Raw genomic sequence first — 54867 nt, 5'->3', positions numbered from 1 at the left:
GGGAAGCGTCGAACGCAGGCGCGACTGCATCGCCGCCGCAGGGGTCATCGGCTGGACGGTGCGGCAGACGCCGTTTCAGCGCCGTGCCGGGGTGGCGACGCTGGTCGCGGCGACTGCTGCCGGGATCAAGGGGTATCAGGTGATCGACGTGCCTGCGGACCTGGCGTGGGCGGTCGCCGCGCAGGCGTCGCCGTGGGTGGCCGACAGCGAATGGGTCACTGCCTGACGGGTACGAGTTGCATACCGACCGCGGCCGTTTACCTTGGCACCATGGCTATCGGTGGTGTGCTGTTCGACATCGATGGCGTCCTGGTGACCTCGTGGCAGCCGATCCCGGGCGCCGGGGAGACGTTGCGGACGTTGGCGGACCATCAGATCGCGCGTTCGTACCTGACCAACACCACCACCCGCACCCGTGTGCAGATCGCGAGACTGCTCACCGAGGCGGGCATGGACGTCACCGCCGACGAGGTCATCACCGCGGCCGTGCTGACCGCCGACTACGTCCGCGACCGCTATCCCGGGGCGAGGTGCTTCCTGGTCAACAGCGGCGAGATCGGCGAGGACATGCCCGGCATCGACGTCGTCTACTCCCACGACGTCGGTGACGCCGAACCCGAGACCCCGGACGTCGTGCTGCTCGGCGGTGCGGGGCCGGAGTACGACCACGTGACGCTCAGCCGGGTCTACGACTGGATGGCGCAGGGGATCCCCGTGGTGGCCATGCACCGCAGCACGGCGTGGAACACCGCCGCGGGACTGCGTATCGACACCGGCATGTACCTGCTCGGCATGGAGGAGACCTGCGGCCGCAAGGCAGTCGCGGTGGGCAAGCCTGCGCCAGAGGGCTTCTTGGCGTCGGCGAACCGCCTCGGGGTCGACCCCGAGGAGATGTACATGGTCGGCGACGACCTCAACAACGACGTGCTGGCCGCGCAGGTCGTCGGGATGACGGGCGTGCTGGTGCGCACCGGCAAGTTCCGCCAGGACACGTTGGACCGTTGGGCGGCAGACGAATTCGCGATGCAGCCCAACCACGTCATCGACTCGATCGCCGACCTGCCTGAGTTAATTGGGTTATAGGGGCGTCGGATTCGCCCCTTTTTGCCGAATCTGGGCCCTGTGCACGCTTTCCTCCCGTTTCGCGTGCATAGCCCCCAGACTCGAGCCTCATACCGGGCATCCTCTCGCCCGCAGCTTCTCCCGGACACGCGCGACGATGAGATGCGGCCGAGCCAGCATGTCGGCGCTGACCCGCACCACCAACCAGCCCGCCGCCTCGAGCAGCGCGATCCGCTCGATGTCCCAAGCCCGTTGACGACCGTCGGCCCAGTGCTGCACACCGTCATACTCGACGGCCACCTTCCATGTCCGCCAGCCCATGTCGACGCGGACGTGCAGTTCAGGAAACCGGATTTGTGTCTCGGGACGCGGGAGTCCAGCGGCCACCAGAAGCAGCCGTAGCCTGGTCTCCTGCGGCGATTCGGCACCCCCGTCGACATCCGCGAGCAATGACCTCAGCTGGGCCACGCCCCGCGCGCCCGGGTGCGCCGCAGCGACCGCCGATACGTCGCAGTGCTTCAGCCGCGTCGCATTGAACAGCGCGTCCAGGATGGGGATGGCCTGTGCCGCGGTTCGTGTCCGCCCGATGTCGAAGGCAGTCCGCGCCGCCGTGGTGACGTCAACGCCCCCGACCAGGCTCACTTCGTCGGCAGTGACAGCCCAGGTGTGGGCGACGATGCCCGCGACCGCATGCTGGTCGGAACGCAGCACATCCGCCGGTGCCGACGCGTCGAGCCACTTGGTGCCGTGCATCGCCGCGGCCGAGATGCCGGCCAGCGTTGCGCCCGTCGCAAGCCATGCGGCGTGCGCGCGGAGTTGCGCCGTCAGCTCGACGTCACGCGGGAGGTAGACATCCCGGTACACCGCAACGTGTTCGCGCGCGAGTCCGCGCCGCGTGAGTTCACCGCGCCGTACCGCGGCACTGCCAATGAAGGGTCGCATGCCCGCAACGGTCGCCTCGACCGCCGACGAAGTGGGCGTCGTGCACGCTCTTGGGGGCTCAGCCTGTGCATAGAGCCCACACTGGGGATGGACGCGTCAGCGCCCTTCGGCCAGCGCAGCCAAGTTCGCCATCGAATTCTCTACGTGCGACACCGCGAACGGCGGAAACTCGATGTGCTCCCGTGTCTCCGAGGGAACGCCCAACCAGTCGTACGTCATGGTCACCTGCGTCCCATTGCCCGCCGGCTTTAGGTCGTAGCGCCAGGTCCAGCCGCCGTACTGGATCTCGCCGCCGGGTCCCTCCTGACCGGGTTCCCATGCGATGGCGTTCGGCGGCTCGAAGGCGATGACGCGGTTGGCTATCTCGTAATGCCCGTCCGGCAGGTTGTCGTGGTACATCGCGATGCGGAAGATTTGGCCGTTCTCCCGCAAGGGCTTTCCGTCGAGCGACTCGCGCACCCATCCGGTGCCGTCGATGGCTGCGTGGTTGGCGGGCTCGGCCAGTACGTCGAAGACGGCCTCGACGGGTGCGTTGACGATGCGGGACGTGATCAAGGTATCCGTGGTCATACGCGTATCGACTGCCGAACCGCACGGAACTAATCGGTTGCCGCACGGCAGCTCCGGCCCTGCCGTCGCCACATGGCCTTCACGGCGCTGACCGAGTACGGCATGGGGCTGCGCCCGTACACGCTCGAGTCTGGGGGTTGTGCACGCGGAACGGGCGAAATGCGTGCATAGGGCCCAGAGTCGGCACCCCGGGACTACCCCCGAAGCGTGCGTACCGCTTCGATGCGCGCGGCGATCTGCTCCGAGTTCGCCGCCGCCACAACGGGTCCACCGCAGATGCGCCGCAGCTCGTTGTGGATCCAGCCATGCGGCTTGCCGGTGCGGTGGTGTGCGAGCGTCACAAGTGCGTTCAGTTCGCGGCGCAGGTCACGCAGCTGCCCGTGCGTGGTCGTCGGCGTCGCGACCGCCGTCTGACCTTCACCCGCCGCGCTCTCGCCGGCAGCAACCCGGCTCCGCCGCCCCAGCTGCTCTTCCTGCCTGCGCGACAACAGGTCTCGCATCTGCGTGGCGTCGAGCAGCCCGGGGATGCCGAGGTAGTCGGCCTCCTCCTCGCTGCCGGCAGGGGTGGCGGTGCCGAACGACGAACCGTCGAAGATCACCTGGTCGAGTTCGGCGTCGGCGCCCAGCATCTCGTAGCCGCGATCCATGTCGCTGGCTTCGTCCTTGGTCTTGTTGGCGTCGTCGAGGGCCTCGTCGTCCCACTCGTCGCCCTGCGACTCGCGGTGTGGCTTGCCCAGCACGTGGTTGCGCTGCGCCTCCATCTGGCTGGCCAGCAGCAGCAGGTTCGGCACCGACGGCAAGAAGATGCTCGCCGTCTCGCCCGCACGACGCGACCGCACGAACCGCCCGATCGCCTGGGCGAAGAACAGCGGCGTCGACGCGCTGGTCGCGTACACCCCGACCGACAGCCGGGGCACGTCGACGCCTTCCGACACCATGCGCACCGCGACGAGCCACCGGCTGGTCCCCACCGAGAACTGCGAGATGCGGTCCGAGGAGCCCGGGTCGTCGGACAGTACGACCGTCGGCGCCTCGCCGGTGATCTCGGTCAGCAGCTTCGCGTAGGAGCGCGCCGCGGTCTGATCGGAGGCGATGATCATGCCGCCTGCGTCGGGCACGTGCTGACGCTTCTGCTGCAACCGCCGGTCGGCCGCCGCGATCACCGCGGGCATCCACTCGCCGACGGGGTTCAGCGCGGTCTTCCAGGCCCGGGCGGTCTGCTCTGCGGTGAGCGGCTCGCCGAGGCGGGCCGCATGTTCCTCGCCCGCACTGTCACGCCAGCGCGACTCACCCGAGTAGGCCAGGAACACCACCGGTCGCACGACGCCGTCGGCGAGTGCGTCGGAGTAGCCGTACACGTGGTCGGCTTGCGAGTGCTTCAGGCCGTCGGGGCCCAGTTCGTAGTTGACGAACGGGATGGGGCTGTCGTCGCTGCGGAACGGGGTACCGGTCAGCGACAGCCGACGGGTGGCGTCGTCGAATGCCTCGCGAATCGCCTCGCCCCAGCTCTTGGCATCACCACCGTGGTGGATCTCGTCGAAGATCACCAGCGTCTTGCGGTTCTCGGTGCGCACCCGGTGCCGTCCCGGATGGCTGGCCACCTGTGCGTAGGTGACGACGACGCCGTGGTACTCGTCGGAGTTCTGCGCCGACGAGTTGCTGAACTTCGGGTCGAGCGCCAGGCCGATGCGCTGCGCGGCCTGGGCCCACTGGATCTTGAGGTGTTCGGTCGGCACGACGACGGTGACACGCTCGACGACACCCTCGGACAGCAGCTCGCCCGCGATGCGGAGCGCAAACGTCGTCTTGCCGGATCCGGGGGTCGCGACGGCGAGGAAATCGCGGGGAGCAGCCGTCAAGTACTTCACCAACGCCCGACGCTGCCAGCCCCGCAAAGCCTGGGTGCTGGGCGCTGCATAAGCCCGCACCCGAAGACTCCTATCTGGTCGAAGGCCACTCTAGGGCAATGGGTTCCGTCCGCGCATCTCCATACGGCGTGTCTGGAGTGCGAGCGTGTCGGACCCTCGGGACGACGGTACATGGTCGTGCCGGGAGGCGGCCACGCGAAGGGGAGCGCCGCGTGGACGTGCTGACGTGGAGCAAACGAAGATGACGCCCGGACCCACGGTGGAGCCCCACAATGAGGAGATGGACCGCCCGGAGCAAGACGTCGAGCACGACCCGTACGTGCGGGTGCTCGGCTCCCGCGTACACAACCTACGCGGCGTCGACGTCGCCGCGCCGCGCGACGCGCTGGTCGCGTTCACCGGCATCTCGGGGTCGGGCAAGTCGTCGCTGGCGTTCGGCACCATCTACGCCGAGGCGCAGCGGCGCTACTTCGAGTCGGTGGCGCCGTACGCCCGCCGACTGCTGCTTCCGACCGGCGCGCCGAAGGTCGACGACATCACGGGCCTGCCGCCCGCCGTGGCCCTGCAGCAGCGGCGCGGGTCGGCCACGTCGCGGTCGACGGTCGGCACGGTCACGACGCTGTCGAACCTGCTGCGGATGCTGTACTCGCGGGCAGGCACGTTCCCGCGCGGGTTCACCGAGCGCCTCGACTCCGACTCGTTCTCGCCGAACACCGCCATCGGCGCCTGCCCCGAATGCCACGGGCTCGGCCGGATCCACCGGGTCACCGAGGAGACGCTCGTGCCCGACCCGTCGCTGACCATCCGCGAGGGCGCCGTGGCCGCGTGGCCCGGCGCCTGGCAGGGCCAGAACCTGCGCGACATCCTGATCACGCTCGGCTACGACATCGACAAGCCGTGGCACCGGCTGCCCAAGAAGGCGCGCAACTGGATCTTGTTCACCGACGAGCAGCCCACCGTCGAGATCCATCCGCACCGGCACGACGTCATCGCCGACTACACCTACAACGGCACCTTCTCCAGCGCCGAGCGCCACGTGCGGCACACGCTGGCCAACTCGCAGAGTGCGATGATGCGCCGACGGGTGCTCAAGTACGTCGACAGCATCGACTGCCCGGTGTGCGACGGCTCCGGACTGCGGCCCGAGGCGCTCGCCGTCACCTTCGCGGGCCGCAACATCGCGCAGCTGGTGACGCTGCCGCTGACCGAACTCGCCGACGTCCTGCGGGCCGCCGCCGAGCGCACCGACTTCGAGGCCGCCTACGAGTCGACCGAATCCGGCGAAGGCACCGAGGTGGCCACGATGATCGCCGCCGATCTGGTGGCCCGCATCCAGGTGCTGCTCGACCTCGGGCTGGGGTACCTCGCCCTCAACAGGCGCACGCCCACGGTGTCGCCGGGGGAGCTGCAGCGGCTGCGGCTCGCGACCCAGCTGCGCGCCGGGCTGTTCGGCGTCCTGTACGTGCTCGACGAGCCGTCGGCGGGGCTGCACCCGGCCGACGCCGAACCGCTGCTCGACGTCCTCGACCGGCTGCGGCGGGCGGGCAACTCGCTGTTCGTGGTCGAACACGACATGGATGTGGTGCGGCGTGCGGACTGGATCGTCGACGTCGGGCCCGGCGCCGGTGAACTCGGCGGCGAGGTGCTCTACAGCGGCCCGGTCGCCGGGCTGGCCGACGTGACTGCCTCGGTGACGCGCGACTACCTGTTCGACCGGGCCGCGCCCGACGCGCGCACACCCCGCACGCCGGTGGGTCGACTGCGGTTGCGCGGCATCGACTTTCACAACCTGCGCGGTCTCGACGTCGACATTCCGCTGGGGACCTACACCGCGGTGACGGGCGTCTCTGGCTCGGGGAAGTCGACGCTCGTCTACAAAGTGCTCGGCGACGTCGTCACCCGTGCACTGGGCGGTGAGACCACCGAGCCAGAGGCCGACGGTGGTGACGGTGACGCGGAGATCGTCGACCTCGACCACGACGCGAGCATCGGGGTGAGCGCCGAGGGCGTCGACTTCATCGGCCGGCTGGTCGCCGTCGACCAGAAGCCGATCGGCCGCACGCCGCGCTCGACCCTGGCCACCTACACGGGTCTCTTCGACGCCGTCCGCAAGGCGTTCGCCGAGACACCGGCGGCGCGTCGGCGCAAGTGGAGCGCGGGCCGGTTCTCGTTCAACGTGGCTCAGGGCCGCTGCCCGACGTGCCAGGGCGAGGGCTTCGTCTCCGTCGAGTTGCTCTTCCTGCCCGGCACGTACGGGGTGTGCCCGACGTGCCACGGTGCCCGGTACAACGAAGACACGTTGGGGGTCCGTTATCGCGATCACACGATCGCCGACGTCCTCGCGATGACCGTCGACGAGGCGACGCCATTCCTCGACGACCTGCCCGCGGCCGCGCGCAGTCTGCGCGCTCTCCAAGAGGTCGGCCTTGGCTACCTGCGGTTGGGGCAGCCCGCGACCGAACTCTCCGGCGGCGAGGCGCAGCGGATCAAGCTGGCGACCGAGCTGCAACGACCTCGGCGCGGGCACACGCTCTACGTGCTCGACGAGCCGACGACCGGACTGCATCCCGCCGACGTCGACCTGCTGGACCGGCAGTTGCACCGGCTCGTCGACGCGGGCAACACCGTCGTCGTCGCCGAACACGACATGCGAGTGGTGGCGGGCACCGACTGGGTGATCGACCTGGGGCCGGGTGCAGGCGACGCCGGAGGCCGGGTGGTCGCCGCCGGGACGCCCGCGGAGGTGGCGCGTGCTACCGGCAGCCGGACGGCGCCGTACCTGGCGGCCCGGATGGCTGCCTACTCGTCGACGAAGTGATTGTCGTTGGCGATGAACCACTCCCGGCGCTCGTCGTCGGTCATGTCGCCGAGCTGGGCGAGGCCCTCGAAGTAGTGCTCCCGCGGCGCGCCGGGGGCGAACAGCATCAACATCGACGCCGGGTCGTCCGCCTCGTTGCGGAACCCGTGGATGCCCCCGGGCGGCACGTAGAGGAAGTCGTTCTGCTTGGTGGGCGACCACTGCTTGCCGTCGTAGATCGTCACCGACCCGGATAGCACGAAGAACGCCTCGGACATCGTGCGGTGGAAGTGCGGGCCCGGCCCGCCCGCCCTCGGCGCGAGTTCCACGCGGAACAGGCCGTAGTCGCCGTCGGTCGCCTGCTCGTTGGCCAGGTAGTGGTATTCGACCAGGCCGAAGGAGTCGTAGTCCGCAGGCGCGTCACCGGGGCGCACCCAGGCGCTGACCTCCGGATCGTCCTTCGAGTACCTGACTGGGGGATATGGCGGCACGATCAGCGACACGCGGTCAGTCTCTCGCGGTCACACCGGAAAGACCACCCCCGTCAGCTGTTCCGACACCGTCCACAGGCGGCGCTGCACCGCTGGGTCGTGCGATCGCCGGCTCGAGGAGACGGCCTCGGGGTAGCCCCGCAATTCGAACGGGCCGCCGGGGCCGACGTACTCGCCGCCCGCGACGGCCGGGTCGATGGCGGCGCGCAGGGTGGGCAGGGCGCCCATCTCGGTGCTCTGTTCCAGGGTCCTGAAGGCGAGCTGCAGCGCGTTGGGGACGTATCGGGACAGTTCGGAACTCGAGCCGCCGGGGTGAGCGGCCAGGGCCGTGGTCTCGGTGCCTGCGAGCCTGCACTGCAGCTCGTAGGTGAACAGCAGGTTGGCGAGCTTGGATTGGCCGTACGCGCTGATGCGGCTGTACCGGCGTTCGGACTGGAGGTCGTCGAAGCGGATGCGGCCGAGCCGGTGGCCGATGCTGCTGACCGTCACGACCCGCGAGCCCGGCGCGGCGAGCACCCGGTCGAGCAGTCGCCCGGTGAAGGCGAAGTGGCCGAGGTGGTTGGTGCCGAACTGCAGTTCGAAGCCGTCCTTCGTCGTGCCCTTCGGCGTCATCATCACCCCGGCGTTGTTGATCAGCAGGTCGATCCGGTCGAGGTCGGCTCGCAGCTGTTCGGCCGCTTCCTCGATCGAGGCGAGGGAAGTGAGGTCGAGTTCCTGCAGCGAGACGTCGGCGCCCGGGGTGCGCCGCAGGATGAGGTCGGCGGCGGCCTTGCCCTTGTCGAGGTTGCGCACGGCCAGTACGACGCGGGCGCCACGGGAGGCGAGCGCGGCGGCCGTCTCGTAGCCGAGTCCGGTGTTGGCGCCGGTCACCACGGCGACGCGGCCGGTCTGATCGGGTGCGTTCGCGACGGTCCAGTTGGTCATCGAGGCTCCTTGGGTACGATGGATGCGGAACGTCCGCTCCGGTTTCATCGACTATACGGAACGCTCGCTCCGTTTTGTCAACCAAGGAGTGAGAAGTGACCAGCACTACGCGGCCCATGCGCGCCGACGCCGCGCGCAACCGCGCCAAGGTGCTCGAGGTGGCCTACGAGACGTTCGCCGCCGAGGGGCTCGCCGTGCCGATCGACGAGATCGCCCGTCGCGCCGGTGTCGGCCCGGGCACCGTTTACCGGCACTTCCCGACGAAGGAAGCGCTCTTCCAAGCCGTCATCGAAGACCGGGTGCGCAGCATCGTCGACCGGGCGCACCAGCTGCTCGCGACCGACCCCGGCACCGCGCTGTTCGACTTCCTGCGCGAGATGGTCCGGACTGCCGCGGCCGACCACGGCATCGCCGATGCCCTGGCCGGCTACGGCGTCGACCTCGATGCGGCGGCGCCGGGCGCCGAGGCTGCGTTCGTCGGCGTGATGGAGGAGATGTTGTCCGCGGCGCAACGGGCAGGCACGGTTCGGCCCGACGTCGGGGGCCCGGAAGTGAAGGCCCTGATGACGGTCTGCAAGTCCACCGACCGCTACGGCGAGGGCATCGCCGAACGGGTCGCCGAGATCATCGTCGACGGGTTGCGTTCGGCCCGCTGACGACGGCCGTTCCGGACCATCCGACGTCGGCCCTGACCTTGCACTCGGCATGGTCGAGTGCTAAGAATGTGGTTGGCACTCGCGATCAGTGAGTGCTAGGTCGGGACGGTGAGGCCGGGGCCGCACCTGCGGAGCACACCCAACGCCGTCCGTCGCGGGCACTGATCCCGACCGAAGAGACGTGCAATTCCCAATCCGGAGGAATCACTTCGCAATGGCCAAGACAATTGCGTATGACGAAGAGGCCCGTCGCGGCCTCGAGCGGGGCCTCAACGCCCTCGCCGACGCGGTAAAGGTGACGTTGGGCCCCAAGGGTCGCAACGTCGTCCTGGAGAAGAAGTGGGGCGCTCCCACGATCACCAACGATGGTGTTTCCATCGCCAAGGAGATCGAGCTGGAGGATCCCTACGAGAAGATCGGCGCAGAGCTGGTCAAGGAAGTCGCCAAGAAGACCGATGACGTCGCGGGCGACGGCACCACCACCGCCACCGTGCTCGCTCAGGCACTGGTTCGCGAAGGCCTGCGCAACGTCGCAGCCGGCGCCAACCCGCTCGGCCTGAAGCGCGGCATCGAGAAGGCCGTGCAGAAGGTCACCGAGACCCTGCTGTCGCAGGCCAAGGAGGTGGAGACCAAGGAGCAGATCGCTGCCACCGCGGGCATCTCCGCAGGCGACCAGTCGATCGGCGACCTGATCGCCGAGGCGCTGGACAAGGTCGGCAACGAGGGTGTCATCACCGTCGAGGAGTCGAACACCTTCGGCCTGCAGCTCGAGCTCACCGAGGGCATGCGCTTCGACAAGGGCTACATCTCGGGCTACTTCGTGACCGACGCCGAGCGTCAGGAAGCCGTCCTCGAGGATCCCTACATCCTCCTGGTCAGCTCCAAGGTCTCGACGGTCAAGGACCTGCTTCCGTTGCTGGAGAAGGTCATCCAGTCCGGCAAGCCGCTGCTGATCATCGCCGAGGACGTCGAGGGCGAAGCCCTGTCGACCCTGGTGGTCAACAAGATCCGTGGCACCTTCAAGTCCGTCGCCGTCAAGGCCCCGGGCTTCGGTGACCGTCGCAAGGCCATGCTGCAGGACATCGCGATCCTGTCCGGTGGCCAGGTCATCAGCGAGGAGGTCGGCCTCTCGCTCGAGACCGCCGACGTCGCGCTGCTGGGCCAGGCACGCAAGGTCGTCATCACCAAGGACGAAACCACCATCGTCGAGGGCGCCGGGGATTCCGACGCGATCGCCGGCCGCGTGGCCCAGATCCGTGCCGAGATCGAGAACAGCGACTCCGACTACGACCGCGAGAAGCTGCAGGAGCGCCTGGCCAAGCTGGCCGGCGGCGTTGCAGTCATCGAGGCCGGAGCTGCCACCGAGGTGGAGCTCAAGGAGCGCAAGCACCGCATCGAGGACGCCGTTCGCAACGCGAAGGCAGCCGTCGAAGAGGGCATCGTCGCCGGTGGCGGCGTGGCCCTGCTGCAGTCGGCTCCGTCGCTGGACGAGTTGGAGCTCACCGGTGACGAGGCAACTGGCGCGAACATCGTGCGCGTCGCGCTGTCGGCCCCGCTCAAGCAGATCGCCTTCAACGGTGGCCTGGAGCCGGGTGTCGTCGCGGAGAAGGTCTCGAACCTTCCTGCGGGTCACGGCCTGAACGCCGCGACCGGCGAGTACGAGGACCTGCTGGCCGCCGGCGTTGCCGACCCGGTCAAGGTCACGCGCTCGGCGCTGCAGAACGCAGCGTCCATCGCGGCGCTGTTCCTCACCACCGAGGCCGTCGTCGCCGACAAGCCGGAGAAGGCGTCCGCACCCGCGGGCGACCCGACCGGTGGCATGGGCGGCATGGACTTCTAGTCCAAGCACTCAACGAGGAGCCCGGTCTGCTTCGGCAGGCCGGGCTTCTTCGTGTCCGGGGAAGAACCCGGCAGTCGGCGAGGTTGTACCGCGACGTGACCACGATGAAAGCCATCGGATCCTTCGCCGGGGGACCGGTGGACAGCGACCAGACCCTTCGGGACGTCACGGTCGACGTGCCCGAGCTTCGGGAACGCGACGTGCTGGTGCGAGTGCTCGCCGTCTCGGTCAACCCCGTCGACGTGAAGCGCCGTTCCTCGCTCGAGCCCTCGCAGACCCCGACGATCCTCGGCTTCGACGCCGCAGGCATCGTGGAAGCCGTTGGCGCGCAGGTCACGACGCTCCGCGTCGGCGACGAGGTCTGGTACGCCGGCGACATCACCCGGCCCGGCAGCAACGCCGAATTCCAGGCCGTCGACGAGCGGATCGTCTCCCGCAAGCCCGCGAGCCTCTCGTTCGCCGAGGCCGCCGCGCTCCCGCTGACCACGATCACCGCGTGGGAATCCCTGTTCGACCGCTTCGGCCTCACCAAGGACTCGACGGGCGACCTGCTGGTGCTCGGCGCCGCGGGTGGCGTCGGATCGATCATGATCCAGCTCGCCAAGGCGCTGACCGGCGTTCGGGTGATCGCCACCGCCAGCCGCGACGAGTCGCGGCAATGGGCGACGAGCATGGGCGCCGACGCCGTCGTCGATCACCACGACCTCCGCGCGCAGACGCTCGAGGTCGCCCCCGATGGCGTCGACTACCTCTTCTCCCCGCATTCCGCGGGCAACGTCGACGACTACGCGGCCATCGTGAAACCATTCGGGCACATCACCGCAATCGACGAGCCACCCGGTCTGGACCTCGTCGGTCTCAAGGCCAAGAGCATCGCCTGGCACTGGGAGCTGATGTTCACCCGGGCCATGTTCGAGACGCCCGACATGATCTCCCAGCAGCATCTGCTGGGCTCCGCTGCCGCGCTCGTCGACGACGGAACGCTGCGTACCACCGTCACGAAGACCATCGACGACTTCTCCTCGGCCGGGCTCGAGGAGGCCCACCGGGACGTCGAATCAGGCCGCATGACCGGCAAAGTCGTCATCACCCGCACCAGATAGGTTTGCCACATGTCACTGCCCAAGCCCTCCCCAACCAGCACCGCCGTCGTCACCGGCGCCTCGTCCGGCATCGGGGCCGATCTGGCCCGTGAACTCGCGTCCCGTGGACACGGAGTCACACTGGTCGCCCGCCGGGAGGACCGGCTCCGCGACCTCGCGGCCGAACTCGGCGACACGGTCCGCGTCGAGGTGATCGCCTGCGACGTAGCCGATCCCGCGGCGCGGGCGAGCCTGCTCGACGAGATCGAGCGGCGCGGGCTGACGGTCGACGTCCTGGTGAACAACGCGGGCATCGGCACCATCGGGGCGGTGGTCGACGCCAACGTCGACGACGAGATCGCCCAGGTCCGCGTGAACGTCGAGGCCGTCATCGACCTCACCACGCGCGCGGTCCGACAGATGGTGGGACGCGGACGCGGCGCGATCCTGAACGTGGGTTCCACGGCGGGCTTCCAGCCGTTCCCCGGCCAAGCCGGCTATGCAGCCACCAAGGCGTTCGTCCGCAGCTACACCGACGGTCTGCGCGCCGAACTCGTCGGCACCGGCGTGACGGTCGCGACGCTGCACCCCGGCCCGGTACGCACCGAATTCCTCCAGGTGGCAGGCATGGACGAGAAGACCTTCGCCGACGCCTTCCCGAAATTCATGTGGATGCCGTCACGCGAGGTCGCCAAGGTGGGCATCGACGCTCTCGAGCACGACCGGGGCAGCGTGATCCCCGGTCTGGCAAGCCAAGTCAGCACCCGCCTGTTCGGGCTGCTGCCCCAGCGGGTCCTGATGCCGCTACTGGTGAAGCAGCATCCTGCGCTACGGCGCAACTGAACCGGGCCACTCACGCATCCAGCCCTCCACGGGCAGGTCGAGGGCGTTGCACATCGTGCAGATCGTCCGGTACCAGCCGACGGCGATGAGCAGCTCCATGCGCTGCTCGTCGTCGAGGCCGTCGCCCAACGCCATCCACGTGGCGTCGGACCACGACCCGGTGCGCTCGAGTTCGTCGACAGCGGCGATCAGCACGCGCTCGGCGTCACTCCACGACGCATCGGCGCCAGTCACCAGGGCGTCGCACTCCTCCTCGGCGACGCCCGCGATCGGACCCCAGAACGCGGCCTGCCCGCCCCACTCGTAGGCGCACCCGACGAGCCCACAGATGCGCAGGATCGCGATGGTCCGCGTCCGTGGTGGCAGCAGCGTGTCGACGTACAGTGCCTCACCGAGCTTGCGTAGTTTCGCGGCGAGGCGGGGATGGCGCTGAACGCACCGCACCAGCAGCAGCGGTTCGTACGTGCGGTCGGGGTGACCCCAGGCCTCGATGCCCTCGGCGTCCGCGTCGCTCCACGGCGGCGCCAGCGGCGCGACCCGCGTCACGCGCGCTGGCTTTCCCGGGTCGCTTCGCTTCTGCCCTCCGGCTGACTCCGGCGCCCGCGCACCAGCTTTCCCGGCCGGGCATCGGTCGGCACGCCGCGCTCGGCGATGACCTCGCCGGCGACGATCGTCGCCACGTAACCGTCGGCCGTCTGATCGAGGCGGCGGCCCCCGGCGGGCAGGTCGTGTGCGACGACCGGCCGATGCAGCACCAGCGCCGCGTGGTCGATGACGTTGACGTCGGCCTTGTAACCGACGGCCAGGCGACCCCGGTCACCCAGCCCCGCCACCCGCGCCGGCGCCGACGTCAACTCGCGGACCGCCTCGGCCACCGACAACCGGCCCGAGGCGCGGTCGCGCACCCAGTGCGTGAGCATGTACGTGGGAAAGCTTGCGTCGCAGATCATTCCGTAGTGCGCCCCGCCGTCGCCGAGGCCCAGCACCACGTCGTCACGGCGGATCAGTTCGGCCACCGTGTCCAGCGACCCGTCGCGAAAGTTGGCGAGCGTGACCAGAAGCATCGCGTGCCCGTCGTCGTCGAGCAGGCGGTCGTAGGCTTCCTCCAGCGCACTGACGCCGCGCGCACGGGCCCGAGCGGTGATGCTGTCGGACGAGGCGGGTTCGTAGTTCGGCGGATCGCCCAGCGGGAAGATCCAGTCGAAGGCCTGCACCGCGAACATCAGGGGGTGCCCTCCCGGCGCGGGGGAGTCACTCAGGATACGTTCGCGCACTTCTGGTTTGCGCATCTCGGCGACGCGTTCGGCGAGCGGCAGGTGCGCGATCTCCTGGTAGGCGGGGTACATCACGAACGGGTTGCCCGACAGTTCGAGGCCGATCACCAGGCCGATCGGCCGGGGGAAGACTTGCGCACTGACGTCTCCGCCGTTCGCGTTCGCCTTCTCCACCATGGTCAATGCGCCGAGGAAGTACGGGTCGCCGGCGTTGCCGATCGCCAACGTGAACGTGACCGGCAGGCCGACGTCCTCGGCGACGTCGAACACCGTCTTCAGCGCGGGCTCGTAGTCACCCGCGACGAGGTCCGGCACGAACTGGATCAGCCCGCCGCCACCGTCGTCGATGCCGCGGGCGATTGCCTCGAACTCGGCGTACGCCGCGCCGTAACTCGGTATGGGCTGGCCACTTTCGCTCTTGTGCAGCGTCAACTGCGACGAGGCGAATCCGAGCGCACCGACCCGCACGGCTTCCTCGGCGAGCTTGCGCATCAGCTCGAGGTCCTCGGTGGTCGCCGGCTCGCGCTCCACGCCGCGCCGGCCCATTACGTACACCCGCAGTGGCGAGTGTGGCAGGAACGCGGCCACGTCGATGTCACGGGCACGGCCGTCGAGCGCGTCGAGGAACTCGGGGAACGTCTCCCACGTCCACGGCAGCCCGTCGACCATCACCACGCCCGGGATGTCCTCGACGCCTGCCATGACGTCGACCAGCGTCTCGTGGTCCTCCGGGCGGCACGGTGCGAAGCCGACGCCGCAGTTGCCCATCACCGCCGTCGTCACGCCGTGGGCCGACGACGGCGTCATCCGGTCCGACCAGATGGCCTGGCCGTCGTAGTGGGTGTGCAGGTCGACGAAGCCCGGTGTGACGAGCAGGCCGGTGGCGTCGATCTCGCGCGCGGCGTGCCCGTCGACGGTGCCGATGGCGGTGATGACGCCGTCGGCGATCGCCACGTCGCCGACGTAGGGCTCACCGCCGAGGCCGTCCACGATGGTGCCGTTGCGGATGATCAAGTCAGGGGCCATGCCCTGAATGTACGACGCCGGAAACCTGAGGACCACGAAGTCGAGGGATGCGAGGATGGGCATGTGATCGACCACTTCGGGATCCTCAGTGCGGACTTCGGCAAGGCCAAGGAGTTCTACGACACGGTGCTGCGGGTGCTCGACTACGAGCGACAGATGGACATGGGTCCCGCCGTCGGGTACGGCACGGCGGGCAAGCCCGACTTCTGGATCGAGGACGCGGGCGACCGGCCGGTGGGCGCGCCCCTGCACTTCGCGTTCTCCGCGCCCAGTCCCGAGAGCGTGCAGGCGTTCTATCACGCCGCGCTCGCGCTCGGCGCCGAGCCGCTACACGAGCCGCGGATCTTCGACGAGTACCACCCGAACTACTACGGCGCGTTCGTGCGGGACCCGGACGGGAACAACGTCGAGGCCGTGTTCCACGGAGGCGCGCCGGCGCCGACAGACGGCGACGGAGGCGGGCCGAAGGGTTAGGGCGCCGGGGTCTCCCGGCGCCTGCCTGCGATCAGCAGCGCCAGCAGCGCGATCCACGCCACCGCGGCGACGACGACCGCCGCCGTGACGATGGCCTGCCCGGCGTGCAGCATGGCGGGTCCGAACCAGTGGCTCAGTAGGGATTCGGTGTTGCCGGAGTCGTCGAAGTCGGCGATCGCGGCGCCGAACACGACCATCGCCACCCAGATGGCCACCTGCGCGTAGGCCTGCCGGCTCGTGAACCGCCGGCCCGGTTGGCGGAAGGCCAGGACCGTCGTGATGCCGAGCAGGATCAGCAGGACCGGGACCGCGGTGAACAGCAGGATGAGGAACATCCAGCCCCACGGCACGCCGAACGCCGCGCGTCCCAGCCACACCCACGCGATCAGGAGCAGGTTGAGCGGGACGCTCAGCCAGAGGGCCGACCTGCCGAAGGATTCCATCATCAGAACCTAGGCGTAACTTTGGCGGACATGGCGACCTCATCCAGCGCGTCGGACGCCCCCTCGGATTCAGGGGCGGTCCGCGAACTCCTCCGCGACTCGTTCACCCGGTTGATCGAGCATGCCGACGACCTCACCGACGGGCTGACCGACGAGGTCGCGCTGTACCGCCCGACGCCGGAGGCGAACACCATCGCGTGGCTGCTGTGGCACAGCGCGCGAGTGCAGGACGCGCAGCTGTGCGACATCGCAGGTGTCGAGCAGGTGTGGCTCCGCGAGGGCTGGGTGGACCGGTTCGGGCTCGACCTTCCCCGCGACGCACACGGCTACGGCCACACGCCCGAGGAGGTCGGCAAGGTCAAGGCCCCGGCCAGCCTGCTCGCCGGCTACTACCACGCCGTGCACCGCGTGACGCTGGAGTTCGTCGCCAGCGTCACCCCGGAGGAACTCGAGCGCGTGATCGACGAGCAGTGGGACCCGCCCGTCACCGCGAGTGCGCGGCTGGTCAGCATCATCGACGACTGCGCGCAGCACCTCGGGCAGGCGGCCTACGTGCGAGGCATCGCGACCTGAATGAGCGGACCCGCGATCCGCTGGTGGCCCGTGGTCGGGCTCTCGGCGGTGTTCCTGCTTGGCCTGGTGGTCGGGAAGCGCTCGACGCCACTCGACGACTGGTTCTCCAACACCGGTGAGGTTCACCCCGATCTGGGGTACCTGCTGTTCTTCACCGATCCGCCCGTGATCGCGGTTCTCCTGGCAGTTGCGTTGAGCACCGCGCTGTGGCGCAGGCAGTGGCGGCTGGCCGTCGCGGTGGTGGCCACGCCCGCCGTCGCACTGGTGCTGATGCGGGTGCTCAAGCGCGTGTTCGGGCGGACCAAGGGCGAGTATCCCGAGACGCTGGCCTATCCGAGCGGGCACGTGACGGTGACCGTGGCCGTGCTCGGCATGGTGGTCATCGTGGCGGGTGCACGGCTGTGGGCGGTGGTCGCGGCGTCGGTGGCGGCGGTGCTCGCCGCCGCGGGCCAGTCGTTCACCTACCACTACTTCACCGACACGATCGGCGCCCTGCTGCTTGCCACCTCCGTCGTGTGCGTGGCTGCGGTGGCCGTCGGACTTGACAGGTGTCAACCCGGGTGCGACGTGCGTCACAGCACTGGCTAGCATGGACGCATGACAGCAACGCCTGAAGTCGACGCCGGAGCGAATTCCAAGGACGTCGCCACCATCCTCAACCCCGCCACCGGCGAGGTCGCAGGCACGGTCCGCTGGACCGACCCCGCCGACGTCGCCCGCATCGCCACCGGTCTGCGGCAGGCGCAGCGCGAATGGGAGGCCCGTGGCGCCGCGGGCCGGGCCAAGGTGCTCGCACGCTACGCGGTCTGGCTCGGCGATCACCGGGACGAGATCGAGTCGCTGCTGATCAAGGAGACCGGCAAGTCCGCCACCGACGCCGCGCAAGAGGTGCCGATGCTGCTGATGATCCTGTCGTACTACGTCAGGACCATGGAGAAGGCACTGGCGCCGGAGAACCGTCCGGCCGCGCTGCCGTTCCTGTCGATCAAGAAGATCACCGTGCACTACCGGCCCCGCGCGCTGGTCGGGATCATCGCGCCGTGGAACTACCCGGTCGCCAACGCGCTCATGGACGCGATCGGCGCCCTGGCCGCAGGCTGTTCGGTACTGCTCAAGCCGTCCGAGCGCACGCCGCTGACCGCCGAGGTGCTGATGCGCGGCTGGATCGACTCCGGCGCACCCGAGGTGCTCGCACTCGCCCAGGGCGCGCGTGAGGTGTCCGAGGCCGTCATCGACAGCTCCGACTTCATCCAGTTCACCGGCTCCAGCGCGACCGGCGCCAAGGTGATGGAGCGGGCCGCCCGACGGTTGACCCCCGTCAGCCTCGAACTCGGCGGCAAGGACCCGATGCTCGTGCTCGACGACGCCGACGTCGAACTGGCCGCCCACGCCGCGGTGTGGGGCGCCTTCTTCAACGCCGGCCAGACCTGCGTCTCGGTCGAGCGGGTGTACGTCATGGAGCAGGTCTACGAGCAGTTCGTCGACGCCGTGGTGCGCGACGTGCGCAAGCTCAAGATGGGTGCAGGCGAGGGCAACGCCTTCGGCGCGCTGATCGACGAGGGCCAGGTCGCCGTCACCGAGAAGCACGTCGCCGACGCGCTGGCGAAGGGTGCCAAGGTGCTCACCGGCGGCAAGCGCCCGTCGGGCCCGGGCAGCTTCTACGAGCCCACCGTGCTCGTCGACGTCGACCACTCGATGGCCTGCATGACCGACGAGACCTTCGGTCCGACGCTGCCGATCATGAAGGTGTCCAGCGTCGCCGAGGCCGTCCGCCTGGCCAACGACAGTCAGTACGGGCTGAGCGCCGCGGTGTTCTCCCGTAACCTCGAGCGTGCCAACGACGTTGCGCTACAACTGGATTGCGGCGGCGTCAACGTCAACGACGTCATCTCCAACCTGATGTGCACCACCGCGCCGATGGGCGGCTGGAAGACCTCGGGCATCGGCGCCCGGTTCGGCGGGCCCGAAGGGCTGCGCAAGTACTGCCGCATCGAGACGGTGGTCGCGCCGCGCACCAACGTCGGAGCCGGCGGCAACTACTACAACAACTCGCCGAAGGCGCTCAAGCGGATGAACACGATGATGACCAAGCTGGCACTCATCCGGCCCAAGCGAATCGCCAAGTAGCGTGCGCGGATTCGGCACACCTGCCGTTCACCTCGGCGTCACCGCGGCTTTGGCGGCGGTCGATACGTTCGGGCGGTGAGCTTGGACATCGACCTCGACCGCTACACCGTCCGCGACGACGACGACGACGATCCGCAGCTGCTTCTCGTCCCGGGCGGGGAGGTCGTCGACACCTGGCGCGAGAACTACCCGTACGACGAGCGCATGCGGCGCGAGGACTACGAGGAGCAGAAGCGGCTGCTGCAGATCGAACTGCTCAAGCTGCAGAAGTGGAGCCAGTCGCACGGCCACCGGCACGTCATCGTGTTCGAGGGTCGCGACGCCGCGGGCAAGGGCGGCACCATCAAGCGGTTCATGGAGCACCTCAACCCGCGCGGCGCGCGCGTCGTCGCGCTGGAGAAGCCCACCGAGCGAGAGACCACGCAGTGGTACTTCCAGCGCTACGTCAAGCACCTGCCCGCCGCGGGCGAACTCGTGCTGTTCGACCGGTCCTGGTACAACCGCGCAGGGGTCGAACGGGTGATGGGGTACTGCACGCCAAGGCAGCACGCCGAGTTCATCCGCCAGGCACCGCTGTTCGAGCAGATGCTGGTCAACGAGGGGATCAGCCTGACGAAACTGTGGTTCTCGGTCACCCAGGCCGAGCAGCGCACCCGGTTCACGATCCGTCAGGTCGACCCCGTTCGGCAGTGGAAGCTCTCGCCCACCGACCTGGCCTCGCTCGACAAGTGGGACGACTACACGACGGCCAAGGAAGACATGTTCGCGTGGACGGACACCGAGATCGCGCCGTGGACCGTGGTCAAGAGCAACGACAAGAAGCGTGCCCGGATCAACGCCATGCGCTACGTCCTCGGTAAGTTCGACTACGACAACAAGGACCACGACGTGGTCGGCCAGGCCGATCCGCTCATCGTGGGGCGCGCACTGGCCGACTGACGGGCCCGCGTCGCGACTGAACTGACGCGGCCCGCGTCCCGACCGACAGGAGGACGCGTCCGTGCGTTTCGTCGCGACGCTCCTGGCGTGGCTGGTGACCACGGTGGCCCTGGCCACTGCAGTCGGCTCGGGTTGGGCTCAGCACACGATCGTCGACCGGGACGGGTACGCCGACTTCGCCGCGTCGGCAGCGCGGGACCCTCAGCTCCAGCAGGCGATGGCGTCACTGTTGACCACCGAGATCGTGTCGTTCGCCGCCGACGAGGGCTACGGCGACCTCAACCCCGTCCTGGTCGGCAGCGTCACCACGCTGTACACGCAGAACGCGGGGTTCCCCGGCCAGTTCGCCCAGGCCAATCGCATCGCCCATGGCTTCCTGTTCAGCGACGCCGTGCAGCGCGATCAGCAGTCCGGTGACCGCTGGCTCGTCGACATCGCGCCGATGTTGACCGACCCCTCGCTGCGGGAATCGCTCGGCAACCTGAACCTCGAGGTGCCCGAGACGCTCAACGTCCCCGTCACCGTGCCCGAGTCCTCGGGGCTGCGGCCGGGCCAGTTGCGGCCGTTGGCGAAGTGGGGTCCGTTCGTGAGCGTCGGAGCCGCGGTGCTGACGGCGGTGTTCGCGCTGCTGACGCTGGCGGCGGCGCGATCTCGCGGCAAGGCGATCGGCGCGCTCGGCGTCTCCGCACTCGTCGTCGGGGCGGCGGGGTGGGCCGGGATCGAGGTGGGCCGGACGTACGTCGACGATGCGCTCGCCAAGACCCAGGGCGACGTCCGTGCGCTCGCCGAGACGATGTTCGGCCATGCCGTCGGCAGCCTGCACCAGTGGCTCAACCTCACGCTCGCGGCGGGCGCCGCGCTCGTGCTGCTCGGCGTGTTCGTCGCGATGTTCGGCGGGATGCGCAAGCGGACCGTGAGCGAGCCGGTCCGGTAGGGGCCGTCAGCCCCGATCCCTGAACGCGTTCATCAGCCGATCGCGGAAGGCAGGGTTCAGGTCCGAGTCGTCCACCTTGCCCAGCGTGGAGACCGTCGTCCGGAACTGCTGCAGGTAGTTGTCGCAGCCGTCGCATTCCAGCACGTGCGTGTCGAACCGCGACCGCGTCTCGACGTCGAGTGACCCGTCGAGATATGCGGTGACGAGTTCGACGAATTGGTTGCAGTCCATTCAACTCACGTCCCTCAGATAGTCTTCGAGGCCCTGCCGGACCGCCGCGCGACCGCGGTGCAGGAGTACCCGTTGATTGGCGATGCTGACGTCGAGCAGGTCGCGGACTTCGGCCGAGTCCATGCCGAGCATGTCGCGCATCGTGACGACGATGCGCTGGCGCTCCGGCAGCTTGTCCAGTTCCCGGCGGGCCACCGCCACCAGCTCGTCGCCGAGCACCGACCCCTCCGGCGTCTCCGGGAACGGCGTGGGCGCGGCGTCGTCACGCCAGTGGCCCTGCCACTCCTCGCCGGCCGCCCGGAAGCGGGCGGGGTCGACGGTGCCGTCGGTGAACGCCTTGACGGCCAGGTCCGAGTCGCGTTGATCCCGGACGCCGCGCGCCTTGGCGACGTTGATCAGGACGGTGAACAGCCAGGTGCGCAGCGAGGAGCGGCCCTCGAACCCGTCGATGCCCTTGAGCAGCGCGATCCACGTCTCCTGCACGACGTCCTCGGCCACGTCGTGGCTGCGCACGTAGCCGCGGGCGACGCGCAACATCGCGGGCGTGTGCAGATCCACCAGACACGCGAAGGCAGCCTCGTCGCCGTTGCGTAGCGAGGCGATGAGGGCTGCTTCGTCGTCACCCGATCGGGGCATGGCCGGCTGATCGTATCCGGACCGATTGCCGCTCAGGCCCGTCTCAGCGCATCCACCAGCGTCCATGCCGCAATCCCGATCAGCGCGACGTCCTTGATCAGGAACTGCCCCGTCGAGGACAACACCGGGAAGCCACCGGCCGAGGCCTCGAAGACGCCTGGGGTCGTGAATAGGAAGCTCAGCGTCGCGACGAACAAGCCGACGGCGATGGCGCTGCCGATTGCGGACACCCGCGGCCACCACGGCGCCAGCGCGATCAAGGCGGCCGTCGCGAGTTCCAGCACGCCCAGCAGCGACGAGAACGCCGTCACCGAGAACACGTCGTAGACCCAGCTCATCAGTGGGCTGTTCGCCACCAGCGGTTCGATGCCGCGCGCTTCGTATTCGGTGAACTTCAGCAGTCCGATCCACGCGATGACGACGACGAGTCCGTACCGGGCCAGGCCTGCGCCAAGACGCGCGACTGGAGAGTTCGGCTCGATACCGGTGGTTATGTGGTCGCGGATGGTGGTCATGGCTGCTCCTCGTGCTCGTTGGTCCGTGCCTACGAATGGGAGTGCGTCGCCACCGGCCAACCGTTACACGGTGGGATCGAGCGTGCGGTGCAGGAACTCGTAGATCAGTGCCGACCGGAACGCCGTCTGCGCGTTGTCGGCCGCACCGGCGTGCCCGCCCTCCACGTTCTCGTAGTACCGGACCGGGTGTCCCGCGGCCTCGAGCGCCGCCGTCATCTTGCGAGCGTGGCCCGGATGGACCCGGTCGTCACGCGTCGACGTCGTCATCAACAGCGGGGGATAGGTGCGCTCGGCCGAGATGTTCTGGTACGGAGAGTATTCCGAGATGAAGGCCCAGTCGTCCGGGTCGTCGGGGTCGCCGTACTCCGCCATCCAGGACGCCCCGGCCAGCAGCAGGTGGTAGCGCTTCATGTCGAGCAGCGGGACACTGCACACCAGGGCGCCGAACAGCTCGGGGTACTTGGTGAGCATGATGCCCATCAGCAGACCGCCGTTGCTGCCGCCCTGAGCGGCCAACTGATCGACGGTGGTGATGCCGCGCACCACCAGATCGGCTGCCACCGCGGCGAAGTCCTCGTGGACCAGATGCCTGCCCTCCCGCATCGCCTGGGTGTGCCAGCGTGGCCCGTATTCGCCGCCGCCGCGGATGTTGGCCAGCACGTAGGTGCCGCCGCGCGACAGCCACAGCCGGCCGAGAACGCCTGCGTAACCGGGGGTGTTCGAGTTCTCGAATCCGCCGTAGCCGCCCAGCAGCGTCTTCCCCGGACCGTCCGCGTCGCGGTGCCCGACCACGAAGTAGGGGATCATGGTGCCGTCGGCCGATGCGACGAAGTGCTGCTCGACCTCGATGTCGGAGGCGTCGAAGAACGCAGGGGCACTCTTGATCTCGGTCAGCTCCCCGCCGGCCCGGCCCCACAGCAGCCGCGAGGGCGTGTCGAAGCCGCTCGAGTCGAGCAGGATCTCGTCGCCGTACTCGTCGGCGTCGACCACCACGGTGTTGGTGTTGGGCGGTATGCCCGACACTGGTTCGCGCTGCCAGGTTCCCGGCGTGACGACCTCGATGCGGCTGGCCACGTCGGCCAGGGTGACCAGGATCAGCCGGTCGCGCGTCCAGGCATAGCTCTCCAGGCTGGTGTGCTCGTCGGGTTCGAACACCACGGCGAGATCGACTGTGCCGGTGAGGAACTGCTCGTACTCTGTCGCCAGCAGAGTGCCTGCCGCATACGTCGTGCCGCCGACCGTCCAGTCGCTGCGCGGCCGGATCAGCAGCCACTCGCGGTGGATGGACGTTCCCGCATCGGTGGGTACCTCGATCTCGAGCAACTCGCCGCCGCGCAACTCGTAGCGCTTGCGGTTGAAGAAGTCGAACGACCGTGACACAAGGAGACGTTCGAATCCCGGTGTGGGGTCGTAGCCTGCGCCGACGCTGACGTCGGTCACCTCGCCCTCGAACAACGTCTCGGCGGCCGACAGCGGCTCGCCGCGTCGCCAGCGCTTGGTGACGCGTGGATAACCGGAGTCGGTCAGCGAGCCCGGCCCGAAGTCGGTGCCGACTATGACGGCATCCGTTCCCTCCCAGCCGATGTCGGTCTTGGCCTCCGGCAGCTCGAAACCGCCCTCGACGAAAGTCCGCGTGCGCATGTCGAATTCGCGCACGACGGTGGCATCCGAGCCGCCGCGGGACAGGCTGACCAGGGCGAGTGACAGGTCCGGTTCGATGACGTCGGCGCCGGCCCACACCCAGTTCTCGCCGTCGGCCTCGGCCAGCGCGTCGACGTCGATCACGACGTCCCAGGCGGGGTCGTCCGTGCGGTAGCTCTCCAGCGTCGTGCGCCGCCACAGGCCGCGCGGGTTGGTCGCGTCGCGCCAGAAGTTGTACAGGTGCTCCCCGCGCCGCCGGACGTACGGAATGCGCGCATCGGTGTCGAGCACCTCGAGCGCCTCGGCGCGCATCCGGTCGAACCGGTCGTCGCAGAGGTCGGCCAGCGTCGGCTCGTTGTGGGCGGTGACCCACGCCAGCGCCTCGTCGCCGGTGACGTCTTCGAGCCAGAGGTATGGGTCGTCTGCTGCGCGTGATTCCACGGGTCCCATTGTGTCTGCCGCGCGTAGGCTGAGCTGATGGGCGTCCCCAGCCGAGCATTGATCACCGAGGCCGCCGCCGACCTGCTGCGTCGGCTGCAGGACCGGCACGGGGCGCTGATGTTCCACCAGTCCGGCGGCTGCTGCGACGGCTCGTCGCCAATGTGCTACCCGGACGGCGACTTCATCGTCGGTGACCGCGACGTGCTGCTGGCGATCCTCGACGTCGGCGACGGCGACGGTGTGCCGGTGTGGATCTCCGGGTCGCAGTTCGAGACGTGGAAGCACACGCAACTCGTCATCGACGTCGTCCCCGGTCGCGGCGGCGGGTTCAGTGTCGAGTCGCCCGAGGGCATGCGGTTCCTGTCGCGCGGGCGGGCGTTCACCGAGGAGGAGAACGCCCAACTCTCGCAAGACCCACCGATCACCGGCGCACGGTTCGAGGCAGGCGCACGTCCGCCGCGGGGTGGGTCGCACGTGGTGGCCGAGGCGGCCGACGCATGCGCGATACCCGCGGGACGCGCCGCCCAGGTTCAGGGCTAGCAGCGCACCGGAGTCTTACCGTGGAGGGGTGATTCCGCTTCCGCGGGCGTGGTGGCTGACCAGTGCGATGCTCATCGGCGTCGCGATCGGATTCATGGCCGGGATCGCGGCAACCATGATCGTCAGGGCACCCGTGCGGCCGGACGTCGTCATCGGCCTCGTCGTGGCCGTCCCCAGCACGATCGGACTCCTGCTGGTGCTGTGCTCCGGCCGGCGCTGGATCACCACGTTCGGCGTGTTCGTCCTGTCCGTCGCGCCGGGGTGGTTGGGCGTCCTCGTCGCGATGCAGGCGGTGTCCCTTGGCTGACTCCGGTGAGCCCACGTCGAACTGGGCGCCGCTGTTCGACACCGGGGCTCACCAGGTCGCCACCGCCGAGCCGCCAAGTGGCGCGTCCGGTCCGATCCCGATCTTCGCGCCGCCCGAGCAGGTGCCCGGTACTCACGCGTCCCTCAAGCGCTGGGTCCTCGGCCTGGTGCTCGCGGGGGTCTGGATCGTGGCGGGCGTCGCGGGCATGGCGCTCTACGAGTGGTGGTTCGCGTCGCTCGACAAGACCGGTCCGGTGTTCGTGGTGCTGGTCTACCTCGTCGTGTGCTCGGTGGCGGCCATGCTGCTCGCCATGGTCCCCGGCAAGCCGTTGGCCACGGCACTCTCGATCGCCCTGATGTCGGCGCCGCTGGCGGCCACCGCGGGAGCCGGGCTGCTCTACGGTTCCTACGTCTACGGCTGGTTCGGCCAGTAGCGGATCGGCCGACGGTCCGGCGGCCGACACCATTAGGCTGGGACCGTGACTCACTATGACGTCGTCGTACTCGGAGCTGGCCCCGGCGGATACGTGGCAGCCATTCGCGCCGCCCAGCTCGGGCTGAACACCGCCATCGTCGAACCCAAGTACTGGGGCGGCGTCTGCCTGAACGTGGGTTGCATCCCCAGCAAGGCGCTGCTGCGCAACGCCGAACTGGCGCACATCTTCACCAAGGAAGCCAAGCAGTTCGGCATCAACGGCGACGTGTCGTTCGACTACGGCTCGGCGTTCGACCGCAGCCGCAAGGTCGCCGAGGGCCGCGTCGCGGGCGTGCACTTCCTGATGAAGAAGAACAAGATCACCGAGGTCCACGGCTACGGCAGGTTCACCGACGACAAGACCATCGAGGTCGACCTCAACGACGGCGGCACCGAGACGCTGACGTTCGACAACGCCATCATCTCGACCGGCGCCCACACCAAGCTGGTGCCCGGCACGTCGATGAGCAAGAACGTCATCACCTACGAAGAGCAGATCATGGAGCGCGACCTGCCCGGGTCGATCGTGATCGCCGGTGCCGGCGCCATCGGCATGGAGTTCGGCTACGTGATGAAGAACTACGGCGTCGACGTGACCATCGTCGAATTCCTGCCGCGCGCGCTGCCCAACGAGGACGCCGAGGTCTCCAAGGAAATTGAGAAGGCCTTCAAGAAGCTCGGCGTGAAGATCCTCACCGGCACCAAGGTCGAGTCGATCACCGACGACGGCGACAAGGTCACCGTGAAGATCAGCAAGGACGGCAAGACCGACGAACTCAAGCCCGACAAGGTCATGCAGGCCATCGGCTTCGTGCCGAACGTCGATGGCTACGACCTGAAGAAGGCGGGCGTCGAGCTGAACGACCGCGGCGGGATCGCCATCGACGACTACATGCGCACCAACAAGCCGCACATCTATGCCATCGGCGACGTCACCGGCAAGCTGCAGCTCGCTCACGTCGCGGAGGCGATGGGCGTCGTCGCCGCCGAAACCATCGCCGGTGCCGAGACGCTGCCGCTTGGCGACTACCGGATGATGCCGCGCGCCACGTTCTGCCAGCCGCAGGTCGCCAGCTTCGGCCTCACCGAGCAGCAGGCACGCGACGAGGGCTACGACGTCAAGGTGGCGAAGTTCCCGCTGACGGCCAACGGCAAGGCGCACGGCCTCGGCGAGCCGGGCGGCTTCGTCAAGGTGATCGCCGACGCGAAGTACGGCGAACTGCTCGGTGGACACCTGATCGGTCACGACGTGTCCGAGCTGCTGCCCGAGCTGACGCTGGCACAGAAGTGGGACCTCACGGTCAACGAACTGGCCCGCAACGTGCACACCCACCCGACGCTGTCGGAGGCGTTGCAGGAGTGCTTCCACGGCCTGGCCGGCCACATGATCAACTTCTGACCCGTTGAGATCCGTCGTAGTCGCCGGGATCGGCGGGCTGATCATCGGCCATGCGCTGTGGCTGGTGGCCATCTCGCTGGCGATTGGGACGACGTCGGTCAGTACCTGGGTGCTGGTGGTTGCGGCAGCGACGGTGCTCGTCGCCGTCGTCGCGGTCCTGCTCGGCAAGCGCTTCCGGGACCGGAAGTCCTACGCCAAGGCGTGGTTCCTGTGGTGCCTGCCGATGGCGCCGGTGCTGTTCACGGTCATCGTGCTGGGCGTGACGTACCTCTAAGATCCCGGGGCCTAGTCCGGGAAGTCCAGCGGGATGCGCAGCGTCGCCATCGTCGCGGCCAGCCCGTCGTAATTGGCTGCCAGCATGCAGAATTCGATGAGCTGCTTCTTGCTCAGGTAGCTCGACAGCGCGGTCCACGTCTCGGTGGACATGGAGCGGGTGATCACGAACTCGTCGGTCGCGGTGATGAGCACGCGTTGCCGGTCGGTCAGCCCTTCGGCGTCCGGGCCCTCGAAGATGCGTGCCTGCATCTCGGTGTCCACCCCGCGGCTGCGGGCCAGCCGACGGTGCTGCTGCAGTTCGTACTCGCAGTTGCGCAGGTGCCCGACGCGCAGGATCACCAGTTCGGCCTCCTGCTTCGGCAGCTTGCCCATGCCGAGCAGCGCCCCGGAGTAGGGCAGCCACAGCAGAAACAGCAGGTGGTGCTGCCCGAGGACGTTGAACAGCGCGAAACGCGGCGCGCGGATGGCCCTGGCGCCGAGCTTGGCGATCACCCAGTTGAGGGGGCCGAGTTCGCGGAACCCTCCGGGTTGGACGCGGGCGGGGGCGGCTTCGGGGGTCCGATCGGGTGCGCTCACGCTCCCGAGTCTAGGGATGCTTGACCAGGTACGGCGAGACGGTGCTGCGGTGCTCGTCGAGGTCCAGCGCGCGGCCGAGGGCGGGGAAGGCGCGTTGCGGGCAGTTGTCCCGTTCGCACACCCGGCAGCCGGCGCCGATCGGCGTCCCGACCTCGCTGGAGAGGTCGAGCCCCTCGGAGTAGATCAGCCGGTGCGCATGTCGCAGCTCGCACCCCAGGCCGATGGCGAATGTCTTGCCGGGCTGGCCGTACCGCGCTGCGCGGCGCTCGACGGTGCGGGCCACCCACATGTAGTGCCTGCCGTCGGGCATCTGAGCGATCTGCACCAGGATCTTGCCCGGGTTGGCGAATGTCTCGTAGACGTTCCACAGCGGGCAGGTGCCACCGGCCGACGAGAAGTGAAAACCGGTGGCGGACTGCCGTTTCGACATGTTTCCCGCCCGGTCGACGCGGACGAACGACAGCGGGACGCCGCGCATCGACGGGCGCTGCAGCGTGGACAACCGGTGCGCGATGGTCTCGTAGCTGACCGAGTAGAACGCCGAGAGCCGCTCGACGTCGTAGCGGAAGTTCTCGGCGACGTCGTGGAATTGGCGGTAGGGCAGCACCGTCGCGGCGGCGAAGTAGTTGGCCAGGCCCAGCCGTGCCAGGGTGCGGGACTCGTCGCTGGTGAAGTTGCCCTCGTCGACCCGCGCGTCGATCAGGTGGCCGAACTCGAGGTAGGCCAGCTCGGCGGCGAGCTTGAACACCACCTGGCCCGAGGAGAGGTGCCCGCCGATCTCCAGCGTCTTGGTCTCGGGGTCGAACCGGTGCAGCACGGTGTCCCCGAGGTCGTTGCGCCGCACGATGCGGACGTCGTGCACGGCACGTAGCCGGTCGGACAGTTCGCGGGCCAGCTCGGCGCGGTGCATCCGCATCCGGATCGTCAAATCCTCGGCGGCCGTGTCGAGTTCGTCGAGGTAGTTCTGCCGCTGGTAGAAGAAGTCGCGCACCTCTTCGTGCGGCATTGTGATCGACCCCGTGCCGCTGCCGTCGGAGAATCGGTCCTCGGTGGCCGCCGCCAGTTGCGTGGCGGTCAGTCGGTAGCGCTGGTGCAGGTTGACCATGGCGCGGGCCAGCGTGGGGTGGGAGTTGACGATGTCGGCCAGTTCGGTCTGGTCCACCTCGATGCCGAGGTCGACGTCGAGGGACACCTCGCGCAGTTCGGCGACCAGCCGGGTGTCGTCCTGCGAGGCGAAGAACGTGGCGTCGACGCCGAACACCTCGGTGATGCGCAGCAATACCGAGACGGTCAGGGGACGGACGTCGTGCTCGATCTGGTTGAGGTAGCTCGGCGAGATCTCGAGCATCTGCGCCAGCGCGGCCTGGCTGAAGCCGCGCTCGCTGCGGAGCTGACGCACCCGTGATCCGACGAAGGTCTTGGCCACCAGACCAGCGTAGTCAACTCTGCGAAGGGTGCCTTTGCAGTCTTGGCAGACGCGGCACTGTGGCAGTATCGAAGCCCGTGAACACCAGTGGTGCAGGCGCCTCGAAGGGCCTGCTGAAGGCCATGATGCCCGTGCCCGATCCGCACCCGGACGTCTTCGACGTCGAGTGGCCGCTGCGCGTCGCCGACGTCAACCGCGAGGGCAGGCTCAAGTTCGACGCCGCTACCCGGCACATCCAGGACATCGGCTCGGATCAGCTGCGGGAGATGGGCTTCGAGGAGACCCATCCGCTGTGGATCGTCCGCCGCACGATGATCGACCTGATCAGGCCCATCGAGTTCAAGGACATGCTGCGGCTGCGGCGCTGGTGCTCGGGCACGTCGAACCGGTGGTGCGAGATGCGGGTCCGCATCGACGGGCGCAAGGGCGGGCTGATGGAGTCCGAGGCGTTCTGGATCAACATCAACCGCGAGACCCAGGGGCCGGCACGCATCAGCGACGACTTCATCGCCGGGCTGCAGCGCACGACGCCGGTGAACAGGCTGCGCTGGAAGGCCTACCTCAAGCCGGGTGACCGCGAGGACGCCGAACACGCGCGCCGGTACCCGGTGCGGGTGAGCGACATCGACATCTTCGACCACATGAACAACTCCGTGTACTGGAGCGTCGTCGAGGACTACCTGCACGAGCAGCCCGAGCTGATGGCAGGCCCGGTGCGCGTCACCATCGAGCACGATCTCCCGGTCGCCCTCGGTGACGAGCTGGACATCGTCCGCCACGTCCATCCCGCCGGATCGACCGACCAGTTCGGCGAAGAGCTGACCGACCGGACTGTTACGACGCTCACATATGCCGTCGGCGACGTGACGAAAGCGGTCGCCTGCATCTTCGCGCTGTGACCCCGCGGTTCTAACAGTACGAGCGTACTGACCTGCGAAAAGGCGTTACCCAGCGGTAACTTCTGAACCGGTTCAGGCCGGTGCGACCTTCGCAAACTTCGCAAGTTGTCGGATCTGCTTGGCGAAAATTGGCAAGCGAAACTGGTGGACCTGCGGTTATGCCCTGTGTCATGGTCGATGTAGCACTCGACTTGAATCGCTGCGGTGTTAACAAAATGCACCGCGACGACATCGCAAATGAAGTAATCGAAGGAGCATCATGTCCACCGTCGGCACGCCGAAGAGCCCCGAGCAGATCCAGCACGACTGGAACACCAACCCCCGCTGGAAGGGCATCGAGCGCACCTACAGCGCCGAGGACGTCGTCGCCCTGCAGGGACACGTCGTCGAGGAGAGCACGCTCGCCCGCCGTGGCTCCGAGGTGCTGTGGGAGCAGCTCCACAGCATGGACTACGTCAACTCGCTTGGCGCCCTGACCGGCAACCAGGCCGTGCAGCAGGTCCGCGCCGGCCTCAAGGCCATCTACCTGTCGGGTTGGCAGGTCGCCGGTGACGCGAACCTGTCCGGCCACACCTACCCCGACCAGAGCCTCTACCCGGCCAACTCGGTGCCTCAGGTGATCCGCCGCATCAACAATGCACTGCTGCGCGCCGACCAGATCGCCAAGGTCGAGGGTGACCGGTCCGTCGAGAACTGGCTGGCCCCGATCGTCGCCGACGGCGAGGCCGGCTTCGGTGGCGCGCTGAACGTCTACGAGCTGCAGAAGGCCATGATCGCCGCCGGTGTCGCCGGTTCGCACTGGGAGGACCAGCTGGCCTCGGAGAAGAAGTGCGGCCACCTCGGTGGCAAGGTGCTCATCCCCACCCAGCAGCACATCCGCACCCTGACCTCGGCCCGTCTCGCGGCCGACGTCGCCGACGTGCCCACGGTCGTCATCGCCCGTACCGACGCCGAGGCCGCGACGCTGATCACCTCCGACGTCGACGAGCGCGACCAGCCGTTCATCACCGGTGAGCGGACCAAGGAAGGCTTCTACCACGTCAAGAACGGCCTGGAGCCCTGCATCGCCCGCGCCAAGGCCTACGCGCCGTACTCCGACCTCATCTGGATGGAGACCGGCACCCCTGACCTCGAGCTGGCCAAGAAGTTCGCCGAGGGCGTCAAGAGCGAGTTCCCCGACCAGATGCTGGCCTACAACTGCTCCCCGTCGTTCAACTGGAAGCAGCACCTGGACGACTCGACCATCGCGAAGTTCCAGAACGAGCTGGGCGCCATGGGCTTCAAGTTCCAGTTCATCACCCTCGCCGGCTTCCACGCCCTCAACTACTCGATGTTCGATCTGGCCCACGGCTACGCCCGCAACCAGATGAGCGCCTACGTCGAGCTGCAGGAGCGCGAGTTCGCCGCCGAGGAGCGCGGCTACACCGCGACGAAGCACCAGCGCGAGGTCGGCGCCGGCTACTTCGACCGGATCGCCACCACCGTGGATCCCACCTCGTCGACCACCGCACTCGCGGGCTCGACCGAAGAGGGCCAGTTCCACTAAGTCCCTGATCCGCTCAGCAGACGCCAACTCGCTCGCTTGGTACCCCGGGTGTGCGAGTTGGCGTCTGTTCGCGTTAGAAAGTGACCATGACTATTGAACGGGTAGGCGTCGTCGGCGCCGGGCAAATGGGTGCTGGCATCGCCGAGGTGTCGCTGCGTGCCGGTGTGGACGTGCGCATCTACGAGCCCACCGAGGCGCTCGCGGAGGCCGGGCGTGGCCGCATCGTCTCGTCGCTGGAGCGTGGCGTCAGCCGCGGCAAGCTCACCGAGGCCGAACGCGACGACGCGCTCGCCCGGCTCAGCGTCGCCACCGACATCGCCGACCTGGCCGACCGCCAGCTGGTGGTCGAGGCCATCGTCGAGGACGCGGCGGTCAAGGCGAAGGTCTTCGCGCAGCTCGACGAGGTCATCGCCGATCCCGACGCGGTGTTGGCGTCGAACACTTCCAGCATCCCGATCATGAAGATCGCCGCGGCCACCAAGAACCCCAGCCGCGTGCTGGGTCTGCACTTCTTCAACCCGGTGCCGGTGCTGCCGCTGGTCGAGCTGGTGCCGACGCTTGTCACGACCGACGAGGCGTTGGCTCGCGTCGAGCAGTTCGCGGGCGAGACGCTCGGCAAGAAGGTCGTGCGCTGCACCGACCGCTCGGGCTTCGTCGTCAACGCCCTGCTGGTGCCGTTCCTGCTGTCGGCGATCCGGATGGCCGAGGCCGGGGTCGCCACGGTCGAGGACATCGACACCGCTGTCGTCGCCGGGCTTTCGCACCCGATGGGCCCGCTCAAACTCTCCGACCTGGTCGGGTTGGACACGCTGAAGCTCATCGCGGACTCGATGTTCTCCGAGTTCAAGGAGCCGCTCTACGGCCCGCCGCCGCTGCTACAGCGCATGGTCGAGGCCGGCCAGCTGGGCAAGAAGTCGGGTAAGGGCTTCTACAACTACTAGGCGCGAACTCACGCGTTTGCGAGGCGCTTCTTCTCCACCTCGACGTCGAAATCAGCTGGGGGCCAGGACATGTTGAGGCGCTTGAGAGCTTCGATGAGGAGCTCGGTGATCGCTAGCCTGCTATACCACTTGCGGTTGCACGGCACGACGTGCCACGGCGCGTAGTCCGTCGACGTTCGGTCCAGCATCGCCTGGTACGCCTGCTCGTACATCGGCCACTTCAGTCGCTCGTCGATGTCGGCGGGGTTGTACTTCCAGTACTTGTCGGGCCGCTCGAGTCGCTCGGCCAGCCGCTTCTTCTGCTCGGTGAGCGAGACGAACATCGCGACCTTCACCAGAGTGGTTCCGCCGTCGACGAGTTCACGTTCGAATGCGTTGATCTCGTCGTAGCGCGGTTCCCACATCTCGGGCGGTACGAGATCGTGCACACGCACGATCAGTACGTCCTCGTAGTGCGAGCGGTCGAACACCCCGATGTGGCCCGGTGTCGGCAGCGCATTGCGGATCCGCCAGAGGTAGTGGTGCGACAACTCCTCAGCGGTCGGCTTGCCGAAGCTCCGGTACTGGATACCCTGCGGATTGCCGCCCCCGACAACGTGTTTGACGATCCCGCCCTTGCCCGCCGTGTCCATGCCCTGCAGCACCAGCAGCACCGAGCGGGTCTCTCCGGCGCGGCTGTTGGCGTAGAGCTGCTCCTGCAGTTCGGCGAATCGGATGTTGCGCTCGGCCTGCAGGGTGGGTGCGTCGGTCTTCTTCCCGCGGAACCCCGGCGTGAGTTCGGCGTCGATGTCGGCGACCTGATCGCCAATGCGAAACATCAACTCGGTGTGCGGGTCGTGTGACCACAGTGACGGCAGATCGGACGATTCGGTCATCGACCTAGTCAAGCACCTGACGCGGCACGATTGGGGACGGATGCGGCATCGAGTTGAACTTCTCCAACGACCCGCCCACCTCGACGATGCCGCACAACGCATTCCACGACAGCATCGTCAGGTAGTCGATGAGTTCGTCGGACGTCATCCGGGGGTTCGACATCCAGGAGTGAGTCGCGAGCTGAACGCCGCCGACGGTGTGGAACGACCACGGCTCCGCGCCGCTGGTGTCCATGCCCGCCGCGGCCATCCGCCTGCGCAGCATCACGGCGAGCATCCGCGCAATGATCTGCTCGGAGTCGGCGACGGCCTTGCTCTTCGCCGAGCTGTTGGCCATGACGAACCGGTAGGGCTCTGGCTCGGCGGCCACGGTGTCGACGTACACGCGGATGACCTCACGCGTGAGTGCGTAGCCGTCGAGGTTCGCCTTCAGCGCCGCGGCCATGTTGGGGATCAGCGTGGTCTGCGCGAAGCGCATCATCACCGCGGTGGTGAGGTCGTTCTTGTCGACGAAGTAGCGGTACAGCACGGTCTTGGAGACGCCGATCTCCGCGGCGATCTCGTCCATGCTGACATTGCTGCCCACCCGACGAATGGCTTCCAGCGTGCCGTCGACCAGTTCGTTTCTACGGTCGACTTTGTGCTGATGCCAGCGTCGTTTGCGGCCGTCGGTCTTCACCGCGGTCGCAGGAGATTGCTGTGCCACTGTCGCCGTTTTTCCATTCCCTCGTCCGTGTCGATAATACGGCGCAGCCCGGCCCATGGGGCGGTGGGCGGAATCCGCCCGCGGGGCGATGACGGATGATGGAGGCGTGTCTTTGCGCGAAGTCCCCGGACCCGACCAGGCGACGCGTCCCAGCCTCGCGACGACGCTCGCCGGCGTCGACTCCTCCGCCGATGCCGAACGGGCCCGCTCGCTGCGCCAGATGAAGCTGGTCGCGCTCGGGTTCCTGCTCGGCGCCACGGTGGTGTTCCTGGTCTGCACGTGGGCGCAGTCCAACGGCGCGGCGCCATGGGTGGGTTACGTGCGCGCCGCCGCGGAGGCGGGCATGGTGGGCGCGCTCGCCGACTGGTTCGCGGTGACGGCGCTGTTCAAGCACCCTCTCGGCATCCCGATCCCGCACACCGCGATCATCAAGCGCAAGAAGGATCAGCTGGGCGAGGGTCTTGGCACCTTCGTCCGGGAGAACTTCCTGTCCGCCGAGGTCATCGAGACCAAGCTGCGTGACGCGCAGGTCACCGACCGTATCGGCAGGTGGATGGCGCACCCGACGAACGCCGAGCGCGTGGCGGCCGAGGCGTCTACCGTCCTGCGGGTGCTGGTCGAGATGCTGCGCGACGACGACGTCCAGCAGCTGCTCGACCGCATGATCGTCAAGCGCGTTGCCGAGCCGCAGTGGGGGCCGCCGATTGGCCGGGTGCTGACGTCGCTGCTCGAGGAGGAACGCCAGGAGGCGCTGCTGCAGCTGCTGGCCGACCGTGCCTTCGAGTGGTCGCTCAATGCCGGCGAGACCATCGAGCGCGTGATCAACCGCGACTCGCCGACGTGGTCGCCGCGCTGGGTCGACAACTTGGTCGGTGACCGCATCCACCGCGAGCTGATGGACTTCACCGACAAGGTGCGTCGGGACCCTCAGCACGAACTGCGGCAGTCGGCGACGAAGTTCCTCTTCGAGTTCGCCAACGACCTGCAGCACGACGACACGACGATCGCCCGCGCGGAGAAGGTCAAGGAACAGGTCATGGCCCGCGATGAGGTGACCCGGGCAGCGGAGACGGCGTGGACGGCGGCCAAGCGGATCATCCTCGAGTCGGTCGACGACCCGTCGTCGGCGTTGCGCGAGCGCGTGGCGGACTCCGTGGTGCGCATCGGGGAGTCCCTGCGCGACGACCCGGAGCTGCGCGACAAGGTCGACAATTGGATCGTCCGCGCCGCCAAGCACCTCGTCGCGCAGTATGGGACGGAGATCACAGCGATCATCACCGAGACCATCGAGCGCTGGGACGCGGAGGAGGCGAGCCGCCGCATCGAACTCCATGTCGGCCGTGACCTGCAGTTCATTAGGATCAACGGCACCGTGGTGGGCTCGCTGGCGGGCCTTGTCATCTATTCGATAGCCCAACTACTGTTCTGACCTGCGCTAGCAGGTGCTTGCAAAAGTTAGCACCCCGTTCTACGGTTGAGTTCGTCATCGAAGATCAATCGCGGATGAGGGGGCAACGTACGTGTCGCAAGACGAGAACATTGCCGCCGTCGTCACCAGTGCGGCTTCCAACGCCGCACAGGACATCGGCGGCTTCATCCGGGCCAAGCGGGAAGCCGCGCAGGTATCGGTGAGGCAACTCGCCGAGCAGGCCGGGGTTAGCAACCCCTACCTGAGCCAGATCGAACGTGGGCTGCGCAAGCCGTCAGCCGACGTGCTCAGCCAGATCGCAAAGGCTCTGCGGGTTTCCGCCGAAGTGCTCTACGTCCAGGCCGGAATGCTGGAGCCGACCGAACGGAGCGAAGTGCGGGACGCAATCGTCGCCGACGCCGCCATCACCGAGCGGCAGAAGCAGGTGCTCCTCGACATCTACACCTCCTTCGTTCAACAGAACGAGGCGTTGGCGGTCGAAGCAACGTCCGTCGTCATCGACGAGGAACCCGGGACGGACTGAGGTCCGCGCATCCGATCGACGAAGAAACAGTCCGAAGAAGCATTCATCCGAGAAGGGAAACACTGACATGGCCGACAAGAACCAGACCAACATCGAAGACCTCAAGGCTCCGCTGCTCGCTGCCGTCGGTGCGGCCGACCTGGCGCTCGCCACGGTCAACGAGATCGTCGCGACCCTGCGTGAGCGTGCCGGCGAGGCCCGCAGCGACGCCGAGGCGCGTGTCGAGGAGGCCCGGGCCAACCTGAACAAGCTGCAGGAAGACCTGCCGAGCCAGGTGGGCGAGATCCGTGAGCGCCTCAACGCCGACGAGCTGCGCAAGGCCGCCGAGGGTTACGCCGACAACGCGACCACCACCTACAACCGGCTCGTCGAGCGCGGCGAGGAAGCGCTGGCCCGCCTGCGCAGCCAGCCCGCCCTCGAGGACGCCGCCAGCCGCGTCGAGACCGTCACCGACCAGGCCGTCGAGCTGACCCAGGATGCGCTCGGCACCGTCGCCACGCAGACCCGCGCCGTCGGTGAGCGTGCCGCCAAGCTGGTCGGCGTCGAACTGCCCAAGCGCGCCGAGAAGGCCGCCGAGCCCGTCAAGGACGCCGCCAGGAAGGCGCCCGCCACCAAGGCTCCGGCGTCCAAGGCGCCGGCCAAGTCGACCACCGGCAGCACCGCAGCCAAGGCTCCGGCTGCCAAGGCGCCCGCCGCCAAGACCACGGCTGCCAAGACGCCCGCGAAGAAGGCCCCGGCCAAGAAGGCCCCGGCCAAGAAGGTCACCCAGAAGTAGCGCACGAGGCCCACGTGGCACGGGAGGGCGTGACCCGCATAGGCTTGAGGCGTGGAGCCTCAGAACCTGGTGGGTTACGTCCTCCTCGTCATTCAGGTGGCGGCCCTGGCGACCGGCGCGTACGCCTTCGTCCACGCCGCCATGCAACGCCCAGACGCGTTCACCGCCGCCGAGAAGATGAGCAAGCCGATCTGGCTCGCCATCATCGGCGGCACCGCTCTGCTGGCCTTCGTCCTCGGCGCTCCCGTCGGATCGGCCGTCGTCGCGTGTGCGGCAGGCATCTACATCGTCGACGTCCGCCCGAAGGTGCTCGACGTCCAGGGCAAGTCCCGGTAGCTCGAGTGCTCCGCCTCCTCGCCGCCGGTCTGGCGGCCGTCGCACTGACCGCACCCGTCCTCCCGGCGGCACCGGCGTCCGCCGAACCCGCCGCGGGGCCGCCGTTCGTCGCCAGCACGCACTGGGCCAAGTGGGGTGACCTCTCCACGCTGCGCGTGTATCCGACGGCGTCGGCCCGCTCGGTCTCGACGCAACCCGGTACCGTCGTCCAGGCCGACGAGGCGTGGGCCGAGGTACTGGCCTCCGCGCCCGACGCCGACATCCCCGGCATGCGGGCACAGTTCATGTGCCACTGGCAATTCGCGGAATTGGTCGAACCCGGCAAGACCAGCTGGAACCTCGAACCCTGGCGGCCCGAGGTCGACGAGGCCACGATGGTCGCGACGCGATGCAATCCCGGTGGCACCGAGGAGCCGTTCTGATGGCGACCCAGTGGACCCGCAGCCGCGTCTCCGAACTCGTCGACCACACGCTGCTCAAGCCCGAGGCCACCGAGAACGACATCGCGTTCTTCGTCGAGGAGGCAACCGAACTCGACGTGTACGCGATCTGCGTGTCGCCGTCGATGCTCAAGGCCGTCAGCCGCTGCGGCGCGGTCGGGCTGACCACCGCCGCCGTCGTCGGCTTCCCGTCCGGCAAGCACGTCGCGGAGATCAAGGCGCACGAGGCGTCGGTGGCCGTCGCGATGGGAGCGACCGAGATCGACATGGTGATCGACGTCGGTGCCGCCGTCGCAGGCGACTTCGAGACCGTGCGCGCCGAGATCGCCTACGTCCGTTCGGCGATCCCGAACACCGTGCTCAAGGTGATCGTGGAATCCGCTGCGCTGCTGGACATTGCAGGCGAACAGACCCTGATCGACGTGTGCCGGGCGGCCATGGCCGCCGACGCCGACTTCGTGAAGACGTCGACCGGGTTCCACCCGGCGGGCGGGGCATCGGTCCGGGCGGTCGAGTTGATGGCCGACACCGTCGGTCCAGAGGTCGAGGTGAAGGCCAGCGGCGGCATCAGGACCGCCGCCGACGCCATCGCCATGCTCGACGCCGGGGCGACCCGGCTGGGTCTGTCGGGCACCCGCGCCGTACTCGACGGGCTGCCCGACTGACCCGCTAGGTCAGCTTCCGCTCGAACGGCTTGGCTTCCCCGCGCTCGACGGCGCCGTCGTGCCGTTCGGCCGCCCGCTCGAGCAATTCCATCAGCGCGGGCTCGTCGCGCACCATCTGCCGGTACTTCGGGCCCAGCGCCAGAATCTGGTCGCGCTCGGCCAGCAGCTTGTCGAAGATGCGTTGGCGTTCGGCGGCGTCGGTCGTGTACTCCGCGTCGAGGTAGGCCGTGGCGTGGCGACGGGCGTTGGCAATCGCCGTCTGCGCCTTCCCCTTTCGGCTCACCAGCGACGCCACCACGGTGACGACGAGGACGCCGATGATCACCGAAAGGGATACCGCGGTGCTGATCTCGACGACGCTCACCGGTTCGCCGTCGTTGATGAACGGCACGTTGTTCTCGTGCAGCGCGTGCAGCATCAGCTTGACGCCGATGAAGCCGAGGATGGCGGCCAGGCCGTAGGAGAGGTAGATCAGGCGGTCGAGCAGGCCGTCGATCAGGAAGTACAGCTGCCGTAGGCCCAGCAGTGAGAACGCGGTCGCGGTGAACACGATGAAGACGTCCTGGGTCAGTCCGAAGATCGCCGGGATCGAGTCGAGCGCGAACAAGATGTCGGTGCCGCCGATGGCGACCATGACCAGCAGCATGGGCGTCATCGCCCGCTTGCCGTCGACCAACGTGAACAGCTTGTCGCCGTCGTAGTGCTCGGTGGTGTGAAAGACCTTCTTGGCCAACCGGATGATGAAGTTGTCGGCCGAGTGCGACTCCTCGCCGTCGGGCTTGAGCATGTTGCCCGCCGTCAGCAGCAGGATTAGCCCGAACAGGTAGAACACCCAAGCAAACGTGTTGATCAGCGCGGCGCCGAGGAAGATGAACCCGGTGCGGGCGATCAACGCGAACACGATCCCGAACAGCAGCACCTTCTGCTGATCCTCACGGGGCACGCGGAAGCTCGCCATGATGATCAGGAAGACGAACAGGTTGTCGACCGACAGCGCCTTCTCGGTGACGTAGCCGGCGAAGTACTCACCACCGGCCTCGCTACCGCCGAAGACGAGCACCCCGACGCCGAACAGCACCGCGATGCCGACGTAGAGCGCCGACCAGCTGGCCGCCTCCTTCAGCGTCGGCACGTGCGCCTTGCGGACGTGGAAGAAGAAGTCGAACAGCAGCAGGCCGACGATCCCGACGATGGTCAGACCCCATACCCAGCTTGGAACAACCATGATCAACAGTAAACACGGTTGATGCGTCGCCGCTGGTCAGACGCTATGACGACAGAGTGACGGTCAGGTGCGCACCGCGGGCCAGAACATCGCGAAGAGCCGATCCGGCCAGTCGTCGGCCACCCGCCCGGTGCGTGCGCGCTCGGCGATGTAGGTGCCGACGATCGCATCGATCAGCGTTTCGGCCTCGACGTCGGTGCGCATGGTGCCGTCGGCCTTGCAGGCGTCGACCACGCTCACCAACGTCGCGCGCTGGGCGACGAGGATCTCGCGGAACACCGTGCTGAAGTCGGGATCGTCGTCGGTCAGCAGGGAGGCGAAGCCGCCGAAGCCGATGCCGTCGTCAGTGACCGCGATCGCGTGTGCGATGACCCACCGTAACCGCTCCGGCGTATCGGCGTGGTCGTCGAGCGGGCCGGGTGAGACGAGTCGGGAAAGGGCTGCCGACAACATGTCTCGCCTATCCCGGTGCCGTCGATAGATCGTCGTCTTGGCGATGCCGGAGTCGGCGGTCACTGCCTCGACGGTGACCGACCTGGGGCCGCCGGTGCGAAGCAGGCGCAACGTCGATTCCGCGATGACGTCTTCGATGGCGCGTCGCGCTGTCATGCGTTCCCCTCGGTCGGCAGCACGCGGAATAACCGCGCGGACATCAGCGCTACACTAGCCGTAGCGATCGCTACGCTCCGCGTAGCGTTTCTTCCGATTCCTGCAACGTCGTAGGGAAAGGTCAGCAATGTCGAAGTCAACATCGGGCCCAGCGGCCCAGTCATCCTCGGTTCGCATCTCGTACTCATACCTCGGATACCTGTTCCTGCTCCTGGGGTTCCTGTCGCTCGGCGTGTTCGTCGCGGCGCTGGCGTATCAGACCGCCTTCGTGGTGGTCGCCGGTGCTGCCCTGGTGGGATCGCTCGCGGCGAGCGCAGGATTCTTCCGCATCGGTTCCCTCGCGCCGGCGCCGGCCCGCGGGGACCGGGTCGACCGGTACCGCGCGAGATACCGGCCGACGGCGTGACGGCAGACTCAGTCCGGACGTTCGCCGAGAAACGACACGTCAGTGCATTCGGCGAGTAGTTCGCGCAGGGCCACCCGCGAGGACGCATCGACACCGGGCGGCAGGTCCTCCACTGCTCGATCGGCGTCAGCCACGAGGTCGGCGATCCGACGCGAGACCCGCTCGGCTGCACCGCATTCCCATACGATGCGGCGTGCCTCGGCGATCGCCGACGCGTCGGCCGTGCTGTCACCGACGATCCCAGCCAGCGTCTGCACGTCCGCGGCCCCGGCCAGCTCCAGCGTCGTGCCGAGCAGTTCGGTCGGCTTGCCGTCCCGAACGTCGTCGCCGACGCGTTTGCCGCTCGTCTCGAAAGAGCCGAACAGGTCGGCGAGGTCGTCGCGCAACTGGAACGCCCGGCCTACGGCGCCGGCGTAGACGCCGAGAATCTCGCCGGCGTCCGACGCCGACGGACCGGCGAGTGCCAGCCCCAGTTCCATGGGACGCTCCACCGTGTAGGCGCTGGTCTTGTAGCGCAGGATCCGTTCAGCGGTGGCCGCGTCGTAGTGCCTGGCAGCCTGAGCGCTCAATTCCAGCAGTTGGCCTGCTAGCACCTCGACCCGCATCGCCCGGAAGATCGACGTCAACCGCCCTCGGTGTTCCGGCAGCACCGCCGTTGCCGCGGCGTCGAACTCGTCGTGTGCGGCCGACCACAAAAGGTCGCCTACCAGCAGGGCCGTGTGGTCGCCGAACGAGGCGGATCCGCCGAACCACGATTGCCCCTGATGTCGACCCGCCAACGCCGCACGAACCGACGGCTCGCCCCGTCGCAATTCCGAGCCGTCGATTACGTCGTCGTGCACGAGGATCGCCGCGTGCAGCATCTCGAGCGCCGCCGCCAATCGCACGATCGGGCCCTGATCCTCGCCGGGTGAACTCCCGGCTCGCCACGCCCAGTACGCGAAGCGAGGCCGCAGCCGCTTGCCGCCGGCAGTCACCGCGGTCGAACAGTGCTCGGCGAAGACGGTCAGCCCGTCGTCGATCGACCGAAGGGGTGTGACGACGGCATCCGTGACGCTGGCATGCAACCTGCGCTCCAGAGCGGTCAGGAACTCGTCGGCGTTATCGGACACGACATCCCTTCGTCGGGTTCGGGTGGTGGGAAGCAGCGAGTCTATGGCGTGGACGGCTTCAGTCATCTCCCGCGCGCGCGCCGATTGCTGCCCCGGCATCGGGACTGTAGACCCCTACAGCTGCGGCCCACCGCACTGTGCGTGCACCCCAGGCTTCGCCCTACGCGGTGCCCCGCGGCCCAATCCGTGGACATACTGCGGTGGTCCACGCGGTAGCGAGAGGAAGACCAGATGGCGTCGAGTGATGAAACACATTCCGCACCACAAGAATTGAAACGCGAATTCTCGTTGTGGTCGGCGTTCGCCTTCGCGTTCGCGTTCATCTCGCCGATCGTCGCCATGTACGGCATCTACGGCCTGTCGCTGGCGTCGGCGGGTCCTGGCTTCTGGTGGACGTTCGTGATCGTCGGTCTTGGCCAATTCGTCGTCGCGTTGGCGTTCGCAGAGTTGGTGTCCCGCTGGCCCATTGAAGGATCCATCTACCAGTGGACCAAACGGCTCGCGGGTGAGGTAACGGGATGGTTGGCCGGATGGATCTACATGTGGGCGTTGGTGATCATCATGGCCACCGTGGCCTACGGTGGCGCGGGCTTCCTGGCTCAGCTGATCGGCATCGATAGCCCCACCGCCGTGCAGCAGAGCGTCGTCGCGCTGCTCATCCTGCTCGCGGGCACCGGAGCCAACATACTGGGCCGCGGATTCCTCAAAGGGCTCATGTTCGGCAGCATCATCGCCGAGATCGTCGCCTCCATCGGACTGGGCACCTACCTCCTGATCTTTCACCGGCAACACGGATTCGACGCCGTCCTGCACGGGATCGATCTCAACAGCGGATGGTCTTGGGCGTACGTCTCCGGGCCGTTCCTGGCCGCGCTCGCGTTCACCGGCTGGTCGATCCTCGGCTTCGAAAGCGCGGGTGCCATCGCGGAAGAGGTGAAGGAACCTCGCCGCAACATCCCGAAGGCCATGCTGTTCGCCATTGCCTTCATCGCCATCGTCATCGCGTACGCCTCGCTCGCCGTGACCCTGGCGGTGCCCGACTTCGACAAGATCACCTCCGGTGAGGAGCCCGACCCGGTGAGCTACGTGCTGCGCACCGCGCTCGGTGACGACGCGGTCAAGCCGATCCTCCTGGCATTCGTGATCGGTTTCCTGGCAAGCTTTCTCGCGTTGCAGGCATCGGCATCACGGGTGATCTGGTCTTTCGCTCGCGATGACGTGCTCCCGGCGTCGGCGTTCTTGTCCAAGCTCTCCAAGCGGGAGGCCCAGCCGATCGGCGCGATCATCGTCACCACGGTCATCGGCGCGCTTGTCTACCTGATCTCTGCCACCGACGTGTACTCCGTTCTGGTCACCTTCACCGCCGGCGGCTACTACCTCGCGTTCCTGTTCCCCTTGGTGGCCGGGATGGTGGCGCGGCTACGCGGCAAGTGGGTCCCTGGACCGTGGAACCTCGGCAGGTTCGGCACCCCCGTCGCGGTGTTGGCGGTGCTGTGGGTCGGCTTCGAGTTCACCAACATCGTCTGGCCGCGGACCATCTCTGAGTCATGGGTCATGAACTGGGCCTTCTTCGTGGCGATGGGCGCGATCCTGGCGATCGGCGCGGTGATCATCAAGCTACGCAGGGTCGGAGAACGCCCTCAGCCGCCCGTCGAGACCGCCGAAGCGTCCGTGAGCGAGCCCGTATGACGCAGCAGGTTGCCGTCGTAACCGGCGCGGGTAGCGGCATCGGCGCCGAGATCACGCAGGTGTTGATGGCGAGCGGTTGGACCGTCGCTTCGATCTCGCGAGAGCCGGCGCCGGCAGCGGACAAGTGGCTGATCGCCGACGTCGCCAATGAGCGTGAAGTCGCCGACGCGATTCGGGACATCGAAGAGACCTTCGGGCAGGTCGATGCCGCGGTGATCTGCGCCGGCCACTACGCGGAGAAGCCGGCACTGGACATCACGTGCTCGGAGTGGGAGAGAATGCTGCGCGTGCACGTCGGCGGACTCGCCCACGTGTGCCGGGCAGTGCTGCCGGGCATGTCGCGGCGAAAAAGCGGGCGAATCGTCGGTATTGCGTCGGAACGCGCCATCGGCGGGGGTAGCAACGACGCGCACTACGCGGCGGCCAAGGGTGCCGCGCTGAGTCTTCTGCGCAGCATCGCCGTCGAAGTGGCCGCAGATGGCATCGTCGTCAACGCCGTGGCGCCAGGGCCGTGCGACACCCCGCTGCTCCCGCCCGAATCGTGGGAGAGAGCAGAGGAATTCACCGCTAGCCTGCCCGCCCGGCGCATCGCGCTGCCGCGCGAGGTCGCCGAACTGGTACGCGCGTTGCTTGAGGAAGACCTCTTCCTCTGCGGAGAAGTGTTGTCAGTCAACAGCGGAACGGTGATCTGATGACGATGGACCAGCCGAGGGTGCTCATCACCGGCGTCGACACCGCACTGGGTACCGCAGTGCGCGACTACTTCGTGAACCGAGGCGCCAGCACCGCAGGGGTTGACGCGGAACCGACCGACGCTGCTGCCGTCCGAGACGCCGTCAGACGTGCCGCCGACGGCGTGGGTGGCGTCGATGCGCTGGTCGTCGCACACGGTCTGCCGCACGTCGCGGGATTCTGCGGCCAGTCCATGGACGCGTTCTGGGCACACGTCGACGCCACGTTGACCGGTAGCTTCCTCTACGCCCAGGCAGCCGCGGAATGCATGCGCGACAATGCATCAGGTGGTCGCATCGTGCTCACCACGTCGCGCTGGCACGTTGGCGGTGCCGACCTGTCGGCGGTCGCGACCGCGGCCGGTGGCATCGTCGCGCTGACCAAGTCGCTGACTCGCGACTTCGGTGCATTCGGAATCGGTGTCAACGCCGTCGCCGTGGGAGCCGTCGACTCCGAATGGTCGGTATGCGATGCGGCAGGGGGTATGCCGACGCCGCCCACCAATCAACACGGCTCGGTCGAGGCGGTCGCCCGCGTGGTCGGGCTGCTATGTCAACGCCGCCTCGGCGCGGCGGTCGGACAAATCGTGAACGTCGATGGCGGAGTGTCACGCAATCGTGTCTAGGAAGGCAAACCAATGAACAACCAGAACGGCCGCGCCATCGTGGGGGCCGTCGATCCACAGGTGCAGCCCCGGTACGCAGGCTGGACGACATTCGCTCGGCTGCCACGGCTCGAGGACGTGCCGCACGCCGACGTCGTCGTGGTCGGGGTGCCGTTCGATAGTGCCGTCACCTACCGTCCGGGCGCGCGGTTCGGCCCCAATGCAATTCGACAGGGTTCCCGGTTGATCCGCGGCTATAACCCGGAACTGGACATCAGCCCGTTCGAGGTGTGCCAGGTCGCCGATGCCGGTGACCTCGCCTGCAACCCCTTCGACATCGGTCAGGCGGTCGACCAGATCGCCTCGCAACTGACCGATTTGCTGGCGAACGGGACACGGGCCATCATCCTCGGTGGCGATCACTCGGTCGCCCTGCCGTCGCTGCGCGCCGCGCATGCCGCGCACGGACCGATGGCGCTGGTGCACTTCGACGCCCACCTGGATACCTGGGAAGGCTTCTATGGTGCCGACCTCACCCACGGATCGCCGTTCCGACGGGCGTACGAGGAGGGACTGTTGCTCGACCGCAACGTCCACGTCGGCGTCCGAGGATCGATCTACGACCGCAAGGATCTCGTCGAGGACGCCGGCTTCGGCTTCTCGGTCATCACCTGCCGGGACATCTCGTCTCTTGGCTCTGACGGCATCGTCGAGCGCATCATCGAACGGGTGGGTGATGCACCGGTATACGTGTCGGTCGACATCGACGTCCTCGACCCTGCGCACGCGCCGGGCACCGGCACCCCTGAGGCTGGCGGCATGTCGTCACGCGAACTGCTCGAGGTGGTTCGCGGACTGGACGCGGTCAACCTGGTCGGCGTCGACGTCGTCGAGGTCTCCCCGGCCTACGACCACGCCGAGATCACCGCGATCGCTGCGGCGAACGTCGCGTGGGAGTTCCTATCCGTCTTCGGTAGAAAGGTTCATCGATGAGCAATTTGGTCCCCGCGGAACCGGTGTCCTGGCCGGACGGAAAGACATGTGCGGTCGCCTTCACCTTCGACGTAGACGCGGAATCGCCGTTGCTGACCACCGACCCGGCCTTCGCCGACCGGATGGGCGCCATGTCGCATCAGGCGTACGGACCACTCGTCGGCATACCTCGGCTGCTCCGAATCCTGGGCGAGTACGACGTTCCTGCAACGTTTTTCGTCCCCGGGTACACCGCGCACCGCCACCCCGAGCCCATCCGTTCCATCGTGGCTGCCGGCCACGAGATCGCCCATCACGGGTACCTGCACGAATCGCTCGTCGGCGTCGACGAGGACACCGAGCGCGCCATCCTCGAACGTGGCCTGCAGGCGCTGGAGGAGGTAGCCGGGGTCCGTCCGGTCGGATACCGCGCTCCGATGTGGGAGATGAACTGGCACACTCCGAAATTGCTGGCCGAGTATGGGTTCGTTTATGACTCGACGTTGATGGACTCCGACCACCCCTACGAGTTGGCCGTCGGTGAGGGGGCGTCGCTCGTCGAGTTGCCGGTCAGCTGGGCGCTGGACGACTGGCAGCAATACTGTTTCGTTCCCGACTTCTCGGGTACCGGTCTGATCGAGACGCCGGCGAAGGCGATCGAGCTCTACCGTAGTGAACTCGACGCCATGCGAGACGTCGGCGGTGCCTGGATACTCACCAACCACCCGTTCCTGTCCGGCCGCCCCGGCAGAGCCGCCGCCTTGCGCAAGTTCATCGCCGACGTGCGTGCGATGGACGACGTGTGGATCGCCAGCATGGCGCAGATCGCCGCGCACGTCGGCGACCAAGGACTCCAACCGCGCACCCTGACGCGGCCCGAATTCAGCCCAGTAGTGAAGGGAGCACAACGATGAAACAGGACGCACTGACCCCGGAGAAGTTGCGTGAGGCCTACCAGCATGTCTGGTTCGTCGTCGCCCGGTCCCAAGACATCGTCACACCACAGTCCGCGACGCTGCTCGATCAGAACCTCGTGGTGTTCCGCGACTCCTCCGGTGTAGCCCGGGTGACCGATCGACGCTGCATCCACCGCGGCGGAAACCTCGCCGACGGCGTCGTGGCCGGCGACAACATCGCCTGTCCCTACCATGGTTGGCAGTTCGACGGTCAGACCGGACGTTGCGCGCACATCCCGTCGCTGCCCGAGGGGGGTCGCATTCCGCCCAAGGCCGAGATCAAGGCCTACCCGGTCATCGAGCGGTTCGGACACGTGTGGACCTGCCTGGGTGATCCCGTGTTCGACCTGCCCGACCCGCCAGAGATCGCCGACCTCGAGTTGGAGTGGCGGTCGGCGGAACCGATCCACGCCGCGTGCGGGTTCATGGCGGCCACCGAGAACTTCCGCGACATGGCGCACTTCCCGTTCGTCCACGAACCGTCGATGGGTGAAGTCGATCCGGTGGTGAGCGATCTCGACGTCAAGCGTGACGGGCGCGAGGTGTGGGCTACGTACTACTACGAACAGATCCCCTCCGCCAAGTTCTCCGCGGTCGGCGACGCGCAGATGCAGTACCACTCCTACGCGCCCGGCATTGCCACCATCCTTTACGACTTCGGTCCGGAGACCGGCAAGCGCTACCTCGTGGACTTCCCATCCCCGGTGAGTTATGACAAGTGCATCATCTTCTGGGGAGTAGCCACCGACCGCGACTTCCGCGGCGGCTCAGTCGACGACATCCTGGCCGTTGAGACCATGGTGTTCAACGAGGACACGCCCGTGCTCGAAGGGCTCGAACCCAAGGAGGTCCCGCTGGCCGGCCAGGCATTCGAGGTGTCGGCACCGGCTGACGTCTACACGCTGAATTACCGGCGTGCAACGCAATACGCCGTGCAGGCCATCCAGCAGGCCCGCGGTTTGACCGAGGAGGCTGCTGCCGGGAACGGTCGCGTGCAGGTCGGATGAAACTCCGCGTCATTCAGCAGCGGCTAGAAGCTGCCGGCGTCATCTCGGTGGTGCTCGAAGATGATGCGGGGAGGCGGCTTCCGGCCTGGGCGCCGGGTGCTCACGTTCCGGTGACCCTGTCGTCGGGGGTGGTGCGGCAGTACTCGCTGTGCGGCCCGCGCGATGACCCGCACCGCTACACGATTGCGGTCTTGTTGGTCGTCGACGGACGGGGTGGCTCGCGCGAGGTGCACCAGAGCCTGCGAGTGGGCGACGTCATCGAGGTCGGTCCACCGCGCAACGACTTCGAACTGCTCCCGGCACCGAGTTACCTGTTCATCGCTGGCGGCATCGGCGTCACCCCGATCCTCGCGATGGTCGAAGCGCTTCGCGCACAGACGGACCCGCCTCCCATGCGGGTGGTCTACGGCGGTCGCAACCGATCGGCGATGGCGTTCCTCGACCGGCTCGCAACCCTCGGCGGCGTCGAAGTGATCTGCGAGGCAGAGGCGGGCCGGCCAGACCTCGCCGCCCTCTTCGCCGACGCGGCGGCGGGCACGCGCGTCTACTGTTGCGGCCCGCCCGCCATGTTGACGGCCGTGCAGGAGGTCGGCGACGCGTACCCGGATCTCTCCGTGCACATCGAGCGTTTCACCGCTGTTGTGCGGGACCCTGCGCCCGTCGCCGACGGAGCCTTTGACGTCGAACTCGCGCGCACCGGGGTGACGGTCACGGTCGGACGTTCGACGAGCGTGCTCGACGCCGTGCTGGAGGTGGCGCCCGACACGGCGTTCTCGTGCACGGACGGGTTCTGCGGGACCTGCGAGACCAAGGTGCTTGCCGGCGAAATAGATCACCGTGTCAGTTTGCTGACTGACGACGAACGTCAGTCGAACTCGACCATGATGATTTGCGTGTCACGATCGTCGTGCGGTGGGAAGCTCATTCTGGACCTGTAGCAATACGATGGCCGCCCTAGACTGCCCGCCATGAGCGCACCGGCAACGAATCGCCCGGTGGTCTCGGGTGGGGCGACGGTGGAAGGGAGCCCGACAGCGACCGACACGACACCGCACGACGGCACTGTCCGGCTGGGCGACCTGCTCGCCGAGGCGAGCCTGCACGTCCATGCGCTCACTCCTGCCGGCGACCCCGACCGGCCGATCCGTTACGTCTATCCCACCGAATTGGCCGATCCCACGCCCTACCTCTCCGGTGAGGAACTGATCCTCAGCATCGGGGTACCGGTGGTGGGCCAGCCAGAGGACGCCGTCCACCGCTACGTCGCCACGCTGTCGTGCAGCGGTGTCACTGCACTGCTGGTCGGCCTCGGCGACCTCTTCGACGAGCCGCCCCCGGCGCTGCTCGCGGCGTGCCGGGACGCGGATCTGCCCCTGCTCACACTCCCTGCGACGGTGCCGTTCCGCCGCATCGTCGACTGGGTCGACACCATGCGTACCGCCGACCGCGAATCGGGCGCCCGCGAACGCGACCTGGGTTCGATACTGCGCTGGTTCGTCGCGGGCACGTTGGGTGTCGGTCCGGTACAGAGTGCGCTCGTCGAACACGGGCTGGCGGCGGCCCCGGTCGCGGTGTGCGCGTTCCCGCTCGACGGTCACGGTCAGGTCCACGACCTGGTAGACCGACACACCGGTGCGGTCGCGATACTCGAAGATCGGATCGTGGCGTTGTGTGCGCATACGGAGGAGTTCACCGCGGATCTGGCTTCCTCCGAATTGGTCTGCGGGGTGGCCATCGCACGGGACGCCCAGGCGATGGCGTACGCGATCCCCGAGGCGTCCGAAGCGCTGCACGAGGCGACTCGATGGCGGCGCCCAGTGCACATCGACGAGATCGCCACCCTCGACGGCCTGCTCGCTGCCGTACCCAAGGTCAGATTGGTGCCGTTCGTACACCGGCTGCTGGTCCCGCTGGTCGAACACGACGAGGTCAACGGCACGCATCTCGTCGCGTCGCTCGAGGCGTTCATCGACCCCGCACACGACATCTCCTCGGCCGCCGGCCAGCTGTACGTACACGTCAACACGCTGCGAAACCGGCTCGGCAAGATCGCCGAACTCACCGGTGCAAACCCACTCGACGAGATCGACCGGATCAACTTCCGCATCGCACTGTGGGCCGCGCTCAACATGGGCATGCGTGAAGGCGTGGAGCATCGACGACGTACGGAGTCGCCTCCGACGCAGTCGATTACGCGTACACCGGAGTCGCCGAACGACGACGCGCGGCCACCGCGCAGGCGGTAATTCGAACGTGTAGGGGCACACACCCGGGTAGGGATGTGCTGTGGTGTCCTCCAACTGCCGCGCCAGTGCGGCCGCTCCTCGGTAATGTGTCGAGTACCTCCAGTGACACGACCGGATGTAGTGAGGAAACACGTTGATTCTCTACAGGTTTGGCTGTGAGGCTGGCTGCGGCACGACTGAGCAGTTACATCCGATGGCCGAACGTCCCGATGCCATCGCATGCCCGCGATGCGCCGGCCGGGCCCGACGGCTGATCGCCACGCCGAACCTCGCACGCAGCAACACCGCGATGGCCCTGCAGGACGCGACCCGTGCCACGGCCGACCGTCCCGCAGTCGTGTCCCGGCCGGAGCCGGCCGGACGCAGGCAGAAGATCACCACCAACCCGCTGCACCAGACCCTCCCGCGACCGTAGAAGGAGTCCCCATGCCCGACGTCGTATTCCCGCTCGAGTCCACCAAGAAGTTCACCGATCAGGAGAAGCTCGGCCACAACCGTTGGCACCCCGACATTCCCGCGGCCGTGACGGTCAAGCTGGGCGACTCGTTCCGCGTGCACTGTCGGGAGTGGTTCGACGGCGCGATCGTCAACGACGACTCCGCCGAGGACATCCTCAACGCCCCGCTGACCACCGTGCACGTGCTGTCCGGTCCGATCGCGGTCGAGGGCGTCAAGCCGGGCGACCTGCTCATCGTCGACATCCTCGACGTCGGCCCCATCCCGCAGGAGGACTCCGGCCCACTCGCAGGCCAGGGTTGGGGCTATACCGGCATCTTCCCCACACAAAACGGCGGTGGGTTCCTGACCGAACAGTTCCCTGATGCCTATAAGGCGATCTGGGATTTCTCAGGGCAGAAGGCAACGTCGCGGCACGTCCCACACGTCGAGTTCACCGGCATCGTCCACCCGGGCCTCATGGGTACTGCGCCGTCGGCGCGACTGCTGTCCACCTGGAACACCCGTGAGGCCGCGCTGATCGCTACTGATCCGGACCGGGTACCGCCGTTGGCCCTCCCGCCTGAGCCTCGCGACGCGATCCTCGGCGGATTGTCCGGCGATGCCTTCACCAAGGCTGCCGGCGAGGCTGCGCGTACGGCACCACCGCGGGAGAACGGCGGCAACCAGGACATCAAGAACCTCACCAAGGGCAGCCGTGTCTTCTATCCGGTGTTCGTCGACGGTGCCAACCTGTCGGTCGGCGATCTCCACTTCTCCCAGGGCGACGGCGAGATCACGTTTTGTGGCGCGATCGAGATGGGCGGCTTCATCGATCTGAGGGTCGACGTCATCCCTGGCGGCATGGAGACGTACGGGGTCAGCGAGAACGCAATCTTCATGCCCGGCAACACCGATCCGCAGTACTCGGAGTGGCTCGCCTTCTCAGGGACCTCGGTGACGCTGGGCGGTGAACAGCGCTACCTCGACTCGCACCTGTCGTATCAGCGGGCCTGCCTGCACGCCATCGACTACCTGACCAAGTTCGGCTACAGCCCGGAGCAGGCCTACCTGCTGCTCGGTGCCGCACCGATCGAAGGCCGGCTATCCGGCGTCGTCGACATCCCCAATGCGTGTGCGACGGTGTACATCCCGACGGCGATCTTCGACTTCCCGATTGCACCCTCGACCGCCGGGCCGTTCCAAATCGACCCAGGAATGGGCGCACCGCGCGCATCGTTCGGGAGCTGAACCGGCCAGGCTAGATGCCCGAGAAGCAGGCGTCGTCGCCCTGGCCGCCGGCAGGCATGGTGGCGTTCTGCGCCGAGAGCTTGGTGACGATGCCCGAGTCGGTGACTTCGATGCTGTCGGCGCGCAGCGCCAGCGGATAGTCCTTGGTCAGCTGGGCGGTGAACACGTCGAGCGCGGGCTGCACTGCCTCGCGCGGCAACGTGAAGCCCAGGCCGGTCAGTTCCACCACCTCCAGCGAGATGGCACCGTCGACGACCCGCGGCTTGGCCACGATGTCGCCTAGCGCGCCCTCCAGCTGAACCGTGCCGTCCGACGGGTCGGTGGTGACGCCGTTGACGAAGCTGCCGATCAGCGGGATGGAGTCCTGGATCGTCTGCGTGATGCCTTCGGACGACCAGGTGACGGTCGCGTTCATGGAGCCGATCGTGCCCGCCGAGTTGCCGCCATCGGCGACGCGCACGTCGTCGATGACGATGTCGGCCTTCATGCCCTTGGCCTCGCGCAGCCGGTTGCCCGCGGTCGTGATGTGGATGCCGCTGTAGTGGCCGCTGAGGTGTTGCAGCAGGAACGGTCGCGCACCGAACGACACGTCGACGCTGTCCTGCACGACGCACTCGGTGGCCCTGGCGACCTCCTGGTTCCCGAGGTGGCGGGCGTACAACTCCGCGCCGACCAGTCCGGCGAGTGCCAGCGCGGCCACGATCACCACGACCAGCGTGAGCGACAGCGGGTCGCGGAACATCCGCTTGCCCGATGAGCCCTTGTCGGCAGGCGGGGGTGGGGTCGAGCCGCCGGTCTGCGTCGGGCCCCCGGGTGGGGGTGCTGGGTAGCCCTGCTGCGGTGCGCCGTACTGCGACGTCGGTTGGTACGAGGGTGCGCCGGTCGGAGGGTTCTGCCCATGCGGTGGCGGGTTGCCCGGACGGGCCCACGGATCGGTCATTGGCGCGATTCTGCCCTACTCCACTGAACGGAGTCCGTGCGGTTGCGCAGCACCCCGATGGATTTGCGGGCCTCGTCGACGGCTCCGGGGTCGACGTCGGCGACCAGCAGACCGGGTTCGTCACCCGCCGAGACCAGCGCCGATCCGGTGGGGGAGGCGACGATGCTGCCCCCAACGCCCGTCGGTCCCGACGCCGCGATCTCCGGCCCGGGATAGGCCTGGTCGACGGCGGCGACGTAGCCCGCCGTGTCGAGCGCGCGGGCGCGGGCCAGCAGCGTCCACTGGTCGAGCTTGCCGGGCCCCGCACCCCACGACGCGTGCACGGTGATCAGGTGGGCGCCCCGGCGGGCCAGCTCGACGAACAACTCGGGGAACCGGATGTCGTAGCAGGTGGTCAGTCCGATGACGACGTCGTCGACCGTGATGACCACGGGCTTCGAACCTGGTGCGACGGTGCGTGATTCGGCATATCCGAACGCGTCGTAGAGGTAGATCTTGTCGTAGTGCGCGTCGACGCCGGGGCCGGTCGCGATGAGCGTGTTGGTGACCCGCCCGTCGCCGCTGGGGCAGAACATGCCGGCCACCACCACGACGCCGGTGCGTTCCGCAACGGCGCGGACGCCCGATGCCCAGGGGCCGTCGACCGGCTCGGCGACGGGTTTGAGCGGTACACCGAACCGGCACATGGTCGCCTCGGGGAACAGCACGACGCGGGCGCCGGCGTCGGCGGCGCGTTGGGCGTAGTCCTCGACCAGGGCGAGATTGGCCGACGGGTCGGTGCCGGTGGAGACCTGTGCGAGCGCAATCCGCATCTGCCGAGCCTACTGCCGGATCAGGTCGGTGCCACCGTCTCCCAGGGCACGCACAGCACGCCGTCGCGCATCCTGCGGCGGGGCGGTTCGACCGGAATCCCCTGGTCGCGCAGCAGCTCGAGCATCGCGCGCCACCGCACCCGCGGCCCGAACACCCCGTGCGCGGCTGCGCTGGCCCAGGCCCGGTCCGCGGCGGTGAGTAGCGCGTGCACGGGTTGGCCCTCGACGTTGTGGTGGATCAGCACCTTCGGCAGCCGCTCGGCCAGATCCGACGGCTTGTCGATCGCGAACGGGTCGCATGCCAGGACCAGGCTGACCGGGCCGACAGCGTCGAGCAGCACCCAGCAGCACCGCCTGCCGAGTTCGTCGCACGTGCCGTCGACGATCAGGCCGCCCGGCGCGAGTGCCCGCGTCATCACCGTCCACGCATCGGGCACGGCCGCGGCGTCGTACTGCCGCAGTACGTTGAATGCGCGCACCAGAATCGGTGTGCGCCCGGCCATTTCGAATCCGCCGAGCCCGAATTCGACGTCGGAGTCGGGTCCGGCGACCGTTCGGGCGGTCTCGACCCGTTTGGGGTGGATCTCCAGCCCGACGACGCGGACGTCGTGGCGCACCGTGCGCAGCCGTGCGGCCAGCTCCAGCGTGGTGACCGGGAGCGCGCCGTAGCCGAGGTCGACGACCAGGGGATCGGCGGCCGAGAGCAGCGCGGCCCGCACGCGCGGGGAGTGCACCAGCCACCGGTCACTCCGCCGCAGCCGGTTGTAGCCGGTGGTGCCGCGGGTGAGCTGTCCGATGGGGCCGCTCATGGGTCGATTCTCTCCCTTCACCTCGCCGAACGTCGGTTACCGATACGCCTCGTCGGCGTGTCGCGTGGCGGTAACCAACGTTCGAGGAAAGGGGGCAGGAAGTCAGGCGTTGGCCCGGAGCCAGTCGGTGGTGAAGCGTTCTTCGGCGATGAGCAGTTCGACGAGCTGGTTGCCGATGAAGTTCTCGACCTTGCCGCCCACCAGGGGGATCCGGACCTCGACGGTGGCGGTGAACTCGAGGCGGGAGCCGGATCCGGCGGGCGTCAGCACCGCGGTGCCGGTCAGCGATGCGGGTGCGCCCGGAATCGTGCCCGTCGCGGTGCCGCTGGACTGCCCGTCGCGCACGGGCGACCAGATCTCCTCGCGCACGAAGTGCAGGTCGCCGTGGTGGAACTGCGAGACCAGCCCGGGCAGCCTGCTGGCCCACAGCGTCTGAGTGGTCACGACGTCGATGCCGCCGTCGTCGGTGACCGTCATGGAGTCGAGCGTTGCCTCGTCGGCGCCCGAGTTGGCCAGCCGGTCGAGCCAGTACTGGCGATCACCGAAGGCCCCGTGCACCTGCGTGACAGTGCCGCCGTACTCGGCGGACATGTCGAAGGA

The 54867-nt window shown here is 67.9% G+C and carries 61 protein-coding genes (2 of these 61 cut by a window edge); 38 read left to right on the top strand and 23 right to left on the bottom strand.

Annotation, left to right across the window (positions count from 1 at the left end):
• Together LOK44_RS12750 and LOK44_RS12745 are read left to right on the top strand one after the other, a co-directional pair.
• On the top strand, positions 1-226 hold the 3' end of the coding sequence (locus tag LOK44_RS12750) for a PH domain-containing protein (protein WP_372481230.1). The gene continues 1211 nt to the left of window position 1, outside the view; the window shows 226 of its 1437 coding nt (coding positions 1212-1437); its start codon lies beyond the left edge, outside the window; it ends in the stop codon at positions 224-226.
• Between the two features lie 44 nt (positions 227-270).
• Complete coding sequence (locus tag LOK44_RS12745; protein WP_237570322.1) at positions 271-1083, top strand: HAD-IIA family hydrolase; 813 nt, start codon at positions 271-273, stop codon at positions 1081-1083.
• 87 nt (positions 1084-1170) lie between these two features.
• Here LOK44_RS12745 and LOK44_RS12740 read toward each other — a convergent pair whose 3' ends face one another.
• The 3 genes from LOK44_RS12740 to LOK44_RS12730 form a co-directional block, all read right to left on the bottom strand.
• Complete coding sequence (locus tag LOK44_RS12740) at positions 1171-2004, bottom strand: endonuclease domain-containing protein (RefSeq protein WP_237570321.1); 834 nt, start codon at positions 2002-2004, stop codon at positions 1171-1173.
• A gap of 96 nt (positions 2005-2100) precedes the next feature.
• The gene (locus LOK44_RS12735) at positions 2101-2574 is read right to left on the bottom strand and encodes an SRPBCC family protein (RefSeq protein ID WP_237570320.1); all 474 of its coding nucleotides are present in this window, start codon (positions 2572-2574) and stop codon (positions 2101-2103) included.
• A gap of 194 nt (positions 2575-2768) precedes the next feature.
• A complete protein-coding gene (locus LOK44_RS12730) occupies positions 2769-4502 on the bottom strand; it encodes a DEAD/DEAH box helicase (protein WP_237570319.1) in 1734 nt (577 codons plus the stop codon).
• A gap of 220 nt (positions 4503-4722) precedes the next feature.
• Between LOK44_RS12730 and LOK44_RS12725 the strand changes: the two genes are divergently transcribed.
• Positions 4723-7260 carry an excinuclease ABC subunit UvrA gene (locus LOK44_RS12725; protein ID WP_237570318.1) on the top strand — a complete coding sequence of 846 codons (2538 nt, stop codon included), beginning with the start codon at positions 4723-4725 and terminating at the stop codon, positions 7258-7260.
• Here LOK44_RS12725 and LOK44_RS12720 read toward each other — a convergent pair.
• The gene (locus LOK44_RS12720; RefSeq protein WP_237570317.1) at positions 7242-7742 is read right to left on the bottom strand and encodes a cupin domain-containing protein; all 501 of its coding nucleotides are present in this window, start codon (positions 7740-7742) and stop codon (positions 7242-7244) included. The two genes, LOK44_RS12725 and LOK44_RS12720, sit on opposite strands and share 19 nt — an antisense overlap.
• Before the next feature lie 18 nt (positions 7743-7760).
• The gene (locus LOK44_RS12715) at positions 7761-8654 is read right to left on the bottom strand and encodes an SDR family NAD(P)-dependent oxidoreductase (RefSeq protein WP_237570316.1); all 894 of its coding nucleotides are present in this window, start codon (positions 8652-8654) and stop codon (positions 7761-7763) included.
• Positions 8655-8749: 95 nt separating this feature from the next.
• Between LOK44_RS12715 and LOK44_RS12710 the strand changes: the two genes are divergently transcribed.
• The 4 genes from LOK44_RS12710 to LOK44_RS12695 all read left to right on the top strand — a co-directional run bounded on the left by LOK44_RS12710 (position 8750) and on the right by LOK44_RS12695 (position 13075).
• Positions 8750-9310 carry a TetR/AcrR family transcriptional regulator gene (locus tag LOK44_RS12710; protein WP_237570315.1) on the top strand — a complete coding sequence of 187 codons (561 nt, stop codon included), beginning with the start codon at positions 8750-8752 and terminating at the stop codon, positions 9308-9310.
• 214 nt (positions 9311-9524) lie between these two features.
• On the top strand, positions 9525-11150 hold the full coding sequence (gene groL, locus LOK44_RS12705; protein ID WP_237570314.1) for a chaperonin GroEL: 1626 nt from the start codon (positions 9525-9527) through the stop codon (positions 11148-11150).
• A gap of 95 nt (positions 11151-11245) precedes the next feature.
• Entirely contained in the window at positions 11246-12253 is a 1008-nt protein-coding gene (locus tag LOK44_RS12700) for a zinc-binding alcohol dehydrogenase family protein (protein WP_237570313.1), read from the top strand.
• 9 nt (positions 12254-12262) lie between these two features.
• Positions 12263-13075 carry an SDR family NAD(P)-dependent oxidoreductase gene (locus LOK44_RS12695; RefSeq protein ID WP_237570312.1) on the top strand — a complete coding sequence of 271 codons (813 nt, stop codon included), beginning with the start codon at positions 12263-12265 and terminating at the stop codon, positions 13073-13075.
• On the opposite strand, the gene LOK44_RS12690 is transcribed toward LOK44_RS12695, so the two are convergent.
• Both LOK44_RS12690 and LOK44_RS12685 read right to left on the bottom strand, forming a co-directional pair.
• Positions 13061-13621, bottom strand: coding sequence for a carboxymuconolactone decarboxylase family protein (locus LOK44_RS12690; protein ID WP_237570311.1), 561 nt, complete (start codon positions 13619-13621; stop codon positions 13061-13063). The genes LOK44_RS12695 and LOK44_RS12690 overlap by 15 nt on opposite strands.
• On the bottom strand, positions 13618-15375 hold the full coding sequence (locus LOK44_RS12685; protein ID WP_237570310.1) for an N-acyl-D-amino-acid deacylase family protein: 1758 nt from the start codon (positions 15373-15375) through the stop codon (positions 13618-13620). The genes LOK44_RS12690 and LOK44_RS12685 overlap by 4 nt, the downstream gene beginning before the upstream one ends.
• A gap of 63 nt (positions 15376-15438) precedes the next feature.
• Between LOK44_RS12685 and LOK44_RS12680 the strand changes: the two genes are divergently transcribed.
• Positions 15439-15849, top strand: a complete 411-nt coding sequence (locus LOK44_RS12680; protein ID WP_237570309.1) for a VOC family protein — start codon at positions 15439-15441, stop codon at positions 15847-15849.
• Here the strand turns inward: LOK44_RS12680 and LOK44_RS12675 are convergent.
• The gene (locus LOK44_RS12675; protein ID WP_237570308.1) at positions 15846-16292 is read right to left on the bottom strand and encodes a hypothetical protein; all 447 of its coding nucleotides are present in this window, start codon (positions 16290-16292) and stop codon (positions 15846-15848) included. The two genes, LOK44_RS12680 and LOK44_RS12675, sit on opposite strands and share 4 nt — an antisense overlap.
• A gap of 30 nt (positions 16293-16322) precedes the next feature.
• On the opposite strand from LOK44_RS12675, the gene LOK44_RS12670 reads away from it, so the two are divergent.
• The 5 genes from LOK44_RS12670 to LOK44_RS12650 all read left to right on the top strand — a co-directional run bounded on the left by LOK44_RS12670 (position 16323) and on the right by LOK44_RS12650 (position 20865).
• Positions 16323-16865, top strand: a complete 543-nt coding sequence (locus LOK44_RS12670; RefSeq protein WP_237570307.1) for a mycothiol transferase — start codon at positions 16323-16325, stop codon at positions 16863-16865.
• Positions 16866-17453, top strand: a complete 588-nt coding sequence (locus LOK44_RS12665) for a phosphatase PAP2 family protein (RefSeq protein WP_237570306.1) — start codon at positions 16866-16868, stop codon at positions 17451-17453. It begins immediately after the preceding gene.
• A gap of 9 nt (positions 17454-17462) precedes the next feature.
• Positions 17463-18992: an aldehyde dehydrogenase family protein gene (locus LOK44_RS12660; RefSeq protein WP_237570305.1), complete on the top strand. Its 1530-nt coding sequence runs from the start codon at positions 17463-17465 to the stop codon at positions 18990-18992.
• A gap of 75 nt (positions 18993-19067) precedes the next feature.
• Complete coding sequence (gene ppk2, locus LOK44_RS12655; protein ID WP_237570304.1) at positions 19068-19931, top strand: polyphosphate kinase 2; 864 nt, start codon at positions 19068-19070, stop codon at positions 19929-19931.
• A gap of 61 nt (positions 19932-19992) precedes the next feature.
• Positions 19993-20865 carry a hypothetical protein gene (locus LOK44_RS12650; protein ID WP_237570303.1) on the top strand — a complete coding sequence of 291 codons (873 nt, stop codon included), beginning with the start codon at positions 19993-19995 and terminating at the stop codon, positions 20863-20865.
• A 6-nt stretch (positions 20866-20871) separates the two neighbouring features.
• On the opposite strand, the gene LOK44_RS12645 is transcribed toward LOK44_RS12650, so the two are convergent.
• The 4 genes from LOK44_RS12645 to LOK44_RS12630 all read right to left on the bottom strand — a co-directional run bounded on the left by LOK44_RS12645 (position 20872) and on the right by LOK44_RS12630 (position 24329).
• On the bottom strand, positions 20872-21096 hold the full coding sequence (locus LOK44_RS12645) for an anti-sigma factor family protein (RefSeq protein WP_237570302.1): 225 nt from the start codon (positions 21094-21096) through the stop codon (positions 20872-20874).
• A complete protein-coding gene (locus LOK44_RS12640) occupies positions 21097-21732 on the bottom strand; it encodes an RNA polymerase sigma factor (protein ID WP_237570301.1) in 636 nt (211 codons plus the stop codon).
• A gap of 32 nt (positions 21733-21764) precedes the next feature.
• Entirely contained in the window at positions 21765-22247 is a 483-nt protein-coding gene (locus LOK44_RS12635; RefSeq protein WP_237570300.1) for a YkgB family protein, read from the bottom strand.
• Between the two features lie 63 nt (positions 22248-22310).
• The gene (locus tag LOK44_RS12630; protein ID WP_237570299.1) at positions 22311-24329 is read right to left on the bottom strand and encodes a prolyl oligopeptidase family serine peptidase; all 2019 of its coding nucleotides are present in this window, start codon (positions 24327-24329) and stop codon (positions 22311-22313) included.
• 36 nt (positions 24330-24365) lie between these two features.
• On the opposite strand from LOK44_RS12630, the gene LOK44_RS12625 reads away from it, so the two are divergent.
• From LOK44_RS12625 to LOK44_RS12605, 5 genes are read left to right on the top strand one after another with little or no spacing between them, the layout of a single operon-like run.
• Positions 24366-24869 carry a DUF779 domain-containing protein gene (locus LOK44_RS12625; RefSeq protein WP_237570298.1) on the top strand — a complete coding sequence of 168 codons (504 nt, stop codon included), beginning with the start codon at positions 24366-24368 and terminating at the stop codon, positions 24867-24869.
• A 28-nt stretch (positions 24870-24897) separates the two neighbouring features.
• Complete coding sequence (locus LOK44_RS12620) at positions 24898-25176, top strand: putative holin (protein WP_237570297.1); 279 nt, start codon at positions 24898-24900, stop codon at positions 25174-25176.
• Positions 25169-25609 carry a hypothetical protein gene (locus tag LOK44_RS12615; protein WP_237570296.1) on the top strand — a complete coding sequence of 147 codons (441 nt, stop codon included), beginning with the start codon at positions 25169-25171 and terminating at the stop codon, positions 25607-25609. Before LOK44_RS12620 ends, LOK44_RS12615 begins: the two co-directional genes overlap by 8 nt.
• A gap of 45 nt (positions 25610-25654) precedes the next feature.
• Entirely contained in the window at positions 25655-27049 is a 1395-nt protein-coding gene (lpdA, locus tag LOK44_RS12610) for a dihydrolipoyl dehydrogenase (RefSeq protein ID WP_237570295.1), read from the top strand.
• 4 nt (positions 27050-27053) lie between these two features.
• Positions 27054-27323, top strand: a complete 270-nt coding sequence (locus LOK44_RS12605) for a hypothetical protein (RefSeq protein WP_237570294.1) — start codon at positions 27054-27056, stop codon at positions 27321-27323.
• 11 nt (positions 27324-27334) lie between these two features.
• On the opposite strand, the gene LOK44_RS12600 is transcribed toward LOK44_RS12605, so the two are convergent.
• Positions 27335-27901 carry a carboxymuconolactone decarboxylase family protein gene (locus LOK44_RS12600; protein WP_163919289.1) on the bottom strand — a complete coding sequence of 189 codons (567 nt, stop codon included), beginning with the start codon at positions 27899-27901 and terminating at the stop codon, positions 27335-27337.
• A 10-nt stretch (positions 27902-27911) separates the two neighbouring features.
• The gene (ramB, locus tag LOK44_RS12595) at positions 27912-29327 is read right to left on the bottom strand and encodes an acetate metabolism transcriptional regulator RamB (protein WP_237570293.1); all 1416 of its coding nucleotides are present in this window, start codon (positions 29325-29327) and stop codon (positions 27912-27914) included.
• Between the two features lie 122 nt (positions 29328-29449).
• Between ramB and LOK44_RS12590 the strand changes: the two genes are divergently transcribed.
• The 3 genes from LOK44_RS12590 (at position 29450) to LOK44_RS12580 (ending at position 32713) form a co-directional block, all read left to right on the top strand.
• On the top strand, positions 29450-30226 hold the full coding sequence (locus LOK44_RS12590) for an acyl-[acyl-carrier-protein] thioesterase (RefSeq protein WP_237570609.1): 777 nt from the start codon (positions 29450-29452) through the stop codon (positions 30224-30226).
• A 259-nt stretch (positions 30227-30485) separates the two neighbouring features.
• On the top strand, positions 30486-31772 hold the full coding sequence (gene aceA, locus LOK44_RS12585; RefSeq protein WP_237570292.1) for an isocitrate lyase: 1287 nt from the start codon (positions 30486-30488) through the stop codon (positions 31770-31772).
• Positions 31773-31858: 86 nt separating this feature from the next.
• Positions 31859-32713, top strand: a complete 855-nt coding sequence (locus tag LOK44_RS12580; protein WP_249783339.1) for a 3-hydroxybutyryl-CoA dehydrogenase — start codon at positions 31859-31861, stop codon at positions 32711-32713.
• Between the two features lie 8 nt (positions 32714-32721).
• On the opposite strand, the gene LOK44_RS12575 is transcribed toward LOK44_RS12580, so the two are convergent.
• Both LOK44_RS12575 and LOK44_RS12570 read right to left on the bottom strand, forming a co-directional pair.
• Positions 32722-33588: a polyphosphate kinase 2 family protein gene (locus LOK44_RS12575; RefSeq protein WP_237570290.1), complete on the bottom strand. Its 867-nt coding sequence runs from the start codon at positions 33586-33588 to the stop codon at positions 32722-32724.
• Between the two features lie 4 nt (positions 33589-33592).
• Positions 33593-34294, bottom strand: coding sequence for a TetR/AcrR family transcriptional regulator (locus LOK44_RS12570; RefSeq protein WP_237570289.1), 702 nt, complete (start codon positions 34292-34294; stop codon positions 33593-33595).
• An 88-nt stretch (positions 34295-34382) separates the two neighbouring features.
• Here LOK44_RS12570 and LOK44_RS12565 point away from each other — a divergent pair, with 88 nt between their 5' ends.
• From LOK44_RS12565 to deoC, 6 genes are all read left to right on the top strand, one after another.
• Complete coding sequence (locus tag LOK44_RS12565; RefSeq protein WP_372481229.1) at positions 34383-35723, top strand: DUF445 domain-containing protein; 1341 nt, start codon at positions 34383-34385, stop codon at positions 35721-35723.
• 91 nt (positions 35724-35814) lie between these two features.
• Positions 35815-36246: a helix-turn-helix domain-containing protein gene (locus tag LOK44_RS12560; protein ID WP_237570288.1), complete on the top strand. Its 432-nt coding sequence runs from the start codon at positions 35815-35817 to the stop codon at positions 36244-36246.
• Between the two features lie 67 nt (positions 36247-36313).
• Positions 36314-37021 (top strand): heparin-binding hemagglutinin, encoded by a 708-nt coding sequence (locus tag LOK44_RS12555; protein ID WP_237570287.1) that lies wholly within the window; start codon positions 36314-36316, stop codon positions 37019-37021.
• 51 nt (positions 37022-37072) lie between these two features.
• Positions 37073-37357, top strand: a complete 285-nt coding sequence (locus tag LOK44_RS12550; RefSeq protein ID WP_163919278.1) for a DUF2516 family protein — start codon at positions 37073-37075, stop codon at positions 37355-37357.
• Between the two features lie 5 nt (positions 37358-37362).
• Positions 37363-37779: a DUF2599 domain-containing protein gene (locus LOK44_RS12545; protein WP_372481228.1), complete on the top strand. Its 417-nt coding sequence runs from the start codon at positions 37363-37365 to the stop codon at positions 37777-37779.
• Positions 37779-38462 (top strand): deoxyribose-phosphate aldolase, encoded by a 684-nt coding sequence (gene deoC / locus LOK44_RS12540; protein ID WP_237570286.1) that lies wholly within the window; start codon positions 37779-37781, stop codon positions 38460-38462. The genes LOK44_RS12545 and deoC overlap by 1 nt, the downstream gene beginning before the upstream one ends.
• A gap of 4 nt (positions 38463-38466) precedes the next feature.
• On the opposite strand, the gene LOK44_RS12535 is transcribed toward deoC, so the two are convergent.
• Both LOK44_RS12535 and LOK44_RS12530 read right to left on the bottom strand, forming a co-directional pair.
• The gene (locus tag LOK44_RS12535; RefSeq protein ID WP_237570285.1) at positions 38467-39687 is read right to left on the bottom strand and encodes a TerC family protein; all 1221 of its coding nucleotides are present in this window, start codon (positions 39685-39687) and stop codon (positions 38467-38469) included.
• Positions 39688-39750: 63 nt separating this feature from the next.
• A complete protein-coding gene (locus LOK44_RS12530; protein WP_237570284.1) occupies positions 39751-40296 on the bottom strand; it encodes a TetR/AcrR family transcriptional regulator in 546 nt (181 codons plus the stop codon).
• A gap of 127 nt (positions 40297-40423) precedes the next feature.
• Between LOK44_RS12530 and LOK44_RS12525 the strand changes: the two genes are divergently transcribed.
• Positions 40424-40702: a hypothetical protein gene (locus LOK44_RS12525; RefSeq protein WP_237570283.1), complete on the top strand. Its 279-nt coding sequence runs from the start codon at positions 40424-40426 to the stop codon at positions 40700-40702.
• A gap of 8 nt (positions 40703-40710) precedes the next feature.
• On the opposite strand, the gene LOK44_RS12520 is transcribed toward LOK44_RS12525, so the two are convergent.
• Positions 40711-41814, bottom strand: a complete 1104-nt coding sequence (locus LOK44_RS12520; RefSeq protein WP_237570282.1) for a polyprenyl synthetase family protein — start codon at positions 41812-41814, stop codon at positions 40711-40713.
• 231 nt (positions 41815-42045) lie between these two features.
• Between LOK44_RS12520 and LOK44_RS12515 the strand changes: the two genes are divergently transcribed.
• The 10 genes from LOK44_RS12515 (at position 42046) to fmdA (ending at position 51706) form a co-directional block, all read left to right on the top strand.
• Complete coding sequence (locus tag LOK44_RS12515) at positions 42046-43503, top strand: APC family permease (RefSeq protein WP_237570281.1); 1458 nt, start codon at positions 42046-42048, stop codon at positions 43501-43503.
• On the top strand, positions 43500-44195 hold the full coding sequence (locus LOK44_RS12510; protein WP_237570280.1) for an SDR family NAD(P)-dependent oxidoreductase: 696 nt from the start codon (positions 43500-43502) through the stop codon (positions 44193-44195). Before LOK44_RS12515 ends, LOK44_RS12510 begins: the two co-directional genes overlap by 4 nt.
• A complete protein-coding gene (locus tag LOK44_RS12505) occupies positions 44195-44860 on the top strand; it encodes an SDR family NAD(P)-dependent oxidoreductase (protein ID WP_237570279.1) in 666 nt (221 codons plus the stop codon). The genes LOK44_RS12510 and LOK44_RS12505 overlap by 1 nt, the downstream gene beginning before the upstream one ends.
• A 12-nt stretch (positions 44861-44872) precedes the next feature.
• A complete protein-coding gene (gene speB, locus LOK44_RS12500; protein ID WP_237570278.1) occupies positions 44873-45832 on the top strand; it encodes an agmatinase in 960 nt (319 codons plus the stop codon).
• On the top strand, positions 45829-46725 hold the full coding sequence (locus LOK44_RS12495; protein ID WP_237570277.1) for a polysaccharide deacetylase family protein: 897 nt from the start codon (positions 45829-45831) through the stop codon (positions 46723-46725). Before speB ends, LOK44_RS12495 begins: the two co-directional genes overlap by 4 nt.
• Entirely contained in the window at positions 46722-47774 is a 1053-nt protein-coding gene (locus tag LOK44_RS12490) for a Rieske 2Fe-2S domain-containing protein (protein ID WP_237570276.1), read from the top strand. Before LOK44_RS12495 ends, LOK44_RS12490 begins: the two co-directional genes overlap by 4 nt.
• Positions 47771-48712: a PDR/VanB family oxidoreductase gene (locus LOK44_RS12485; RefSeq protein ID WP_237570275.1), complete on the top strand. Its 942-nt coding sequence runs from the start codon at positions 47771-47773 to the stop codon at positions 48710-48712. Before LOK44_RS12490 ends, LOK44_RS12485 begins: the two co-directional genes overlap by 4 nt.
• A 30-nt stretch (positions 48713-48742) precedes the next feature.
• Positions 48743-50020, top strand: a complete 1278-nt coding sequence (locus LOK44_RS12480; RefSeq protein WP_237570274.1) for a PucR family transcriptional regulator — start codon at positions 48743-48745, stop codon at positions 50018-50020.
• Between the two features lie 193 nt (positions 50021-50213).
• Positions 50214-50435 carry a zinc ribbon domain-containing protein gene (locus tag LOK44_RS12475; protein WP_308192735.1) on the top strand — a complete coding sequence of 74 codons (222 nt, stop codon included), beginning with the start codon at positions 50214-50216 and terminating at the stop codon, positions 50433-50435.
• Positions 50436-50446: 11 nt separating this feature from the next.
• Positions 50447-51706 (top strand): formamidase, encoded by a 1260-nt coding sequence (fmdA, locus tag LOK44_RS12470; RefSeq protein WP_237570272.1) that lies wholly within the window; start codon positions 50447-50449, stop codon positions 51704-51706.
• Positions 51707-51716: 10 nt separating this feature from the next.
• On the opposite strand, the gene LOK44_RS12465 is transcribed toward fmdA, so the two are convergent.
• From LOK44_RS12465 to LOK44_RS12450, 4 genes are all read right to left on the bottom strand, one after another.
• Complete coding sequence (locus LOK44_RS12465) at positions 51717-52646, bottom strand: LmeA family phospholipid-binding protein (protein WP_237570271.1); 930 nt, start codon at positions 52644-52646, stop codon at positions 51717-51719.
• Positions 52643-53458, bottom strand: coding sequence for a carbon-nitrogen hydrolase family protein (locus LOK44_RS12460; RefSeq protein ID WP_237570270.1), 816 nt, complete (start codon positions 53456-53458; stop codon positions 52643-52645). Before LOK44_RS12460 ends, LOK44_RS12465 begins: the two co-directional genes overlap by 4 nt.
• Before the next feature lie 20 nt (positions 53459-53478).
• A complete protein-coding gene (locus LOK44_RS12455) occupies positions 53479-54267 on the bottom strand; it encodes a class I SAM-dependent methyltransferase (protein ID WP_237570269.1) in 789 nt (262 codons plus the stop codon).
• Between the two features lie 102 nt (positions 54268-54369).
• Positions 54370-54867 carry the 3' portion of a DUF2505 domain-containing protein gene (locus tag LOK44_RS12450; RefSeq protein WP_237570268.1) on the bottom strand. It continues 9 nt past the right edge of the window, so only the last 498 of its 507 coding nucleotides appear in the window; its start codon lies off the right edge, out of view; its stop codon occupies positions 54370-54372.

It is taken from the genome of Mycolicibacterium lacusdiani (assembly GCF_021916785.1).
In the GTDB taxonomy this organism is placed as follows: Bacteria; Actinomycetota; Actinomycetes; order Mycobacteriales; family Mycobacteriaceae; genus Mycobacterium; species Mycobacterium lacusdiani.
This window is presented reverse-complemented; position numbering and strand designations above follow the sequence as displayed.

Coding starts and splice junctions, on each gene's coding strand:
- LOK44_RS12725 (WP_237570318.1), top strand. CDS start 4,723: ATGGACCGCCCGGAGCAAGACGTCGAGCACGACCCGTACGTGCGGGTG.
- LOK44_RS12480 (WP_237570274.1), top strand. CDS start 48,743: ATGAGCGCACCGGCAACGAATCGCCCGGTGGTCTCGGGTGGGGCGACG.
- LOK44_RS12465 (WP_237570271.1), bottom strand. CDS start 52,646: ATGACCGATCCGTGGGCCCGTCCGGGCAACCCGCCACCGCATGGGCAG.
- aceA (WP_237570292.1), top strand. CDS start 30,486: ATGTCCACCGTCGGCACGCCGAAGAGCCCCGAGCAGATCCAGCACGAC.
- LOK44_RS12525 (WP_237570283.1), top strand. CDS start 40,424: ATGTCGAAGTCAACATCGGGCCCAGCGGCCCAGTCATCCTCGGTTCGC.
- LOK44_RS12555 (WP_237570287.1), top strand. CDS start 36,314: ATGGCCGACAAGAACCAGACCAACATCGAAGACCTCAAGGCTCCGCTG.
- LOK44_RS12675 (WP_237570308.1), bottom strand. CDS start 16,292: ATGGAATCCTTCGGCAGGTCGGCCCTCTGGCTGAGCGTCCCGCTCAAC.
- LOK44_RS12670 (WP_237570307.1), top strand. CDS start 16,323: ATGGCGACCTCATCCAGCGCGTCGGACGCCCCCTCGGATTCAGGGGCG.
- LOK44_RS12665 (WP_237570306.1), top strand. CDS start 16,866: ATGAGCGGACCCGCGATCCGCTGGTGGCCCGTGGTCGGGCTCTCGGCG.
- LOK44_RS12660 (WP_237570305.1), top strand. CDS start 17,463: ATGACAGCAACGCCTGAAGTCGACGCCGGAGCGAATTCCAAGGACGTC.
- speB (WP_237570278.1), top strand. CDS start 44,873: ATGAACAACCAGAACGGCCGCGCCATCGTGGGGGCCGTCGATCCACAG.
- LOK44_RS12505 (WP_237570279.1), top strand. CDS start 44,195: ATGACGATGGACCAGCCGAGGGTGCTCATCACCGGCGTCGACACCGCA.
- LOK44_RS12495 (WP_237570277.1), top strand. CDS start 45,829: ATGAGCAATTTGGTCCCCGCGGAACCGGTGTCCTGGCCGGACGGAAAG.
- LOK44_RS12590 (WP_237570609.1), top strand. CDS start 29,450: ATGATGCCCGTGCCCGATCCGCACCCGGACGTCTTCGACGTCGAGTGG.
- LOK44_RS12460 (WP_237570270.1), bottom strand. CDS start 53,458: ATGCGGATTGCGCTCGCACAGGTCTCCACCGGCACCGACCCGTCGGCC.
- LOK44_RS12695 (WP_237570312.1), top strand. CDS start 12,263: ATGTCACTGCCCAAGCCCTCCCCAACCAGCACCGCCGTCGTCACCGGC.
- LOK44_RS12455 (WP_237570269.1), bottom strand. CDS start 54,267: ATGAGCGGCCCCATCGGACAGCTCACCCGCGGCACCACCGGCTACAAC.
- LOK44_RS12625 (WP_237570298.1), top strand. CDS start 24,366: ATGGGCGTCCCCAGCCGAGCATTGATCACCGAGGCCGCCGCCGACCTG.
- LOK44_RS12535 (WP_237570285.1), bottom strand. CDS start 39,687: ATGGTTGTTCCAAGCTGGGTATGGGGTCTGACCATCGTCGGGATCGTC.
- deoC (WP_237570286.1), top strand. CDS start 37,779: ATGGCGACCCAGTGGACCCGCAGCCGCGTCTCCGAACTCGTCGACCAC.
- LOK44_RS12580 (WP_249783339.1), top strand. CDS start 31,859: ATGACTATTGAACGGGTAGGCGTCGTCGGCGCCGGGCAAATGGGTGCT.
- LOK44_RS12635 (WP_237570300.1), bottom strand. CDS start 22,247: ATGACCACCATCCGCGACCACATAACCACCGGTATCGAGCCGAACTCT.
- LOK44_RS12510 (WP_237570280.1), top strand. CDS start 43,500: ATGACGCAGCAGGTTGCCGTCGTAACCGGCGCGGGTAGCGGCATCGGC.
- LOK44_RS12575 (WP_237570290.1), bottom strand. CDS start 33,588: ATGACCGAATCGTCCGATCTGCCGTCACTGTGGTCACACGACCCGCAC.
- LOK44_RS12490 (WP_237570276.1), top strand. CDS start 46,722: ATGAAACAGGACGCACTGACCCCGGAGAAGTTGCGTGAGGCCTACCAG.
- LOK44_RS12640 (WP_237570301.1), bottom strand. CDS start 21,732: ATGCCCCGATCGGGTGACGACGAAGCAGCCCTCATCGCCTCGCTACGC.
- LOK44_RS12685 (WP_237570310.1), bottom strand. CDS start 15,375: ATGGCCCCTGACTTGATCATCCGCAACGGCACCATCGTGGACGGCCTC.
- groL (WP_237570314.1), top strand. CDS start 9,525: ATGGCCAAGACAATTGCGTATGACGAAGAGGCCCGTCGCGGCCTCGAG.
- LOK44_RS12715 (WP_237570316.1), bottom strand. CDS start 8,654: ATGACCAACTGGACCGTCGCGAACGCACCCGATCAGACCGGCCGCGTC.
- LOK44_RS12735 (WP_237570320.1), bottom strand. CDS start 2,574: ATGACCACGGATACCTTGATCACGTCCCGCATCGTCAACGCACCCGTC.
- LOK44_RS12565 (WP_372481229.1), top strand. CDS start 34,383: ATGACGGATGATGGAGGCGTGTCTTTGCGCGAAGTCCCCGGACCCGAC.
- LOK44_RS12740 (WP_237570321.1), bottom strand. CDS start 2,004: ATGCGACCCTTCATTGGCAGTGCCGCGGTACGGCGCGGTGAACTCACG.
- LOK44_RS12475 (WP_308192735.1), top strand. CDS start 50,214: ATGGCCGAACGTCCCGATGCCATCGCATGCCCGCGATGCGCCGGCCGG.
- LOK44_RS12515 (WP_237570281.1), top strand. CDS start 42,046: ATGGCGTCGAGTGATGAAACACATTCCGCACCACAAGAATTGAAACGC.
- LOK44_RS12485 (WP_237570275.1), top strand. CDS start 47,771: ATGAAACTCCGCGTCATTCAGCAGCGGCTAGAAGCTGCCGGCGTCATC.
- LOK44_RS12530 (WP_237570284.1), bottom strand. CDS start 40,296: ATGACAGCGCGACGCGCCATCGAAGACGTCATCGCGGAATCGACGTTG.
- LOK44_RS12645 (WP_237570302.1), bottom strand. CDS start 21,096: ATGGACTGCAACCAATTCGTCGAACTCGTCACCGCATATCTCGACGGG.
- LOK44_RS12745 (WP_237570322.1), top strand. CDS start 271: ATGGCTATCGGTGGTGTGCTGTTCGACATCGATGGCGTCCTGGTGACC.
- fmdA (WP_237570272.1), top strand. CDS start 50,447: ATGCCCGACGTCGTATTCCCGCTCGAGTCCACCAAGAAGTTCACCGAT.